The organism is Pseudomonas sp. SJZ078, from assembly GCF_007828255.1.
GTDB lineage: Bacteria > Pseudomonadota > Gammaproteobacteria > Pseudomonadales > Pseudomonadaceae > Aquipseudomonas.
The window spans coordinates 94,769-152,439 of the sequence record NZ_VIUG01000010.1 but is presented as its reverse complement, the minus strand read 5'-3'; the positions used below and the strand labels follow the sequence as shown (position 1 = coordinate 152,439).

Genomic DNA, 57,671 nt, shown 5'->3' with positions numbered 1-57,671 from the left:
CCTGCGGCAGAACTCCCGGGCGCTGGGCCTGGGTCTGCGGCGTCTGGGCCTGTTTACTTCGGTGGTGCTGTTTGACCAGCGCGTATCGATGTGGACTTCGCTGCTGGGCCTGACCGTGGCGCTGATCGCCAGCTTCAAGTACGGCACCGCGTTCATCCTGGTGTACCTGCTGTGGATCGGCATCACCCGGTTGATCCTGACCCTGCTGCTGTCGTGCTCCGGACACCGGATCGGCCCGGCCTACCCGCTGATTCTCTATTACAACCAGATCGTCGGCGCGCTGGTGAAGATCTACGTGTTCTTCCGCCTCGACCAACAGTCCTGGACCCGCCAGCCCACTGCACTTACCCGTGATCTCGCCAGCTTTCAACGTTGGTTCAACACCTGGTCGTCTCGGACCATGACCTTCTCTGCCGGCAGTATTTTCGTCGCCGTGCTGTTGACGATGGTCTGACCGAACTCGCCTGAATTAACTAGGAAATCGCCCCTATGAACACCGCCGTGAATGTCAACGTAGTGCATGAATCCGAAGCCCAGCGCCAACACGCCCGAGTGAAAATCCCGGCCAAGTTGCGCTTCTTCGGCCCCGACCGTACCCCTATGGAAGTCAAGGTCCTGGACCTGTCCGCTGGCGGCCTGAGCTTCAACGCCGGCCAGATGCCGCTCAAGGTGGGCGAGGCCTACAAGGGCCGCCTGCAATTCGTCATCGACAACCTTGGCCTGGCCATGGACGTGGAATTGCAGATCCGCTCCCACGAGCGCCAGACCGGCCGCACCGGCTGCCAATTCCAGAACCTGGAACCACGGGACATTTCGACACTGCGTCACATCATCACCTCGCACCTGGCCGGCGACATCGTCGGTGTCGGCGATGTGCTGGCGACCCTGCAACGCGACAACTTCACCAAGGCCCGCAAGCACAAGGATGACAATGCTGGCATGAGTGCCCTGGGTCGCCTGCGGGCCGTGACCTTCAGCCTGGGTGTGTTCATCGTCGGCCTGGCGGCATTCGGGTTCATCTTCAAGTCGTTGTACGGCATGTACTTCGTCAGCCACGCCCAGGCAGGCCTGGTGAATGTACCGGGCATGGCGATCACCATGCCGCGCGACGGCACCGTGCAGAGCCTGGTCAAGGCTGACGGCGTGGCCGCCAAAGGCGCCCCGCTGGCGACCTTCAGCACCAGCATGCTCGACGTGCTCAAGGGTCACCTGGATGATAACCAGCTGCAACCGGCCAAGGTCGAAGAGCTGTTCGGCAAGCAGATGACCGGCACCCTGACCTCCCCTTGCGACTGCATCGTGGCTCAGCAATTAGTGGCCAACGGTCAATACGCCAGTAAGGGCGACGTGATCTTCCAACTGGTTCCGCGCGGCACCGAGGCCAACGTGGAAGCCCGCTTCTCCTATCGCCAGTTCGGCGAAGTGCGTCCAGGCACCTCGGTCAACTTCCAGGTCGCCGGCGAAGACATCACCCGCACCGGCAAGATCATCAGCAGCACCAGCCTGAAAAGCGAAGACCTGTCGTCGGATATCCGCGTGCTGATCAAGCCCGACGAGCCCCTGGACAGTGCCCTGGCCGGTCGTCCCGTGGAAGTCAACAGCGACCGTGGTCCGAACCTGAACTGGCTGGTCGAAAAAGCCATGGCTGTCGGTAAGTAAGCGGAGGACTGCCCGTGACCATTATAAAAATCCTGAACACCCCACAGTTCCTGTGGGAGCGGGCTTGCTCGCGAAAGGATCAACGCGGTCTGACTGTGGCACCGCAGCGTCTGCTTCGCGAGCAAGTCGGATCGCCGCACCGCCGCTCCCACATGGGAACCCTCAGTGCCATTGCGCTGGCAATCAGCCTGGCCGGTTGCGCCGGCCTGCCCGACCAGCGTCTGGCCAACGAGGCCCTCAAGCGTGGCGATACGGCGCTGGCGCAGCAGAACTACCAGCAACTGGCCGACCTGGGCTACAGCGAGGCCCAAGTGGGTCTGGCCGATATCCAGGTGGACAGCCGCGATCCCGAGCAGATGAAAAAGGCCGAGGCCACCTACCGCGCCGCCGCGGATATTTCGCCGCGGGCCCAGGCTCGCCTGGGTCGCCTGCTGGTGGCCAAGCCGGGCTCCACCGAGGCCGAAAAGCACGAAGCCGAAGGCCTGTTGAAAAAAGCCTTCGCCAACGGTGAAGGCAATACCCTGATCCCGCTGGCGATGCTGTACCTGCAATATCCTCACAGCTTCCCGAACGTCAACGCCCAGCAGCAGATCAGCCAGTGGCGCAGCGCCGGTTACCCGGAAGCGGGCCTGGCGCAGATTCTGCTCTATAGCACCCAGGGCACCTACGACCAGCACCTGGATGAAGTCGAGAAGGTCTGCAAGGCCGCATTGGCCACCACCGATATCTGCTACGTCGAACTGGCCACGGTCTATCAAAAGCGCGGTCAGCCGGAACAGCAGGCCGAGTTGCTCAAGCAGATGCAGGCCGGCCACGCCCGCGGCGTCGTATCCGCCCAGCGCGTAGACAGCGTCGCCCGTGTCCTGGCCGATGCCAGCCTGGGCAAGACCGATGAAAAGACCGCCCAGTCGTTGCTCGAAGGCATCGCCCCTGGCTATCCCGCTGCCTGGGTCAGTCTGGCGCAACTGCTCTACGACTTCCCCGAACTGGGTGATGTCGACAAGATGATGCAGTACCTGGAAAACGGCCGCGCCGCCGACCAGCCTCGCGCCGAGCTGCTGCTGGGCAAGCTGTATTACGAAGGCAAATGGGTACCGGCCGACGCCAAGGCCGCCGAGGCACACTTCCAGAAAGCCGTCGGCCGCGAAGTGGCCGCCGACTACTACCTGGGCCAGATCTATCGCCGTGGCTATCTGGGCCAGGTGTATTCGCAAAAGGCCCTGGACCATCTGCTCAAGGCCGCCCGCAACGGCCAGAACAGTGCCGACTTCGCCATTGCCCAGTTGTTTTCCCAAGGCAAGGGCACCAAGCCCAACCCGGTCAACGCCTATGTGTTCAGTCAGTTGGCCAAGGCCCAGAACACCCCGCAAGCCATCGAGCTTGCCCAGACCCTCGAAGCACAATTACCGCCGGAGCAGCTTGCACAAGCCAAACGCCTGCTACAACAAGAGCAGGCCATTCGTGGCGTCATGAGCCCCGATACGCTGGAACTGCAAGCCCTAAAAGAAGATAACGGCGAGGAACAACTATGAAGCCCTTGAAGCTCAATCCTTTTGTGCAGGCCGGAATTGGTCTGACGTTCGCACTGATGTGGTCCTGTCCGACCCTGGCGGCCCTGACCGAAAGCAAGAATTTCGGCCTGGAAGTGAAGATCACCGGCCAATCCGAAGACGACCGCGACCTGGGTACCCAGAGCGGTGGCGACGTCAATGGCGTGGGCCTGGACCTGCGTCCATGGGTCTATGGCGAAAGCGGTAACTGGAGTGCCTACGCCATGGCCCAGGCCGTGACGTCTACCGATGTCATCGAGACCGACACCCTGCAACAGTCCGATGGCGCCACCCAGCAGACTGACAGCGGCGACCGCGAAGCCAAGAAGAACTACCTGGCCATGCGTGAATTCTGGATTGGCTACAGCGGCCTGACCCCTTATCCGGGCGAACAGTTGAAGTTCGGGCGCCAGCGCCTGCGCAACGACGACGGCCAATGGCGTGACACCAACATCGAAGCCCTGAACTGGACCTTCGACACCACGTTGCTGCGCGCCAACGTCGGCGTCGCCGAACGTTTCAGCGAATACCGCACCGACCTCAAGGAACTGTCGCCCAAGGACAAGGATCGCCTGCACGTCTACGGTGACGTGGCTTACCAGTGGATGCCAGGCCAATGGGCCGGTATCCGTGCCCATCACACCCATGACAACGGCAGCCTCGATTACCCGACCCCGGGCGAGCCCACCGACACCCTGGACAAAACCCAGAACGGCGACTTGACCTGGCTCGGCCTGGAAGCCAACAGCGACGCCTACAACTGGCGCAACACCAACACCGTCAACTACTGGGCCAGCCTCACCGGCATGTCCGGCGACAGCGACATCGTCAACCCGCTCAACGCCGACGGCACGCGTCCTGCGCAAGCCAAGCGCAGCGAAGACCTGAACGGCTGGGCCACTGACCTGGGTATCCGCCTGCGCCTCGATCCGCAATGGCAAGTCGGCGCGGCCTATGCCCGCGCCAGCGATGAGTACCAACAGAACGGCCTGCAGAGCAACCGCTCGAACTTCACCGGCACCCGCTCGCGGGTCCACCGTTTCGGCGAAGCGTTCCGCGGCGAGATGGCCAACACCCAGAGCGCCAGCCTGTTTGGCTCCTGGCAGTTGCGCGACGAATACGACGCCAGCCTGGTGTACCACAAGTTCTGGCGTGTGGACGGCAACAAGCCGGTGGGCAGCAACGGCATCAACGCCGTGCAGAACAACACCGACGACGTGACCGGCGCCATCCTCTCCACCTCGACCCTGCCGCTGCGTGACGGCGACAAGGACCTGGGCCAGGAGGTCGACCTGGTGGTCACCAAGTATTTCAAGCAAGGACTGCTGCCGGCCGCATTGAGCCAGTCCATCGATGAACCTTCGGCGCTGGTGCGCTTGCGTGGCGGCGTGTTCAAGCCAGGCGATGCCTACGGCAAAGACGTCGACTCGTACATGCATCGCGCCTTTGTCGACGTGATCTGGCGCTTCTGATGCGAATGGCCATGGGAGTGCCCGAAATGAACCGCTACCTCAGGAACAGCCAGGCGATGAAAGATTCGATCAGCCTGTTGGTCGCAGCGATGCTGCTGGCCGGCTCGCCGGCGTTCGCCAACGTTGAACCGGTGGTCAAGCCGGGCAACGTGGTCAAGGAACTGCAACGCGCCAAGACCTACACCGTCAACAGCGCGCCGACCGCGCCCCTGGAACTGGCCAAGCCGACCTTGCCCGACCTCAAAGGCTTCACTGCCGAAGCGGTCGCGGCCAAGATCGTGCGGACCAAGCCCGGCAAGGTCAGCGTGCGCCGGATGATGCAGGAAAACGCCTTGAAGGACTTCATCGGCGGTGACAACAAGATGGCCGAGTGGGTGGTGCGCCAGCACGGCATCCCGCAAGCCATCTTCATCGACGACGGCTACATGAACTTCAAGGACCTGGCCAAGAAACTGCCCAAGTACATCATCGAAACCTCGCCGGGTGTCTACCTGGCCAAGATTCCGATCGTGGTCGGCCAGAAAGGCATCCTGGAAATCGACAAACAGACCCAGGAACTGCGCCTGTCCCAGGAGGGCGGCTCGTTCCTGGTCAACGATGGCCGGATGTTCATCCGCGACACCAAGGTCACCGGCTGGCGTGAAAAGGACAACGGCCCCGCCACGTTCCGCTCGCCCAAGGAGTTCCGTCCGTTCCTGCTCGCATGGGGCGGTACCGAGACCTACATCGTCAACACCAAGATGGCCAGCTTCGGCTACTCCAACAGTAAGTCGTACGGGGTGAGTATTTCCCAGTACACGCCGAACATGGCCAAGGTCCTCAAGCGCCCGGAACCGACCGGCTGGATCATCGGTTCCGAGTTCTCGGACATGTGGTACGGCTTCTACTGCTATGAGACCCGCGACTTCGTGGTCAAGGGCAACACCTACAAAGACAACATCGTCTACGGCATCGACCCCCACGACCGGTCCCATCGGCTGATCATCGCCGACAACACCGTCTACGGGACGAAGAAGAAGCACGGGATCATTATTTCCCGTGAGGTCAACGACAGCTTCATCTTCAACAACCGCAGCTACGACAACAAGCTCTCGGGCCTGGTGATCGACCGTAACAGCGTGAACAACATCATCGCCTACAACGAGATCTACAAGAACCACACCGACGGCATCACCCTCTACGAGAGTGCCGACAATCTGTTGTGGGCCAACCAGGTGATCAGTAACCAGCGCCACGGCATCCGGATTCGTAACAGCGTGAACATCCGCCTCTACGAAAACGTGGCCATGGCCAACGGCCTGACCGGCATCTACGGCCACATCAAGGACCTGTCCAACACCGACCGGGACATCAAGCTCGACCCGTTCGACGCCGAGGTTTCGTTGATCGTGGTGGGTGGCGAACTGGCCGCCAACGGCAGTGGCCCGCTGTCCATCGACTCGCCCCTGAGCGTCGAGCTGTATCGCGTGTCCATGCTCGCGCCGACCAAATCCAGCGGCATCAGCTTCACGGGAGTCCTGGGCGAACGCCAGGATGAAATTCTCGACCTGCTGGTACGCCAGCAGAAAGCCGTGCTCATCGACCCCGTCGAAAGCCAGACCGAATTGCGGGATTGAGGATGACCTTTATGAACCCACAGATGATCAAACTCCTGGGCCTGTCTGCCCTGACTGCCGGCATTCTCGCCGCTGCAAGCGGCGCGCGCGCCGACGAAATCAAGGCGCCTGCCTTCACCGCGGAGCCCTGCTGCAACCTGTGCCCCGCCGCTCACGATCCGAAGAATTACACCACGCGTTACCAGCAGAATTTCACCACGCTGGTACAGGCCCAGGGTGACTGGCTGTTCCGTACCCAGGAAGACCTGCGTACCGAATTCAACACCACGCCGGCCGGCTACAAGCGCATGCAACAGCTGCACGACGCATTCAAGAAGAAAGGCGTCGAACTGGTCCTCGTCTACCAGCCGACCCGGGGCCTGGTGAATCGCAACAAGCTCAACCCACAGGAAAAGGCCAGTTTCGACTATGAAAAAGCCCTGGCCAACTACAAGACCATGCTCGGCCGTTTCGCGCAGATGGGCTACGTGGTGCCAGACCTGTCGCCGCTGACCAACGAAAACCTGCCCGAAACCCTGCCGGCCCACGATTTCTACTTCCGTGGCGACCAGCACTGGACGCCTTATGGGGCCCAGCGCACGGCGAAGATCGTCGCCGAGAAGGTCAAGCAGATCCCGGCCTTTGCCGACATTCCCAAGCGTGAATTCGAGACCAAGAAATCCGGCCGCATGGGCAAGACCGGCACCCTGCATAACATGGCCGGACAACTGTGCGGCACCAGTTACGCCATCCAGTACATGGATCAGTTCACCACCGAGCCTAAGGGCGAGGCCGGTGACGGCGATCTGTTCGGCGATTCCGGCAATCCGCAGATCACCCTCGTGGGTACCAGTCACAGCGGCAAGAACTACAACTTCGCCGGTTTCCTGGAAGAAGCCATCGGCGCCGACATCCTCAACGTGGCCTTCCCCGGCGGCGGTTTCGAAGGCGCAATGATCCAGTACCTGGGCAGCGAAGAATTCCAGAAGAGCCCGCCGAAAATCCTCATCTGGGAATTTTCGCCGCTGTATCGCCTGGACCAGGAAACCATCTACCGCCAGATGATGGCGCTGCTGGACGACAACGCTTGTGAAGGCAAACCGGCGCTGATGAGCAGCAAGACCGCCCTCAAGCCGGGCAAGAACGAATTGATGGTCAATAGCAAGAACATGGATCTGCGTAACAGCAGTCACCAGGTCGATATCCGTTTCGCCGATACCTCGGTGAAAACGTTGCAAGCCACCCTCTGGTACATGAATGGGCGCCACGAGGATATCAAGATCGAAAAACCGAATACCTCGGACACCGACGGACGTTTCGCCTTCCAGTTGCGCACCGATGAGGACTGGGCTTCGCAGAACCTGCTGGCCGTTGAAGTCCAGGGCCCCGAAGCCGGTGCGGCGCCACAGCAAGTGGAAGCGAAAATCTGCAAACGCAATGTCTCTCCGCAAGCCGAACAAACGGCCCAAATCGGACAATGAGGTCTCGCTTTATGACCAGAAACATGCGCAACCGAACGTTGAAAACGCTGCTGGCGCCGTCCCTGCTGACCCTGGCGATGTTCGCCGGGGCCGCCCAGGCCGCGGCCCCGCTGCGCCCGCCACAGGGCTACTTCGCACCGATCGAAAAGGCCAAGGCCGGTGACTCGGCCCAAGGCTGCGAAGCTGTGCCGGCGCCGTATACCGGTTCCCTGCAGTTTCGCAGCAAGTACGAGGGCTCCGACAAGGCCCGAGCGACGTTGAACGTGCAATCGGAAAAAGCCTTTCGCGACAGCACCGCCGACATCACCAAGATCGAGCGTGGCGTCAGCAAGCAAGTGATGCAGTTCATGCGCGACGGCCGTCCCGAGCAACTGGACTGCACCCTGAACTGGCTGACCACCTGGGCGAAAGCCGATGCGCTGATGTCCAAGGACTTCAACCACACCGGCAAGTCCATGCGCAAATGGGCCTTGGGCAGCATGGCTTCGGCCTATGTGCGCCTGAAATTCTCCGACTCTCATCCGTTGGCGAACCATCAGGAACAGGCGCAGCTGATCGAAAGCTGGTTCAGCAAGATGGCCGACCAGGTGGTCAGCGACTGGGACAACCTGCCGCTGGACAAGACCAACAACCACTCCTACTGGGCCGCCTGGTCGGTGATGGCGACCTCGGTCGCGACCAACCGCCGCGACCTGTTCGACTGGGCCGTCAAGGAATACAAGGTCGGCGTCAACCAGATCGATGCCGACGGTTTCCTGCCCAACGAACTCAAGCGCAAGCAACGAGCCTTGTCCTATCACAACTATGCCCTGCCGCCGTTGGCGATGATCGCCAGTTTCGCCCAGGTCAACGGTGTGGATCTACGCCAGGAAAACAACGGTGCCCTCAAGCGCCTGGGTGAACGGGTGCTGGCCGGGGTGAAAGACCCGGACATCTTCGAGAAGAAGAACGGCGAAGAGCAGGACATGAAGGATCTGAAGATCGATTCGAAGTTCGCCTGGCTCGAACCGTTCTGCAGCCTCTACACCTGCTCCGGCGATGTGCTGGAGCGCAAACATGAAATGCAACCGTTCAAGACCTTCCGCCTTGGCGGGGACTTGACCAAGGTCTATGACCCGGCCAACGAGAAAGGTAAAGGCTCGTAGAACCTGTGGGAGCGGGCTTGGTTTGAAGGTAATGAAACCTCCCGGTTTGGATGGGGGGGTTTGGGGGGGCTCTGGCCCTTGACTGTTGATTCAACATGGAGAGATCGGGATGGTATTTTCATCCAACGTGTTCCTGTTCCTGTTCCTGCCGATCTTTCTCGGCTTGTACTACTTGAGCGGGCAACGCTATCGCAACCTGCTGCTGCTGATCGCCAGCTATGTGTTCTATGCCTGGTGGCGGGTGGACTTCCTGGCGCTGTTTGCCGCCGTCACCCTGTGGAACTACTGGATCGGCCTGAAAGTCGGGGCCGCCGGCGTGCGCACCAAGCCGGCCCAGCGCTGGCTGTTGCTCGGCGTGGCGGTGGACCTGTGCATCCTGGGCTACTTCAAGTACGCCAACTTCGGGGTGGACAGCCTCAACGCGATCATGACTAGCTTCGGTCTCGAACCCTTCATCCTGACCCACGTGCTGCTGCCGATCGGGATTTCGTTCTATATCTTCGAGTCCATCAGCTACATCATCGACGTCTACCGCGGCGACACCCCGGCGACCCGCAACCTGATCGACTTCGCAGCGTTCGTGGCGATCTTCCCGCACCTGATCGCCGGCCCCGTGCTGCGTTTCCGTGACCTGGCCGACCAGTTCAACAACCGTACCCACACCCTGGATAAGTTCTCCGAAGGCTGCACGCGTTTCATGCAGGGCTTCATCAAGAAAGTGTTCATCGCCGATACCCTGGCGGTGGTGGCCGACCATTGCTTCGCCCTGCAGAACCCGACCACCGGCGATGCCTGGCTCGGCGCCCTGGCCTACACCGCGCAGCTGTACTTCGACTTCTCCGGCTACAGCGACATGGCCATCGGCCTGGGCCTGATGATGGGTTTCCGTTTCATGGAAAACTTCAAGCAGCCCTACATCAGCCAGTCCATCACCGAGTTCTGGCGGCGCTGGCACATCAGCCTGTCGACCTGGCTGCGCGACTACCTCTACATCACCCTGGGCGGTAATCGCAAAGGCACGCTGATGACCTATCGCAACCTGTTCCTGACCATGCTGCTCGGTGGTCTGTGGCACGGCGCGAACTTCACCTACGTGATCTGGGGCGCCTGGCACGGTATCTGGCTGGCCATCGAGAAGGCCGTAGGCATCAACACTACCCCACGCAGCCTCAACCCGATCCGCTGGGCACTGACCTTCCTGCTGGTGGTGATGGGCTGGGTAATCTTCCGTGCCGAGAACCTGCACGTGGCCGGACGCATGTACGGCGCCATGTTCAGCTTCGGTGACTGGTCGCTGTCGGAACTGACCCGCGCCAACCTCACCGGCCTGCAGATCGCCACGCTGGTGGTGGCCTACATCACCCTCGCCTTCTTCGGCCTGCGGGACTTCTACACCAACCGTCCGCCGGTCAAGACCAAGCCGGAGGTCAACACCGAGGCCAATGGCCCGGCCACTGCACAACCGGGGCTGATCAAGGCCGTACCGGGCGACAACCCGTCGACGATCCATGAGCCAGGCTACACCGTGGGCGTCGAGGCCCAGGTGCAACCGGCCTACTGGGTCGCGGACTGGCCGTGCTATGTCATGCGTGCGTTGGTGCTGCTGCTGTTCATCGCTTCGATTCTCAAACTCTCGGCGCAAAGCTTCTCGCCGTTCCTTTACTTCCAGTTCTGAGGGATCTGAACATGACCCGCTCATTACGCATCTTTTACATCGCACTGTTCCTGCTGATCCTGGCGGTCCTGGGCCTGTGGTCGATGCGCAGTTTCTTCGGCTTCAGCACCAACCCCGATGCCACCGTGCTCAACGGGCGCTGGGCCAAGGCTGTCGAAACCCACTACGACGACCAGTTCCCGATCAAGCGCCTGGGCACCAACATCTGGGCTGCGCTGGACTACAAGCTGTTCAACGAAGGCCGCAAAGGCGTGGTCCTCGGCCGCGACCAGTGGCTGTACAGCGACGAAGAGTTCAACCCGATCGTCAACGAAGAACTGAACCTGCAAGGCAACTACGCGCTGGTCGAAGGCGTGCGCCAGAAACTCAAGGAACAAGGCATCACCCTGGTGATGGCGATCGTGCCGGCCAAGGCGCGGTTGTATCCAGAACACCTGGGTGAAGTGAAGCCGGCCAGCATTCACGCCAATCTCTACCAGGATTTCCATGCCCGCGTCGCAGCCGACAAGATCCTCGCCCCCGACCTGCTCGGCCCGCTGCAACAGGCCAAGCAGAACGGCCAGCAAGTCTTCCTGCGCACCGACACCCACTGGACCCCGGAAGGCGCCCAGGTCGCCGCCGAAAACATTGCCAGGGCCATTGCCGAGCGCGCGCCCCTCAACGGCGAGCCGCAACGCTTCGTCACCGAGCCTGCCGAAAAGATCATCCACAAGGGTGACCTGCGCCAGTTCCTGCCCCTGGACCCGCTGTTCGAAAACCTGATGCCGGCCCAGGAGCCACTGGTCAAGCGCAACACCCGCGAGGCCGACGACCAGCCCGCCGGCGACGACGCGCTGTTTGCCGACGCCCAGGTTCCCGTGGCCCTGATCGGCACCAGTTACAGCGCCAACCCCAACTGGAACTTCGTCGGTGCACTCAAGCAAGCCCTGCACAGCGACGTCGTGAACTACGCCGAAGACGGCCACGGCCCGATTCTGCCGATGCTCAGCTACCTCAAGAGCGACGCTTTCAAGAACAGCCCGCCACAAGTGCTGATCTGGGAATTTCCTGAACGTTATCTGCCCGTGAACAACGAAATCGGCGACGCCGACCCGCAGTGGGTCGCAGAACTCAAACAAGCCGGTGCGCGCCAACAGAACGTTGCCGCCAACACTCAATCCGAGACGCCCGACCGGGCGCAAAACTGAAAGAGAGGTCCACCATGACTTTCAACACTACTCCTCGCCGTCTCGCTGCTCGTTCCTTCAAGGCCGTTGCCCTGGTTGCCAGCATGAGCGCCCTTTCCTTCGCAGCCTTTGCCGGCGACTCGGCGCTGTACGGCCCGGTCGCACCAAAAGGCTCGAGCTTCGTGCGCATCTACAACGCCAGCAACAGCGAAGTCAGCGCCACCGTCGGCAGCACCAACCTCAACGACGTCGCCCCATTGGCTAGCAGCGACTTCAGCTTCATGCCCGGCGGCGACTACAGCGCCAAGGTAGGCAGCCAGACCGTTCCGGTTAAACTGGCTCCCGATCACTACTACACCCTGGTCAACAACGCGAGTGGCCAGCCGCAACTGATCGAAGAACCACCGTTCAAGAACAAGCAGAAATCCCTGGTGCGGGTGCAAAACCTCACCGACAAGGCGCTGACCCTCAAGACCGCCGACGGCAAGACCGAAGTGGTGCCGAACGTGGCGGCCAAGGGCCGTGGCGAACGTGAAATCAACCCGGTGAAAGTCAGCCTGGCGCTGTTCGAGGGCGACAAGAAAGTCGGCGACCTCAAGCCCGTGGCCCTGGAGCGCGGCGAAGCGGCCGTGCTGTACGTCACCGGCTCTGGAAGCAGCTTGTCGCCGGTCTGGGTAAAGCGTCCAGTGTCAACCCGCTGACAGATTCACTCGACTGACGCTGTACCCCTTGTGGGAGCGGTGGTGCGGCGATCCGACTTGCTCGCAAAAGCGGTCTGACATTCAACATCAATGTCGACCGATCTACCGCCTTCGCGAGCAAGCCCGCTCCCACCCTGACCGAGGCGTCATTCGAGGTACGGAATAAAAACAAGAGTGAAACGACAGAACGCAGTAGCTCTATAACCATTACGCTTCAAAGGAGTAACACACATGATTCCGGTGATCTTGTCAGGTGGTAGCGGCTCACGTCTTTGGCCGCTTTCGCGCAAGCAATTCCCTAAACAGTTCCTGGCCCTGACCGGCGAACACACTCTGTTCCAGCAAACCCTCGAACGCCTGGTGTTCGAAGGCATGGATACGCCGATCGTGGTCTGCAACAAAGACCACCGTTTCATCGTCACCGAGCAGTTGAACGGCCGCAACCTGGAAGCCCAGCGCATCCTGATGGAACCGTTCGGCCGCAACACCGCGCCAGCCGTCGCGCTGACCGCGATGATGCTGGTCAACGAAGGTCGCGACGAGTTGATGCTGGTGCTGCCGGCCGATCATGTGATCGAAGACCAGAAAGCCCTGCAACGCGCCCTGGCCCTGGCCACCGTGGCCGCCGAGCGTGGTGAAATGGTGCTGTTCGGCGTACCGGCCACCAAACCGGAAACCGGCTACGGCTACATCAAGTCGACCAACGATGCGCTGCTGCCTGAAGGTGTGAGCCGTGTGTCGCACTTCGTCGAAAAACCCGATGTCAAGCGCGCCACCGAGTTCGTCGAGGCCGGCGGCTACTTCTGGAACAGCGGCATGTTCCTGTTCCGCGCCAGCCGTTTCCTCGAAGAGCTGAAAAAACACGATCCGGATATCTACGACACCTGCCTGCTGACCCTGGAGCGCAGCGAGCAGACCGCGGACACCATCACTTTCGACGAAGCCACCTTCGCCTGCTGCCCGGACAACTCCATCGACTACGCCGTGATGGAAAAGACCCAACGCGCCTGCGTGGTGCCGCTGTCCGCCGGTTGGAGCGATGTCGGCTGCTGGGCGTCGTTGTGGGAAGTCAATCCCAAGGATGCCGACGGCAACGTCACCAAGGGCGACGTGGTGGTCCAGGACAGCCGCAACTGCATGATCCATGGCAACGGCAAACTGGTGTCGGTGATCGGCCTGGAAAACATCGTGGTGGTCGAAACCAAGGACGCCATGATGATTGCCCACAAGGACAAGGTCCAAGACGTCAAGAAGATGGTCAACACCCTCAACGCCCGGGGTCGCACCGAAACCCAGAACCACTGCGAAGTCTATCGTCCATGGGGCTCGTATGACTCGGTGGACATGGGCGGGCGTTTCCAGGTCAAGCACATCTCGGTCAAGCCGGGTGCGTGCCTGTCCTTACAGATGCACCACCACCGCGCCGAACACTGGATCGTAGTCAGCGGCACCGCTGAGGTGACCTGCGACGAGAACGTGTTCCTGCTCACCGAAAACCAGTCGACCTACATCCCGATCGCGTCGGTTCATCGCCTGCGTAACCCGGGCAAGATCCCGCTGGAAATCATCGAAGTGCAGTCCGGCAGCTACCTGGGCGAAGACGACATCGAGCGCTTCGAAGACATCTACGGTCGCTCCACCCCGATCGAACGTGGCGTGTCGGTAAAGACCATCGCGCAGTAACGATCAGCGAAACAAGAAGCCCTCATCCAGCCCACTGCGTCCCCTATCCGCAGCGGGTTGGGTGGGGGCTTTTTTTGCCCTGGATCAAAATTTCAGGGGCCTGCTTTTCTGCTTGGCAAACGTTTTCCATTTTGACAGCGACGGATCTTTCAGCGCGTTCAATGTACCGGTACTAAAATAGCTGTGCGCCAATGCCTGAGGCGTCACATGACCCGAGTCGACCATGAACTTGGCGAGATTCCCGCCCCACTGCATGAAGTTGCCGCCCAGATCCTTGGTGAAATAACCGGTCTTATAGACCGCACCGGGAAACATCTTGGTAAAGACCTGATAAGCGAAATAATCGGTCACATACTCATCATAATTAAGATTCGTTGCGCCCAAGTCCGTTTCAGCCTGGAAACCGACATGTCGGTAAGAGGAGTAATGCAGGCTTTCGTGAACAATGGTGGAGCGAATCTTGTCCACATCAAGCTGCCCATTATCGGAGTAATCCGGTGAATCCACCCCCATGTAGATGATCCCTTCGGGTGATGTCCACGCAGCAGGATTGGCGCTCAGGTTTATCGAGTCGAACTCCATGGTTTCGTTACCCGGAACAGCCCTTATCTTGTTGAAGAGTTCTTCCTGGGAAACGCTCTTTATGGCAATGGGCTGCCGGGGCGAACTAAACAGTTCACTGATGACGCTGGCCAGTTCGACAATGTCCACATGATTTTTCGCCTCCCAACTGGCCGAAGGTACGTTGCCCGGCATGTTAGGCGGCGCTAGCACAACAGCTTCAAATACACGCTCGGCTGGCGCCTGTTTAGCTGCCCCTGGAGGTGGCTTTGGGCCAACCCCAGGCGGCGGGGGAGGGCCCGCGAATGTCAGAACCCTGAACGGAGGACCACTGGGTATTATCGGTACCGTCGTTGCCTTATCACTCTCCGGCTCTGTTTTTATGAGCCCATCCGTATCTACGAAAGTAAGCGGATTATTCCCCACCATCGCATAAGCATTCAGACCATCGGCAGCCCCGGCCGGATCGGGATTGATCCAACGCTGCAGCCACGCTGCGTAGTACCTGAAACCATAGTAATAGAGCCCTGTCGCATCCCGCTCCTTGCCCGAATAACGGATCGTCTTGTAACTGACCTCGATCACATCATCCCCGGCCAGGTAAGCGGTCTCGCCGAAGGGGTAGAAATGCTCCTGGCTGATGATTCGCCCATCGTGTCCGAACTCCAGGCAGACCGAACCCAGATGATCGGAAAAGCTGTATCGATAGTGATCGTTCACACCTGAAGGGGGTGGGCTGTCCCAGTGCAAGACCCGCACGCCGCTGAGCCCGCCCTGGGCGGTGATGACCTGCAGCGACTCGCCGGTGCCGCTGTCGGCGCGCAGCTCCAATCCCGGCAGGTAACGCACCTCGGCGGCCAGGGTCCGGGCCCCCGTGTGCAACGTGCGCAACTTGCGCACCCGCTGGCCGCCGCCATCGTAGACATAGGCCTCACGATCATCGAGCCCCGACTCGCGCTCGACCGGCGTGACCGAGCGCAACTGGTTGCGCAGGTCCCAGGCCAGGGTCAGGCTGCCCTCCAACACCAGGCCGTTACCCCGGGCATCGAACGCCGCGGCGATCTCCTCTTCGGTCGGCGGCACGCCGTTACGGTACGGCAGGCAACGATTGCTGTAGCGGGCCACCTGCAACTGACGACCATGGTTCTGCGCCCCGACGTGGGTCAGCTCCAGCAGGTTACCGCTGGCGTCGTAGCGATAGGTTTGTCGGTAATTGCTGAGCGCAGCCGGGTCGACACGCCCCACAGAGTCGGGCCCCTGATTCGCCCCGCCCGCCTCCCATCCGCTGGCTTCGATCAGCCGATAGAGGCTGTTGTAACGAAAACGACTGACCGGGTCGATGCGCTGGTTGGCGAAATAGCGCACCGGCACCGCCTTGTCCTCGATGCCCAGTACGTTGCCCACGGGGTCGTAAGCGTAAACAAGATGTTGCAGCGACTGACCGGCCCGCCGGACCTGACGCGCCATCAGCCGTCCGTCCTCAGGGGCGTAAGTCAGCGTGGTCTGCACGTCGTTGCCGGCCAACTCCCGTTCGATCTGGCCTTCGGCGTTGTAGTCGATCTCGCTCACCAGGGGTTGCCATTGGCTCTGGCCCTGCAACAGCAATTGGCTGCTGGACAGTCGACCATCGCGGGTCAGGGCCTGGCGCTGCCGATTGCCTCGGGCATCGATCTGCTCCAGCAGATCCCCCAGCGGACCGAGACGCCACGTCGACAACGCACCGTCGCCCGGTTCGAGCAGGGACTCGCGGTCGGCTTCCGACGCCGGCCAGTCCGGCATGGCCCCGTCCAGGCAGAAACGTCGACTCAGGGTCAGACTCTGGCCGCTCAGGGCAAAGGACTCCAACAGCAAGGTGCCCGCCGGGTCATCGTGGCGGATCAGTTGTCCGTACTGATTGAAGGCCTGGAGGCCCTGGCCCGGAGCGCCATATTGCATACGTTCGACACAGGTGCGCCGCTGTCCGCTACCTTGTTCGAACACCGCCACCGGACGGAGCAAGTCGTCGAAGGTCACCTCCCGTTGCATGCTCCGGCCATCCCAGCCCTGCAGGCTCTCACTGGCGAGCCCGGGCAGACCGAGCTGCCAGCCCGCGTCGACACTGTTCGTAAAGAGCACGTCACCGGACAGCGTATACACCGTCGAAAGATTGGCCGGGGTCGCCGCATCCTCCTGTTGCAGGGCCCACAGGCGCGGGTCCCATTGCTTAACCACGCGCCCGGCCATATCGAAAAGACTACGGTTGACCAGTGACTGCGCAGGCTCTCGCTCAAGCGCGCAGCAGTAATCGACCGAACGGACCGGCAGGAACCTGGGATCCACCACAATCAGCCTCGGCGTACCGTGATCCATGTTCATGCCTTGGCCCCCTGATTGTCGTGCGATCTGGCCGACATCTAACAAGGGGCAACCCCAGGTGGCTACTGTCAGAGATTACAGTGATGACCGATGGAGCAGATGGATGAGATATCCATGCCCCGTCCCCTTCGGTAGGATGGAACAACGGTATCGGAGGCTTCGAACATGCTTATCGGCGTCTTGCTGGTCATTACCTGGCTGGTCCTGCTGTTGCGCTATCCGGCCAAGGCGCTGCCGGTGTCATTGGCCGCATTCGTCGGCTTGGGGCTGGTCGCCGCCTGGGTGGTCTGGCAGGAAAACCGTGAAACCCGGCAACTGGCACGCCTGGAGCTGCGCATTACCTACGCCCCCGAACGCTGCCCTGCCGATCGCCCGCTGTTGCTGAACTTGAACAACGGCAACGACGTCCCCTTGGTCGAGCTGCGCTGGCGAATCGCGGCCTATGCCCCCGGCGATACCATCAACCTGGCCGACACGCCCTACAGTGCACCGCGCTACCGGGGCCCTGGCCAATTGCAGGCGGGCAAGGACTGGCAGGATTGCCTGCCACTGCCATCCTTGCGACCCGGCTACCGCCCGCAGACCCTGGAGTTTCGTGCCGAGCGTCTGCAAGGTAGTTTCTCCGACTGATTGCTTCTTCCCGACTTTATTCTGCACAAGGAACGCGCCATGCCCGTTGCGTTGATTACCGGATGTTCCAGCGGCATCGGCCGCGCCCTCGCCGATGCGTTCAAGACCGCCGGATACCAGGTCTGGGCCAGTGCCCGTAAAGCTGACGACGTCGCCCAACTCAGCGCCGCCGGGTTTACCGCGGTGCAACTGGACGTGAACGACAGCCGGGCCTTGGAGCAATTGGGCGAACGGATCAACCAACAGCACGGCGGTCTCGACGTGCTGATCAACAACGCCGGCTACGGCGCCATGGGTCCACTGCTGGACGGCGGCGTACCGGCGATGCAACGTCAGTTCGAAACCAACGTGTTCGCCATCGTCGGTGTGACTCGGGCGTTGTTCCCGGTACTGCGCCGCGCCAAGGGGCTGGTGGTGAATATCGGCAGTGTGTCCGGTGTGCTGGTGACACCGTTTGCCGGCGCTTATTGCGCCTCGAAGGCCGCGGTGCATGCCTTGAGCGATGCGCTGCGCATGGAACTGGCGCCCTTCGGCATCCGCGTGATGGAGGTGCAGCCCGGCGCCATCGCTTCGAGCTTTGCGAAGAACGCCGGTCATGAAGCCGAACAGTTGATCCATGAACAATCGCCCTGGTGGCCCCTGCGCGACGGCATCCGCGCCCGGGCCAGGGCATCCCAGGACAACCCCACCCCTGCCGGCGAATTCGCCGCGGGGTTGCTCAAGGCCGTGCAACAACCCAGGCCACCCCGCCTGCTGCGCCTGGGCAATGGAAGCCGGGCGCTGCCGTTGATGGCGGGATTGCTGCCCAAAGGGTTGCTGGAGAAAGGCTTGATGAAGCGGTTCGGGCTGGGTGGATCGCTTTAATCAAAACGGCAAAGCTCATCGACAACTGACCCACCGCCATCGCGAGCAGGGCTCGCTCCCACAAGCCCCAGAGCCTCAACCGCCGGCCTGGGGCTCGACCACCACCGTACAGGTCATCCCCGCCGCCAGCAGCACGGTGTCCGGCACTTGGTCGAGATGAATCCTTACCGGCACCCGTTGGGCCAGGCGAACCCAGTTGAAGGTCGGGTTCACGTCGGCGATCAACTCGCGACTGACCGGGTTGTCGCGGTCGTAGATCCCCCGGGAGATGCTTTCCACATGCCCCTTCAGCACCTCGCCACTCATCAACTGCAACTGCGCCGGGTCACCGATCCGCACCTTGGGCAGCTTGGTTTCCTCGAAGAAACCGTAAACCCAGAACGAATGCATATCGACCACCGCCATCTTCGCCTCGCCGATGCGCGCATAGTCGCCCCGGTGCACGTTGAGGTTAGTGACGTAGCCATCCACGGCTGCACGAACTTCAGTGCGCGACAGGTTCAGTTCGGCCGCCTCCAGTTGCGCCTGGGCTTGCTGGTAATCGGCCAGGGCCGAATCGGCGAGGTTGCTGGCGTCGTCGCGGTTTTCCCGGGAAATCACCAGGCTGTCCAGGTCGGCGCGCCGATGGGCATTGATCTTGCGCATTTCCCACGTCGCCTTGCGTGAGGCCACCAGCGATTGCGCCTGCTTGACCGCGATACGGTAATGCTCGGGATCGATGCGCATCAGCAAGTCGCCCTTTTTCACCTGCTGGTTGTCATGCACCGGCACGTCCACCACCTCGCCGCTGACATCGGCGGCGACGTTGATGATGTCGGCACGTACCCGACCATCGCGGGTCCAGGGCGTATTCATGTAATGGACCCACAATGCACGACCGATCCACAGCGCAAGGGCCAGCACCAGCAGCGTCGCAAGCAGACTGAAAAACTTTTTCATTGCATCGATCTCAACGGTAGACCGTCAGTGCCAACGCACCGAACAGACAGGTAAACAGACTCAGGCGCAACAGCGCCGGGTGCCAGAAGAAGCGGTACAGGTCCAGCCCCGACAGGAAGCGATCCAGGGCCCAGGCCAACGCCGCGGCGAGGAAGAACATCAAGGTCAGGGTGGGCATGTACACGCCGTGGAAGGCGATTTCACGAGGCATGTCGACGGTCCTGAGGCAGCGCGGCAGCGAAGGCCGCCATGGGCGATTGCGGATCCAGCAACGAAGTGCGGATGAAATGCAGGTAGCTCTTCACCCGGCGCAGGGCCGAGGTGTCGAAATGCGGGGCGAAAGGTTCGTCGGTGGCCTGCACACGGCAGATGGCTTGGTCCACCGCTACCAGGGCACGCTCCAGGTTGCCCGGTCCGGGGTGACGGAAAAGCCTCACCAGCGCCCGTCCCATTCCACGAATCGCCTGGCGCCACGGCTGGCTCTCGGCATAGGCCGGATGCACCGGCAGGATCGCCTGTTCCTTGCGCAACTCGATAACCCCATGACCGACCTCCAGCACCACGAACATCCAGCGCAAGAGGTCCCGTTGCACGGCGGGTTGTCCCGCCGCCAAGCCGTAGGCCTGGTGCAACAGGTCGCGGGTGCGGCTCTCGAAGCCCGACGCCAGCCCCTTGAGCCTGCCGCTGATAGCAAAGACCACTTGTTCGCGCAGGTCCTGCTCAAGCCGGCGCCACAACCAGCGGCTATTGGGCGGCAGGATGATCGCCCCGGCGGCGGCGCACACCAGCATGCCGAGGATCATCGCGAGGTAATCGTTGATGAACGTGTAGGGGTTGTACACCGTCAGGTTGTCGGGTACCGAACCTGTGCAGAAAAAGATCAGTAACCCCAGCCCGACCCCGGCGTATTGCGGCCGCGAACTGAGGAGCGAGCCGAACATGATCACCGGTGCCAACATCACACAGAGCAACGGGAAGCCGTCGATCAGCGGAAAGATGAAGAACATCTCGACAAAACCGATCAGCGCCCCGAGCAAGGTGCCGCAGGCCATCTGGAAGGCCATACGCTTGGGGTTCGGCGTGGCAGCCGACAAACCCACCGTGGCCGCGGCGATCATCGTCATGGTCGCGCCGCTCGGCCAGGCCGTGGCAACCCAATAGCTGCCCAGCACCAGCAAGATGAAGCCGGCACGCAACCCCGAAGCCGCGGCGGCCAGCCAATTGGTCTGCGACACGAACGGCTCGTCCCAGTGTTCACGCTCGTGACGGTGCTCGGCCAGGGACGCATGGGTCAGGGCGTATCCGTGCAGGTCGTCGACAAAGCGATAGAGCAATTCACAGGCGGTGTGGAAATCCAGTAATTGCGCATCGCTCGGTCCTGTTGCCTGGAACGCTGCCCGCAACTGACGGACCTGTGCCGGCAAGTCAGCCTTGTAGCGGGCCAAGACCTGGGCCAGGTGCGCCGCATCCCTATCGGTCAAGCCCCGCGCACTGAAGCCGTCCAGCAATTCGGCCAGGTTCTGCAGGCCGGGCTTGATGGCGTCCACCACATGATCGATGGCACCGACGCGCAAGCGCTGGAGCAACTGGTGCAAGGCATTGAAGCGCGTGGTGATGCCCATGAACTCGCTGTTCAGGCGACTGAGCCGGCCGTTGCGCCGACGCATGTGCGGGTCTTCGAATACCGTCACGCTGCGCAGGCTCTCCAGGCCCACCGCTTCGGCAATGAAACGCACGTTGGCGGCTTCGAAGGCATCCCGCTGGCTACGCCCGCGCAAGCCGTCGGTGACGAACAGCGCGAACACCCCAAAACGCTGGTACAAGGCGTTGCGCATGGCCGTGCTGGCGGTTTGCGGCAGGATCGCGGCGCTGACCAGGGTGGCGCAGAGAATGCCCAGAGAAATTTCCAGGACCCGCCAGAGCGCCGCCATGAACGCCCCTTCCGGATGGGCCAGGGCTGGCAAACCAATCATCGCCGCGGTGTAGCCGGCCAGCACAAAGCCGTAGGCCCGGAAGTTGCGATAACGCGCCGCACCCGCTGTGCAGACACCGACCCAGAGGGTCAGGCAACCGAGAAACCATTCGGTGGTCTGGGCGAACAACGCAATCAACGCCACCATCACCGCCGAACCGGCCAACGTGCCGAGAAAGCGGTAGAAGCTCTTGGCGAACACTTGGCCGCTTTGTGGCTGCATGACGATGAACACAGTGATCATGGCCGTGCGCGGTTGCGGCAGCTCCAGGCGCATCGCCAGCCACAACGTCAGGAACGCGGCAAACAGCACCTTGAAGATATAGACCCAGGTCACCCCATCGCTGCGGGCCCAGTCGAAGAAACCACGGCGCCATTCGAGACGGTAGAGCCAGCGTACGGGGGTCATCAAAGGGCTCATGGGCTAGCATTCATCGGGCGAAATTGAACATCGTGGCGGTGTCAGGTACATCGCTCCCGGCCTCCAGCCCACCACCCAGGGCCGTCACCAGATCGGCATGGACACTGAGGCGCGCCGCTTCCACCTGCTGCTGCACCTGCTGCTGCTTGAACAACAGGCTCTGGGCGTTGAGTACATTGAGGTAGTCCGTCAGCCCGCGCTGGAACGCCACCAACGCAATGTCGTAGGTACGTTGTGCGGCGGCCACGGACTCGGCGGCGAAGGCCTGTTGCTTGTCCATGGACTCGCGACGGATCAGTTGGTCGGAAATGCCCTTGAGCGCGTTCACCAGCGTCTGGTTGTAGTGCGCCACGGCGGCGTCATAGCCGGCCGCCGCCTCGCCCAACTGCGAACGCAGGCGCCCGCCGTCGAAGATTGGCAGCGTGACGGCCGGCCCGACGCTGTAAGTCAGCTTCTTGCCCGTCAGGAACTCCAGCGCACCGCCGCCCGTGGCCATGTAGCCCAGGCTTCCCACCAAGTCCACATTGGGATAGAAACCGGCCCTGGCCACCTCGATGCCCCGGGCCTGGGCCGCCACCTGCCAGCGACCGGCAACCACATCCGGTCGCTGGCCCAGCAGTTCGGCGGGCAATGTCGACGGCAGCTTCAAGGGGGCCCCCAGGGCCAGAGCCGGTCGCTGCAGACCCGCGCCCTCCCCCGGTCCCTTGCCCGCCAATGCGGCCAATTGATTGCGACTCAAGGCGATGGCTTCGTCGAGGGCGTCGAGTTGACGATGGGTCTCGGGCAACGGCGCCTGGGCCTGGCTGACGTCGAAATGAGTGCCGATGCCGCCGTCGAGACGCTTTTGCGCCAGGTCGAGAATCTGTTCCTGCTGGCGCAGGGTCGCGGCGACGATATCGCGCTGGGCATAATGCAGCGCAAAGCGGATATAGGCTTGCACGATGTTGTTCTGCAACTCCAGCTGCGCCTGCCGTGCCTCAGCGACGCTGGCATGGGCCAGGTCGACTGCCCGCTCGCTGGCGTTGCGCTCCCGCCCCCAAAGGTCCAGGGCGTAGCTCAGGCCCAGGCCGGCGTTGTTGTCCCAGGTGGTGGTGTCGGCCAGTTCGCCAGGACCGTAGAACTGATCGGTGGGCCAGTTATGGCGCTTGAGGGTCGCCTGGACATTGACCTGCGGTGACTCGGCCGCCTCGACAACACCGGCCATGGCCTTGGCCTGCCGCACCCTGGCGACGGCCAGGGCCAGGCTCGGGCTGTCCTGCCCCGCCAGGTCGATCCAGCGGTCCAGCTGCGGGTCGCCATAGCCCTTCCACCACTGGCGACTGGGCCAGTGGGCATCGCGGGCGGCCTCGCGGATGGCTTCATCGGTGGCCAGTCGATTGGCCGACAATGCCTCGCCCCGGGGTGCGATCCCTCCTGTCCCGATGCAAGCGCTGAGGGTCAACGATAAAGCCCAAACACTGAGAGTCTTCAGCTCTCTGCTGATGCAACGCGGCACTTGCGCAAGATTCCTGGGAGAGAAAAAACGGGAAACCGTGGGGTCTTCTGTGGGAGCGGGCTTGCTCGCGAAGGCTGACTGACATTCAACATCACCGGCGGTGGACACACCGTATTCGCGAGTAAGCCCGCTCCCACAGGTTCCGCACCAGACTCAAGCCAGCACAGCGACGGCGGCAATTCTAGGCACCCAGCCAAACGGCGATAAGCCGATCTTTCTGCGAATCTTTGTTACCGTAAACGCGATAATCCGTAAGTCGGATCCCGTAGCTCCGTAACTTCGTGTCACAATTTGCCATCGCCCTAGAGAGCCCTCCATGGACACCCTGCAAAACATGCGCGCGTTCTGCTGTGTTGCCGAAGCCGGCAGTTTCACCGCCGCCGCCGTGCAGCTCGATACCACGACAGCCAACGTCTCGCGTGCGGTTTCCAACCTGGAAGCCCATCTGCAAACCCGCCTGCTCAACCGCACCACCCGGCGCATTGCCCTGACCGAAGCCGGCAAACGCTATCTATTGCGTTGTGAACAGATCCTGGCCTATGTCGAGGAAGCCGAAGCCGAGGCCAGCGACGCCCATGCCCGACCGGCCGGACAATTGAAGGTCCACACCATGACCGGTATTGGTCAGCATTTCGTGATCGACGCTATCGCCCGCTATCGCAAGACCCATCCGGACGTGACCTTCGACCTGACCCTGGCCAACCGCGTGCCGGACATCCTGGACGAGGGTTACGACGTCTCCATCGTGCTGGCCAGTGAACTACCGGATTCAGGCTTCGTTTCCCAACGCCTGGGCATCACCTACAGCATCGTCTGCGCGTCACCTGCCTACGTGAAGGCCAACGGTTGCCCCCAAAAGCCCAGTGAGCTGCTGAACCACGCCTGCCTGCGCCTGGTCAGCCCGGTCATTCCACTGGAGAAGTGGGTGTTCGATGGCCCCGAAGGCCAGGAGATGGTCACCATCAACCAGTCCCCCTTCCTGGTGAATTCCGCCGATGCGATGAAAACCGCGATCATCAGCGGCATGGGTATCGGTGTACTGCCGGTTTATGCGGCCATCGAAGGCCTGCGCAACGGCACGCTGGTGCGGGTAATGCCCAATTACCGCTCCCAGGAATTGAACCTCTATGCCATCTACCCTTCGCGCCAGTATCTGGATGCGAAGATCAAGACTTGGGTCGAGTACCTGCGGGGTTCGCTGCCGGAAATCCTGACAGCGCACCAGGCCGAGCTGACGGCGTACGAGTTGAGCGGAAGCCTGGCGGGGGCGCGAGCCACGAACTGAAATCGTCGCTCTGTGTCGAGGAACGCCCCTCAGCGCTTGCCCATCGAACGACGGGTGCCGGGAGGTGCGGCACCGGGGGACTTGGCATGACCGTCCTTTACCCCGTTTTTGTACCACGGCAGTTGCCCAGCGCCTTTGGCCGGGGCCAGCTCACCGGGCTTGAAGGGAAACTTGAAGGCCGGGATCGCCGCTTTGCCGCTCTCGGCGCTGGAAACATCGCCGTCAGGCAGGTCGGCCGGTTCGCCGTTCGGGGAAGTCATGTAAATGCCGCTCACTCAAGGTAGACCATCGATCTGCGGCGAGGGGTCTGTTCCTCGCCATATTGTGTGCAAGTCAGGCCTGGGAAAGACATGACGGGCGCCAGTATACCCGCCCGCTTGCGCAACGTATCGGGCAGATTCACCCTGGATACCCACTCGTCCGACAATTATCCAGGACAAAACTGACAAGCCTGTCAGTTAGTCGTCACCTTCCTGACCGTCTCGCAACGCTATATAAGAATCCTGTAAATCCCTTCGTCCCGGACCGGCTTCTCACACCCATGCACATCCAGAAAAAAACCGTCCTGCTCGTCGCGCTATTGGTCGTCCTGGCGGCCCTCGCCCTCTGGCTCGTCGTGAAGCCCAGCGCCGCCAAACCCGGTGCGCCTGCCGCCGTTCCGGTACGGGTGGTCAGCGTGGAGCAAAAGGATGTGCCGCGCTTCGCCAGCGGCATCGGCACGGTGCTGTCACTGCACAGCGTGGTCATCCGTCCGCAGATCGATGGCATCCTCACCCGACTGCTGGTCAAGGAAGGGCAACAGGTGAGCAAGGGTGACCTGCTGGCGACCATCGACGACCGCTCCATTCGTGCCAGCCTCGACCAGGCCCGGGCCCAGCTTGGCGAAAGCCAGGCGCAACTGGCGGTGGCCCAGGTCAATCTCAAGCGTTACAAATTGCTGAGCGTCGACGATGGGGTCTCGAAGCAGACCTACGACCAGCAACAGGCCCTGGTCAATCAGCTCAAGGCCACTGCCCAGGGCAACCAGGCAGCCATCGATGCCGCCCAGGTGCAGCTGTCTTACACCCAGATCCGCTCCCCGGTGACCGGTCGCGTCGGTATCCGCAACGTGGACGAAGGCAACTTCCTGCGCACCAGCGACAGCGAAGGCCTGTTCACCGTGACCCAGATCGACCCGATTGCGGTGGAATTTTCCTTGCCCCAGCAGATGCTGCCCACCTTGCAGCGGTTGATCGCCGCGCCCGAGCAGGCGCTGGTCAAAGCCTACATCGGCGCCGATGGCACGGCGGGCGAGCTGCTTGGCGAGGGTCGGCTGAGCCTCATCGACAACCAGATCAACCCCAACACCGGCACCCTGCGGGCCAAGGCCGAGTTCAGCAACACCGGGCAACGGTTGTGGCCGGGGCAACTGGTCACGTTGAAAATCCAGACCGCCCTCGACAAGGGCGCCCTGGTGGTACCACCGACCGTGGTCCAGCGCGGGCTGGACCAGCACTTCGTCTACCGGCTCAAGGGTGACAAGGTCGAGAACGTGCCGGTGGAAATGGTCTACCAGGACAGCGGCATGCAGATCATCAAGGGGGTGAACGCCGGTGATCAACTGGTGAGCGACGGCCAGTCACGCCTCAGGCCGGGGGCCCGCGTCCAGGTGCTCACTGCCCCACCGGTCCTCGCCACGGCCACGGAGCCGCAGCCATGAAGGGGCACGGCTCGATCTCGGCGTGGTGCATCGACCACCCCGTCGCCACGGTGCTGCTGACGTTCGCCCTGATACTGCTGGGCTCTATCGCCTTCCCTCGCCTGCCCGTCGCCCCGTTGCCGGAGGCGGAATTCCCGACGATCCAGGTCAACGCCCAACTGCCCGGCGCCAGCCCCGAAACCATGGCCTCCTCGGTGGCGACGCCGTTGGAAGTGCAGTTCAGCGCGATTCCCGGCATCACCCAGATGACCTCCAGCAGCGCCTTGGGTTCGACCAACCTGACCCTGCAATTCAGCCTCGACAAGAGCATCGACACCGCCGCCCAGGAAGTGCAGGCAGCCATCAACACCGCCGCCGGCAAACTGCCCGGCGACATGCCGAACCTGCCCACCTGGCGCAAGGTCAACCCCGCCGACAGCCCGGTGCTGATCCTCAGTATCAGTTCGAGTCTGATGCCCGGCACCGAACTGAGCGACTACGTCGAAACGCTGCTTGCCCGTCAGATCAGCCAGATCGACGGCGTCGGACAAGTCAACATCACCGGGCAACAACGCCCGGCGATCCGCGTCCAGGCCTCCGCCGACCGTCTCGCCGCCATCGGCCTGACCCTGGCCGACATCCGCACGACACTCCAGCAGGCCAGTCTCAACCTGGCCAAGGGCGCCCTGTACGGCGACTCAAGCATCTCGACCTTGTCCACCAACGACCAATTGTTCCAGCCCGAGGAATATGGCGACCTGATCGTGTCCTACAGGAATGGGGCGCCGGTGCATCTCAAGGACATCGCCAAGGTGATCAATGGCTCGGAAAACGCCTACGTCCAGGCCTGGTCTGACAGCGAGCCAGGGCTCAACCTGGTGATCTTCCGGCAGCCCGGGGCGAACATCGTCGAGACCGTCGACCGCATCCAGGCGGCCCTGCCCACCCTGGAAGCCATGCTCCCCGCCGCGGTACAGGTCAAGGTGCTGATCGATCGCACCCAGACCATCCGCGCCTCTTTGCACGAGGTGGAGCTCACCCTGCTGATCGCCGTGCTGCTGGTGGTGGCGGTCATGGCGTTGTTCCTGCGCCAGCTCTCGGCGACGCTGATCGTCTCGGCCGTACTGGGAGTGTCCCTGACCGCAAGCTTCGCCCTGATGTACGTGATGGGCTTCAGCCTGAACAACCTGACCCTGGTGGCCATCGTCATCTCGGTGGGCTTCGTGGTGGACGACGCGATCGTGGTGGTGGAGAACATCCACCGGCATCTCGAGGCCGGTGACGGCATGCGCGAAGCGGCAATCAAGGGCGCCGGCGAAATCGGCTTCACGGTGGTGTCCATCAGCTTCTCCCTGGTGGCCGCGTTCATTCCGTTGCTGTTCATGGGCGGCGTGGTCGGGCGGCTGTTCAAGGAGTTTGCCCTGACCGCCACCTCGACCATCCTGATTTCCGTGATGGTGTCCCTGACCCTGGCGCCCACCCTGGCGGCGCTGTTCATGCGAGCCCCGGCGCATCATGCTCACCGAGGTCCGGGCTTTGGCGAGCGGCTGCTGGGTGGCTATGAAAAAGGCCTGCGCAAGGCGCTGGCCCATCAAAGACTGATGATCGGTGTGTTCGGCCTGACCCTGGCACTGGCGGTGGCAGGCTATGTGTTCATCCCCAAGGGGTTCTTCCCGGTGCAGGATACCAGCCTGGTACTTGGCACCAGCGAGGCGGCCGCCGACGTGTCGTTCCCGGACATGGTGGCCAAGCACAAGGCCCTGGCCGAAATCATCGCAGCCGACCCGGCAGTGCAAACGTTCTCCCATTCCGTCGGGGTCTCGGGCAGCAACCAGACCATTGCCAACGGCCGTTTCTGGATCGCCCTCAAACCCCAAAGCAAGCGTGACGTCTCGGCCAGCGGCTTCATCGACCGGATCCGCCCCAAGTTGCAGAAAATTCCCGGCGTGGTGCTGTACCTGAGGGCCGGGCAGGACATCAACCTCAGTTCCGGTCCCAGTCGCGCCCAGTATCAGTACGTTCTCAAGAGCAACGACGGACCGACCCTCAACACCTGGGCACAGAAACTCACCGACAGGCTGCGCAGCAACCCGGCGTTCCGTGACATCTCCAACGACCTGCAACTGGGCGGCAGCGTTACCCATATCAACATCGACCGCAGCGCGGCGGCACGCTTCGGCCTGACCGCCAGCGATGTCGACCAGGCGCTTTACGACGCGTTCGGCCAGCGACAGATCAACGAATTCCAGACCGAGACCAACCAGTACAACGTGATCCTGGAGCTCGACACCCAGCAACGTGGCAAGGCCGAAAGCCTGGCCTACTTCTACCTGCGCTCGCCCCTGAGCGGGGAAATGGTGCCGCTCTCGGCCCTGGCCCGCTTCGATCCGCCCACCAATGGCCCGCTGTCCATTGCTCACGATGGCATGTTTCCAGCCGCCAACCTGTCGTTCAACCTGGCCCCAGGCGTGGCACTGGGGGACGCGGTGCGCATGCTCGACCAGGCGAAGAACGAGATCGGCATGCCCGCCGCCATCAGCGGCAACTTCCAGGGCGCGGCACAGGCATTCCAGAGTTCCCTGGCCAGCCAGCCGTGGCTGATCCTCGCCGCGCTGGTGGCGGTGTACATCATTCTCGGCGTGCTCTACGAGAGCTTCGTGCATCCGCTGACCATCATCTCCACCCTGCCCTCAGCCGGCCTCGGCGCCCTGATCATGCTCTGGCTGCTGGGCCAGGACTTCTCGATCATGGCGCTGATCGGGCTGGTGCTGCTGATCGGCATCGTCAAGAAGAACGGCATCCTGATGATCGATTTCGCCCTCGACGCGCAGCGCAATGGCGGGCTGACTCCGCAGGAGGCGATTTTCCAGGCCGGCATGACCCGTTTCCGTCCGATCATCATGACCACCCTGGCCGCCCTGCTGGGCGCCTTGCCGCTGATGCTCGGCCATGGCCCCGGCGCAGAACTGCGCCAGCCCCTGGGCATTGCGGTGGTCGGTGGCCTACTGGTGAGCCAGGCACTGACGTTGTTCACCACACCGGTCATATACTTGTGGCTCGAGCGGTTGTTCCATCGGCCCGTCCAGCATTCCGGGCCTGCGCCAGCCACGGCGCTGGCGACCACAGACTGAGGCGGGGCCATGCGCGTTCTGATCATCGAAGACGAAGAAAAAACCGCGGATTACCTGCATCGTGGCCTGACCGAGCAGGGTTACATCGTCGATGTAGCCCCCGACGGCGTCGAAGGGCTGCACCTGGCCCTGGAAAGCGAATACGCCGTCATCGTGCTCGACGTGATGCTGCCGGGCCTGGATGGCTTCGGCGTACTGCGAGCCCTGCGCGCCCGCAAGCAGACCCCGGTGATCATGCTCACTGCCCGGGAACGGGTCGAAGACCGCATCAAGGGCCTGCGCGACGGCGCCGACGATTACCTCGGCAAGCCGTTCTCTTTCCTGGAACTGGTGGCCCGCCTGCAAGCCCTGACCCGTCGCAGCGGCGGCCATGAGCCGGTGCAGGTGAGCATCGCTGACCTGTGGATCGATCTGATCAGCCGCAAGGCCACCCGCGCCGGCCAACGCCTGGACCTGACGGCCAAGGAGTTCTCGCTGCTCAGCGTCCTGGCCCGGCGCCAGGGTGAAATCCTCTCCAAGACCGCCATCGCCGAAATGGTCTGGGACATCAATTTCGACAGCGACGCCAACGTCGTGGAGGTGGCGATCAAACGCCTGCGGGCCAAGCTGGATGGGCCGTTCGAGCGGAAGTTGCTGCACACCATCCGCGGAATGGGTTATGTGCTGGAGAACCGCAGTGAGTAACAGCATCGCGCTACGCCTCAGCGGCCTGTTCACCCTGGTCGCCGCGCTGGTGTTCCTGTTGATCGGCGGTGCCTTGTACCAGCAGGTCGAAAAAGGCCTGGGCCTGCTGCCCGAAGCCGAACTCGACGCCCGCTACAGCGTGCTCGAATCCACAGTAGGCCGTTACGGCACGCCCGAACACTGGGTGAAGATCCACAACAAGCTGCGCTTGCTGGGGGAAGAAGACAAACGCATCCACTTCTGGATCGTCAGCGGTGATCCACACTTCGAATATGGCGATCCCGACCCGCAGATCCGCGCCTTCATCGCAGGGCCGCTGGGTAAACGCGACCTGCAATTGCCCAACCGTCATTACCCGATGAAAGTGCTGGTGAGCCAGTTTCCGGCCAAGGACCAACGACCGCCGCTGCGCTTCATGATCGGCATCGACACCGAAACCTTCTACCAGACCCAGTATCGTCTGCTGGTGGCCTTGGTGAGCCTGGCGATTGTCGGGGTGCTGCTGGCGTCCTTGCTCGGCTACTGGGTGGCGCGGATCGGCCTCAAGCCGTTGATCAAGCTGTCCGACGAAGCCCGGCGCCTGACCCCTCCGCGCCTGTCCGGGCGCCTGCGGCTATCGCCGTTGCCACCGGAGCTCAGCCAGTTCGTCAGCTCCTTCAACGCTACCCTAGACCGGGTCGAACAGGCCTACTCACGCCTGGAGTCGTTCAACGCGGATGTCGCCCATGAACTGCGTTCACCGCTGACCAATCTCATCGGCCAGACCCAAGTGGCGCTGACCCGCGGCCGTTCGGCCGAACATTACTTCGAAGTGCTGCAATCGAACCTCGAGGAACTGGAACGGCTGCGTTCGATCATCAATGACATGCTGTTCCTCGCCAGCGCCGACCAGGGCAGCAAGGCCACCAAACTGACCACCACGTCTTTGGCCGACGAAGTAGCCACCACCCTCGATTACCTGGACTTCATCCTCGAGGATGCCCAGGTCCAGGTCCGGGTCAGCGGCGACGCACAGGCCAGCATCGAGATCGCCCATTTGCGCCGGGCGCTGATCAACCTGCTGAGCAACGCGGTGCAGCACACCGCCCGTGGACAGGTTATCGACGTGTGCATCGAAGCCCAGGCCGACCAGATCACCCTCGCCGTCACCAACCCCGGCGAACCGATCGCCAACGAACATCTGCCGCGACTGTTCGAACGCTTCTACCGGGTCGATGCCTCTCGCAGCAACAGTGGGGCCAACCATGGGCTGGGGCTCGCCATCGTCAGGGCCATCGCCCTGATGCACGGTGGGGATGTCTTCGTGCGCAGTGACCGAGGCGCCAACACCTTCGGGATCCGTTTGCCGGCGTGACCGAGCGATACAGCCGCTTTTTCCGGGCCATTGAATGCTGGGCGAAAGGCTATTAGCCCAGAATCACAAAGTCTCGGCCTCCGCCGGCCACTCCGGCTTTTGCTCGAACACGGATTGCCCCTTCTCCTCGATCCAAGCACAATCTGCAAAAGGCCAGCATCTGGTGAATTGCCAGCTATGCTCCCTTCGGAATGGATCGGCCCTATAGACATCGGAATCATGAGCCCCAGCAGTGCGACATCCGGCAACACCCCACGATCGATACGTTCGGAGCGGGTCCTCGTACTGGCCAGCTCACTGGTTGTCATTGCCATCCTGTGCATCGTCACCTTCCTGCTGATCCGCGAGCACGCCAGCGCCCGTGAAGCGGCGACACGTGCGGCCACCAATATCGTGCAGTTGATCGATGCCGACGTGCTGCGCAACGTCGAACTCTACGATGTGTCGGTGCAAGGCCTGATTGCCGCGTCCAAGCGCGACGACCTGAAAGACGTTTCACCGGAAGTCCGTCATCTGGCCTTGTTCGACCGCGCCACCGCCGCTCCCTACAAAGGCGACATCCTGTTGCTGGACAAACAAGGTGATGTGATCGCTGACTCGGCCTCGGTCGAGCCTCGTGTCGGTAATTATGCTGATCGGGAGTATTTCCAGTCCCATGTCCAGAACCCAAGCCCGGACATGATGATCAGTCGTCCCTTCCGGGCCAGGAGTGGCGAGCACGACTGGCGTATCAGTTTCAGTCGCCGGCTGAACGACGACCGCGGCGACTTCCTGGGCGTGGCCGAAGCCGCAATGCGCTTGAGTTACTTCAGCCAGTTGTTCAAAAGCTTGAACATCGGGCATGGCGGTACGGTCAACCTGATCAGCCGCCAGGGAATCCTGCTGGCTCAGGAGCCGCCTCTGGCCGAGGACATGATCGGCCGGGATTTCAGCAACCGGCCGAACTTCGTGCGTATCCTGCGTGAAGGGAATGGCAGCTTCACCAGCATTTCCGGTTTTGATCAGAAACAGCGCCTCTACACCTTTTCCCAGGTCGGCGACTTGCCGTTGATCGTCGTGGTGGCGCTCTCCTCCGAGGAGGTCTTCGCTTCATGGTTACGCACGGCTTTGATCGTCAGCGGCGCTACCGGCGCACTGTGCATCGGCCTGCTCTGGCTCACCTGGCTGCTGCGCCGGGAATTGAGGCGCCGCCACAGAGCCGAACGAGAATTGGCTCATCTGGCATCCGTTGACGCGCTGACCGGCCTGGCGAACCGCCGGGCCCTGGATGAAACCTTGCGACAGGAATGGTTGCGGGCCCAGCGTTCGGGCCAACCGCTGTCGGTATTGATGGTCGATGCAGACCATTTCAAGGCATTCAACGACCGCTATGGCCACCCGCGCGGTGACGTGGCACTGCGAGCCTTGGCCGAGGTCATCAACCAACACGTTCGCCGCCCCGCCGACCTGGCGGCCCGCTACGGGGGTGAGGAGTTCTCGGTGGTGCTTCCTGAGACGACCACCGCCGGTGCATTCACTATGGCCCAATATATTCGCGAAGCGGTGGAGCAACTGCCAGCCACCATAGCCGGTGACACGCCGATGACTGTCAGTATTGGCATCGCGACCTGGGCACAGGGGCCCTATGGCGAAGTCGAACAACTGCTGCACGCTGCGGACAAGGCGCTGTACCAGGCCAAGGCAAGTGGGCGTAATCGAGTGGTTTGTGCGATGTGATGTTCCCCAGAGCCCTGTGGGAGCAAAGCTTGCTCGCGACTGCAGTGGGTCAGCCAGTATCCTACTGACCTGACGCCATCGCGAGCAGGCTCGCTCCCACAGGGGATCGCAGGTGTACTCAAAATTTTTGTTCGGCACAGTCCCAACTGTGGTTACGACCGGGAAACAGGTCGGCTCTAAGGCCGCTTTGCTTTGGCTTTGGCTTTGGCTTTGGCTTTGGCTTTGGCTTTTGATCTTGAACGCCCCGTTAACCACAAGGGCCGAACGCAGGCGTTGCGTAGTGGGCAACCCGGCACGGATGCCGGGTTAGCCGCGCTGGGCCATGGATGGCCCTTCGCGGCGGGCCCACGGAGCAATGCCTTCGTTAAGGAACACCTCGCCTTGGCGAGGTGCCCAGTGGTGGGGTAAAGCCTTTTTTGCTTACTTTTTTTGGCGTTTGAAAAAAGTGAGCCGCCGTCAGGGCGGAACCCTAAGCAGCCGCTACCGCAGCAACGGATATGTCCCCAAAACTCAAAACTCAAAAAAAGCGGCCCATAAAAAAAGGCCACCCAAAGGCAGCCTTCAAAAAACTAGAGAGGTTTTTTACTTACACCGCCGCAACCGGACGCATGTAAGAGATCGGTGCGGTACTGGCGTCTTCGAACGTCACAACTTCCCAGGCATCTTTCTGCTCAATCAACTTGCGCAGCAGCTGGTTGTTCAGTGCGTGGCCGGATTTGAAGCCCTTGAACTCACCAATCAGGCTATTGCCCAGCAGGTAGAGGTCACCGATTGCATCAAGGATCTTGTGTTTGACGAATTCGTCTTCATAGCGAAGACCGTCTTCGTTCAACACGCCATCGGAATCGACCACGATCGCGTTTTCAACACTGCCGCCGAGTGCGAGGTTGTGCTTGCGCAGATACTCGATGTCACTCATGAAACCAAAGGTACGGGCGCGGCTGACTTCTTTTACGAACGAAGTGCTGGAAAAATCCACGCTTGCACTCTGGGTGCGGTCACGGAAAACCGGGTGATCGAAATCGATCTCGAAGCTCACCTTGAAACCATCGAAAGGGACGAAAGTGGCGCGCTTGTCGCCGTCTTCCACTGTCACTTCCCGCAGGATACGGATGAACTTCTTGGCCGCGTCCTGCTCTTCCAGGCCAGCCGATTGAATCAGGAATACGAAGGGTCCGGCGCTGCCATCCATGATCGGGACTTCGGACGCGGAGAGCTCGACGTAGGCGTTATCGATGCCCAGGCCAGCCATGGCCGAGAGCAAATGCTCCACCGTGTCCACTTTGGTGTCACCGTTGACCAGTGTGGTCGACATGGTGGTTTCACCAACATTTTCCGCGCGAGCAGGAATCTGCACCACAGGGTCGAGGTCAGCACGACAAAACACAATGCCGGTGTCGACAGGCGCAGGCTTGAGGGTCAGATAGACCTTCTCGCCGGAGTGCAGGCCGACACCTGTGGCACGGATAATATTCTTCAGGGTGCGTTGTTTAATCATGGCATGGGCCGCTTCAGCGCAAATTGCGAACTGGTATCAACAAAGGCTGGCGATGATAGCAGACCAGACCTTTGCTGAACACCAATCACCCGAATACCCCTGATACATTTCATCAATCGGCCTGACGACGCAGGAAGGCCGGGATGTCCAGGTAATCCAGATCGTCTTGCGGATTCATCTTCGCGGCAGTCGCAGCACCGGCCTGGGCCTGGTTGCGCATGACGGTTGGACGGTCCAGGTCGCGGTAGTTCACCGCTGGCTGTTCCTGACGAACGGGGGCTTGCTGCTGAGGCTGCGAGGCCATGGTGGTCTGGACAGTGTTGTCGATTACCTTCATCGGCTTCTCGATTTTCGCACCCAGGCCGGTGGCAACCACGGTCACGTGCAACTCGTCACGCATGTCCGGATCGATCACGGTACCGACCTTGACCATGGCGTGGTCGGAAGCGAACGCTTCGATGATGCTACCCACGTCGGAGTACTCGCCCAAGGACAGGTCGGGACCTGCGGTGATGTTTACCAGAATGCCGCGGGCACCTTGCAGGTTCACATCTTCGAGCAACGGGTTGCGGATGGCCGCTTCGGTAGCTTCGCGAGCACGGTTCGGACCGCTGGCGCAGCCGGTGCCCATCATCGCCATGCCCATTTCGGACATTACGGTGCGGACGTCGGCAAAGTCGACGTTGATCATGCCCGGACGCTTGATGATGTCGGAGATACCGCGAACGGCACCGGCCAGTACATCATCGGCCTTGGCGAAAGCCGACAAGAGGCTTGCATCTTTACCAAGGATGGTCAGCAGTTTCTCGTTGGGGATGGTGATCAACGAGTCGACGCTGTCGCTCAGCGCGCGGATGCCTTCATCGGCAATCTGCATGCGCTTGCGGCCTTCGAACGGGAACGGACGGGTCACCACCGCAACGGTGAGGATGCCCATTTCCTTGGCCACTTCGGCAATGATCGGCGCCGCACCGGTACCGGTACCGCCGCCCATGCCCGTGGTGATGAACACCATGTTGGTACCGGCCAGGACTTCAGCGATGCGCTCGCGGTCTTCCAGGGCAGCCTGACGGCCAACCTCGGGGTTCGCGCCGGCACCCAGGCCCTTGGTCACGCCGGTACCCAGTTGCAGGATGGTCCGCGCGCCAATGTTCTTCAGCGCTTGAGCATCGGTGTTGGCGCAGATGAATTCGACGCCTTCGATGTTGCTCTTGACCATGTGGTTGACAGCGTTACCGCCGCCACCGCCGACACCGATTACCTTGATAACCGGGCTAGCGGGGATGTTGTCTACGAGTTCGAACATTTTCCCTCTCCTTACATTCTCTAGTTTTTTTCGCCTACTGCATCTTCAGCTACAAGCTGCCAGCCCTGAGCTGCAAGCTTGCCGCTTGAAGCTTGAAACTTGTCGCTAAAAGTTACCTTTGACCCACGCCTGGAGACGCTCGAACAGCGGTGCCTTCGTCTCGTCGCTGCTGTAGCTGTCGCGGCTGCCTATCCCTGAGAACGAGATCCCGTCGGACTGCTTCTGCAGGCCGTACATCAACAGGCCCACGCCGGTGGAATAGATCGGGTTGCGTACCACGTCATCCAGGCCCTTGACGCCATGGGGCACGCCCAGGCGTACCGGCATGTGGAAAATTTCCTCGGCCAGCTCGACCGCGCCTTCCATCTTCGACGTACCGCCGGTCAACACGATGCCGGCCGGGATCAGGTCTTCGTAGCCGCTGCGACGAAGTTCGGCCTGGATCAGCGTGAACAGTTCGTCGTAGCGCGGCTCGACCACCTCGGCCAGGGCCTGGCGGGACAGCTCGCGCGGTGGACGGTCGCCGACGCTCGGGACCTTGATGGTTTCACCGGCACCGGCCAGTTTCGCCAGGGCGCAGGCGTAGCGGATCTTGATTTCCTCGGCGTACTGGGTCGGGGTGCGCAACGCCATGGCGATGTCGTTGGTCACCTGGTCACCGGCAATCGGGATCACCGCGGTGTGGCGAATGGCGCCTTCGGTGAAGATCGCGATGTCGGTGGTACCGCCGCCGATGTCCACCAGGCACACGCCCAGTTCTTTCTCATCGTCGGTCAGCACCGAGTAAGCCGAAGCCAGTTGCTCGAGGATGATGTCGTCGATTTCCAGGCCGCAACGGCGCACGCATTTTTCGATGTTCTGCGCAGCGTTCACGGCGCAGGTCACCACGTGGACCTTGGCTTCCAGGCGCACGCCGGACATGCCCAGGGGCTCGCGCACGCCTTCCTGGTTGTCGATCACGTAATCCTGCGGCAGGGTGTGCAACACCCGCTGGTCGGCCGGGATCGCCACGGCCTGGGCCGCGTCGAGCACGCGTTCGAGGTCGGCGGAGCTGACTTCGCGATCACGGATCGCGACGATCCCGTGGGAGTTCAGGCTGCGGATGTGATTGCCCGCCACGCCGACGAATGCCGAGTGGATCCGGCAACCGGCCATCAGCTGCGCTTCTTCGATGGCGCGCTGGATCGATTGCACGGTGGACTCGATGTTCACCACCACACCCTTCTTCAGGCCACGGGACGGATGGGTACCGATCCCGACGATGACCAGCGTGCCGTCGTCCGCAACCTCGCCTACCAGCGCAACCACCTTGGAAGTGCCGATATCCAGCCCGACGATCATTTTTCCGCTTTGCACGTTTGCCATGGGTCCTGCCTCTTCTTAATTCTTCGCGACGGCGGGTTGGGCCGTCGTGGGCGCTACCGGTTCCCGCCAGCCAACAGCCAGGCCATTGGCGTAGCGCAGATCGATGCGCGCGATGTTCGTAATCTGTTCTTTGAGCGTCTTGTCATAGATGGCGATAAAACGGCGCATCTTTTCCACCAGGTTGCCGCGACCGAGCAGCAGCTCGATACCCGGCCCAGAGCTGCCCGCGCCAGTGGTCAGGAACCAACTGCCGCGCTCGCGCAACTCCAGGCGCGCGATGGAGAAGCCCAATGGCCGCAACATCTGGCTCAACACCTGGTACTGCTGCATTACCTGCTGCTGAGCCCGCTGCGGGCCGAACAACTGTGGCAAATGTTCGTAGTTGGCCAGTTCCCGCGGCGTGAACGCCTGGCCCTGGTTGTTCAACAGCGACTCGTCACCCCAGCGGGCCACCGGCAGTTGTTCTTCCAGGCGGATCGAAACCTGATCGGGCCACACACGCCGGACTTCGGCATGGGCAATCCAGGGCATCTGCTCCAGTTCCGTGCGCATGCCCGCCAGGTCGATGGTGAAGAAGCTCGACGCCACGAACGGGGCGATCCGCTGCTGCACCGCCTGCTGGCTGATGTAGCTGAGGTCGCCCTGGACGTTGATCCGGGCGATCGGCCGGTCGGCGTAAGGCAGCAACCGCTGTGCGCCTTCATACGTACCGAACCCCAACGCCACCAGCAGCACCGGCCATAACAGGCTCTTGAGAAAACCAAAGTTGGCTTTCGGCAAGCGCGCCGACATCGGCTCTTTGGCCACCATTCGGCTGGCACCCCGCGGTACCGGCTTGCGACCGGGTGCGGATGGCTGATGACGAAGCGATGCGCCTTGCATGGCTTAACCTCTTGGCTCTTGAGCGCCGACACTGGCGGCCAGGATCGACAGCACCAGCTGCTGGAAATCCAGGCCGGCGGCACGGGCCGCCATCGGTACCAGGCTGTGATCGGTCATGCCGGGCGCGGTGTTGACTTCCAGGAACCAGAACTGCCCCTCGGCGTCCTGCATCACGTCCGCCCGTCCCCAACCGGCAATACCCAGCGCCTCACAGGCCTTGGCCGTGAGGTCCATCAATTCTTGTTCCTTGGCACTGTCCAGCCCGCAGGGGATGCGGTACTGGGTATCGTTGGCGATGTACTTGGCGTCGTAGTCGTAGAACGTGTGCGGGGTGCCCAGCGCAATCGGCGGCAACACCTGGTCACGCAGGGTGGCGATGGTGAACTCGGGACCGGTGATCCATTGCTCGACCAACACTTGCGAATCGTAGGAACTGGCGTCTTTCCATGCCGCGGTCAACTCAGGCAGCGAATTCACTTTCGCCATGCCGATACTTGAACCTTCATGGGCCGGTTTGACGATCAAAGGGAAGCCCAGTTCCGTGGCCGCCGAAATACAGTCGGCCTCGGACGCCAGCACGGCATGACGCGGCGTCGGGATGCCGAGGCTGTGCCAGACCTGCTTGGTGCGCAGCTTGTCCATCGCCAGGGCCGAAGCCAGGATGCCGCTGCCGGTGTAGGGAATGCCCAGGCATTCGAGCAGGCCTTGCATGCTGCCGTCTTCGCCACCGCGACCGTGGAGAATGATGAACGCACGGTCGATCTTTTCGCTCAGCAGGCGCTGCAGGAAGTCATCGCCCACGTCGATGCCGAATGCATCGACGCCGGCGCCTTGCAAGGCGTCGAGCACGGCCTTGCCGGACTTGAGGGACACCTCGCGCTCGGCACTCTTGCCGCCGAACAGCACGGCGACACGGCCGAAAGCTTTCGGGTCAAGGGTGGAAACCAGGTTGGCGTAGGCAGCAGTCATTTCAGTTTCCCCTCGCTGGAAGCCACAGTGGCACCGGCGAATAACGGACTTTTCAACAGTTTCGGCGCCAGGCCGCCGATATCACCGGCTCCTTGGCACAACAGGATGTCGCCGGCGCGCAGCAGCGGCTTGACCAACGGCGCGAGGTCCACGCCGCGTTCGATGTAGATCGGGTCCAGTTGACCGCGCTGGCGGATGCTGTGGCACAGCTGACGGCTGTCGGCGCCCGGGATCGGCTCTTCGCCGGCCGGATAGACTTCCATCAACAGCAGCACGTTGGCGTCGGTCAGCACCTGGACAAAGTCGTCGTACAGGTCGCGGGTGCGGCTGTAGCGGTGCGGCTGGTAGACCATCACCAGGCGGCGCTCCGGCCAGCCACCGCGCACGGCCTTGATCACCGCCGCGACTTCGGTCGGGTGGTGGCCGTAATCGTCCACCAGCATCACGTTGCCGCCGTCCACCGGCAGCTCGCCATAGACCTGGAAGCGTCGCCCAACGCCCTGGAAGCCGGACAGCCCCTGGACGATGGCTTCGTCGCTGACGCCTTCGTCGGTGGCGATGCAGATAGTGGCCAAGGCGTTGAGCACGTTGTGGTTGCCCGGCATGTTCACCGACACGTCCAGCGGTTCGCGATCAGGGCGCAACACGGTGAAGAATGTCTGCATGCCCTGTTGGCGCACGTTGATGGCGCGCACGTCGGCTTCTTCGCCGAAACCGTAGGTCACGGTCGGACGCTTGATCAGCGGCAGGATTTCACGCACCACCGGGTCATCCATGCACACCACCGCCAAACCGTAGAACGGCAGGTTGTGGAGGAACTCGACGAAGGTCTTCTTCAACTTGTTGAAGTCGCCACCGTAGGTCGCCATGTGGTCGGCGTCGATGTTGGTGACCACGGCCACCAGTGGCTGCAGGTGCAGGAAGCTCGCATCGCTCTCGTCGGCTTCGGCGATCAGGTAGCGGCTGGTGCCGAGCTGGGCATTGGTGCCCGCGGCATTCAGACGACCGCCGATCACGAAGGTCGGGTCCAGGCCGCCGGCGGCGAACACCGAGGCAATCAGGCTGGTGGTGGTGGTTTTGCCGTGGGTACCGGCCACAGCGATGCCATGGCGATAGCGCATCAGCTCGGCCAGCATCTCAGCCCGTGGCACCACTGGAATGCGGCGTTCCAGGGCGGTGGCAACTTCCGGGTTGGAGGTGTTCACGGCACTGGAAACCACCAGCACGTCAGCATCGGCGGCATTCTCGGCACGGTGGCCGATAAAGATCTGCGCACCGAAGGACTCCAGGCGCTCGGTGACCGGGGAAGCTTTGAGGTCGGAACCCGAGACCTGGTAACCCAGGTTCAGCAATACCTCGGCAATCCCACACATGCCCACGCCGCCGATACCGACGAAGTGGATGCGGCGGATACGGCGCATTTCCGGTTGCGGCATGGCTTTGCGATTCTCAACCATGGGCCACCTCCAGGCAGGTATCGACCACTTGGGCCGTGGCATCGGGTTTGGCCAGGCGGCGGGCGGCGCGGGCCATGTCTTCAAGTCGTTGCGGTTGCATCAAGACCTCTGTCAGGCGGGCGGCAAGATCCGCGGCGCCGGTCGTTCTTTGCGGCAGCAGGAAGGCAGCGCCTTCGCGGGCCAAATAATCGGCATTGCGGGTCTGGTGGTCGTCGATGGCGTGGGGCAAGGGCACCAGCATCGAGGGCAGACCGGCGGCAGCCAGTTCACTGATGGTCAACGCACCTGCGCGACAGATCACCAGGTCGGCCCAGCCATAGGCTTGGGCCATGTCTTTGATGAAAGGCTGCACTTGCGCCTCGACGCCGGCAACGCGGTAGCGCTCGGCGGTCACTTCATCGTGGTGCTTGCCGGCCTGGTGAAAGACTTCGGGCCGCAGTTCGGAAGCGACCTGCGACAAGGCTTCGGGCAGCAATTTGTTCAACGGCTCCGCCCCCAGGCTTCCGCCCAGGACCAGCAAACGCGCCTTGCGTCCGGCCAGGGCCGGGCGCGGGTTATCGAGAAACAGCTCGGTACGCACCGGATTACCGGTGGTGCGGCGGCTGCCCGACAGGGTAAAGGTGTCGGGAAAGGCTTCACAGACCCGGGCGGCCAACGGCACCAGTAACCGATTGGCGGTACCGGCCACGGCGTTCTGCTCGTGGACGATCACCGGCACGCCGGCCAGTTTTGCCGCAACGCCGCCAGGACCGGTCACATAACCACCGAACCCGACCACGCAGACCGGGCGCAACCGACGAATGATCGCTCGCGCCTGCCAGATCGACTTGAGCAGCATCAGCGGCGCCTTGAGCAACGACAACCTGCCCTTGCCCCGCAGGCCACTGGCGTCGATCCGGTGCAGTTCGAGGCCGGCGCCGGGTACCAGTTCGTTCTCGATCCCCCGCGGCGTACCCAGCCAGTGCACGGTGTAGCCCCGCGCCTGGAACTCCCGGGCACAGGCCAGCGCCGGGAACACGTGCCCACCGGTACCGCCCGCCATGATCAGCACGTTAGCGCCCATGAGACGGCTCCTCGGCGAAGTCGCTCTCCTGGAATTCCATCTCTTCGCTACCCAGGTGGGTCCGGCTCTCCCATTCGATGCGCAACAACAGGCCGAGACAGGCACAGCAGATCACCAGGGAACTGCCGCCATAGCTGAGGAACGGCAGCGTCAGGCCCTTGGTCGGCAGCAGGCCGACGTTCACACCGATGTTGATCAGAAACTGACCAATCCACAGGAACGACAGCCCATAGGCCACATAGGCAGCGAAGAACTGCTTGGCCTTCTCGGCCCACAAGCCGATGTACATGCCACGCACGCAGACGAACACGAACAGAGCCACGGTGCACAGCGACCCCACCACGCCGAGTTCTTCGGCCAGCACCGAAAACACGAAGTCGGTGTGGGCTTCCGGCAGATAGAACTGTTTCTGCACACTGTTGCCCAGGCCCACGCCCAGCCATTCGCCGCGCCCGAAGGCGATCAGCGCCTGGGTCAATTGATAACCGGAACCGAACTGGTCGGCCCACGGGTCGGTAAAGGTGATCAGACGCGCCATCCGATAGGGTTGCGCCTGCACCAGCACTGTCACGGCAGCCACCGCCAGCGCCACCATCAGGATGAAGCGGAACAGCCCGACCCCGCCCAGGAACAGCATCGCCGCCGCCGCGCCCATCATCACCACCGTGGCGCCGAAGTCGGGTTCCATCAGCAGCAGGCCGGCCATGGGCAGCAATACGATGAATGGCTTGAAGAAGCCCATCCAGCTCTCGCGCACTTCTTTCTGGCGACGCACCAGATAACCGGCGAGGAAAAGCACCACAAAGACCTTGGCGATCTCCGAAGGCTGTACGTTGAAGAAACTGAAACCGATCCAGCGCATCGAGCCGTTGACCTCGCGGCCAATACCCGGCACCAGCACCATCACCAGCAGGCCAAAGGCACCGAGCAGCATCATCCAGCCCAGGCGTTGCCAGGTGGCGATCGGCACCATCATGGTGACGACGCAGGCACCCAGGCCGATCACCAGGTAAACCAGGTGGCGGATCATGTGGTACAGGGTGTTGCCGGACTGCACGGCCGCCACTTCCGACGACGCGGAAGTGATCATCACCAGGCCCAGGCCCAGCAACGCCAGGCAACCGGCGAGCATCGGAAAATCGAGGTCGATGCCACGCCCGGTGATCAGCGGCGACGGATAGGGCTTGATGACATTTCTCAGGCTCATGCCAAGTCCTCCGCAGCCCGGGCGAACAACTGCCCGCGCTCTTCGTAGTTCTTGAACATGTCAAAACTGGCGCAGGCCGGCGACAGCAGGACAGCATCGCCCGGTTGAGCGAGGGCACGGCATTGCTGCACGGCTTCGTCCAGCGAAGCGACGCGAACCAGCGGTACGCCGTCGCCGATGGCCTCGGCGATCAATTCACGGTCGCGCCCCATCAGCACCACGGCACGGCAGTTGGCCGCCACCGGATCGCGCAAGTCCTTGAAATCGGCACCCTTGCCGTCGCCACCGGCGATCAGCACGAGCTTGCCTTCGATGTCTGCGCCCAGGCCTTCGATGGCGGCCAGCGCCGCCCCCACATTGGTGGCCTTGGAATCGTTGTACCAGGCCACGCCATCCAGGTCGCGCACCCACTGGCAGCGGTGTTCGAGGCCGGCGAAGGTACGCAGCGCCGACAGCATGGCGTCGAACGGCAGGCCGACTGCATGCCCCAGGGCCAGGGCCGCCAACGCGTTGGCCTGGTTGTGCGCCCCCCGGATCTTCAGCTCGCGCACCGGCATCAGGTTCTGGAATTCGAAGGCCAGGTATTTCTCGCCATTCTCTTCACGCAATCCAAAGCCCTTGAAGTCCGGCACGCCCAGGCCGAAGGACCAGCATGGCATGCCCTCGCCCAGCAACGGACGGGTCAGTGCGTCCTGGCGGTTGAACACCACTTGCCGGGCACCGCGGAAAATCCGGTGCTTGGCCAGGTGATAAGCCGGCAGGCCGCTGTAGCGGTCCATGTGGTCTTCGCTGATGTTGAGCACGGTCGCCACTTCGGCACCAAGATGATCGGTGGTCTCGAGCTGGAAGCTCGACAGCTCCATCACGTATAACTCGACGTCGTCGCTGAGCAGGTCCAGCGCCGGGGTGCCGAGGTTGCCGCCGACGGCGACCCGCTTGCCGGCGGCCGCGGCCATTTCACCCACCAGGGTGGTAACGGTGCTTTTCGCGTTGGAACCGCTGATGGCGATGATCGGCGCCTTGGCGTTACGCGCGAACAGCTCGATATCACCGGACAATTTCACGCCACGGGCAGCAGCGGCCTGCAGGGCCGGCGTCGCCAGGGCCAGGCCGGGGCTCACGTAGAGCTCGTCGGCGCGGCACAGGAACTCGACGTCCAGCTCGCCACAACGCACGTCCACCTGCGGATAGTCACGCCGTAGCGTGGCCAGCTCAGGGGGATTCTCCCGCGTATCGGCCACGGCAAACGACACGCCCCGGCTCGCCAGGAAGCGAACCAGGGACATGCCGCTCTTGCCGAGACCGACAACAATGCGGAAGTGGTCAGAAGCGATCAGGGACACTCGTTCTACCTCAGCTTCAGGGTGGCAAGGCCTATCAGCACCAGAATCACGGTGATGATCCAGAAGCGGACGATCACACGCGGCTCGGGCCAGCCCTTGAGTTCAAAATGGTGGTGGATCGGCGCCATGCGGAATACGCGGCGGCCGGTCAATTTAAAGGACGCAACCTGAATGACCACTGACAGGGTCTCCATCACGAACACGCCGCCCATGATGAACAGGACGATTTCCTGGCGAACGATCACCGCGATGGTGCCCAGGGCCGCGCCCAGCGCCAGCGCGCCGACGTCGCCCATGAAGACCTGCGCCGGGTAGGTGTTGAACCAGAGGAAGCCCAGGCCAGCGCCGATCAACGCGCCGCAGAACACGATCAGTTCGCCCGCCCCTGGCACATAGGGGATCAGCAGGTATTCAGCGAACTTCACGTTGCCCGACAGGTAACAGAAGATCCCCAGCGCGCCGCCGACCATGACCGTTGGCATGATCGCCAGGCCGTCGAGGCCATCGGTGAGGTTGACCGCGTTGCTCGAACCGACGATCACCAGGTAGGTCAGCACCACGAAGCCCGCGCCCAACGGAATGCTGTAGTCCTTGAGCATCGGCAGGATCAGGGTGGTTTCCACCGGCGAGGCGGCGGTCATATAAAGGAAGATCGCCGCGCCCAGGCCGAACACCGACTGCCAGAAGTATTTCCAGCGGCTTGGTAGCCCACGGGAGTTTTTCTCGATGACCTTGCGGTAGTCGTCCACCCAGCCGATGGCGCCGAACAACAGGGTCACCAGCAGCACGGTCCAGACATAGCGGTTGGCCAGGTCGGCCCAGAGCAAGGTGCTGACGCCGATGGATGACAGGATCAACGCGCCACCCATGGTCGGGGTGCCGGATTTGGACAGGTGCGACTGCGGCCCATCGTTACGCACCGACTGGCCGATTTGCAGGTTCTGCAGGGTGCGGATCATCCACGGGCCCAGGAACAGCGACAACGACAGCGCGGTCAACACACCCAGGATCCCGCGCAGGGTCAGGTATTGGAAGACCGCGAAGCCTTTGTAGAACTGTTGCAGGTACTCCGCTAGCAGCAGCAGCATCAATGTTTCTCCGTACGGGTGCCGCACAGCGCCGCGACGATGTTTTCCATCGCTGCGCTACGAGAGCCCTTGATCAATAAGGTGGTGTTCGGGTCTTGCTCGGCACCCAGGGCCTGGATCAGGTCCGCCTGAGTGGTGAAATGCTGTGCGTGCTCGCCGAACGCGGCGACGGCATGGGCCATCATCGGGCCGACGGCATACAGCGCATCGACCTTGCCACGGGCATAGGCACCGACGTCGTGGTGCCCCTGTTGCGCCCATTCGCCCAATTCGCCGATGTCTCCCAGCACCAGCACGGTGCGGCCGGAGAAACCGGCGAGGATATCCACCGCCGCGCACATGGACGTCGGGTTGGCGTTGTAGGTGTCGTCGATCACCCGCATACCGTTAATGGCCAGTTGCGCCACGGTGCGTCCCTTGACCGGTTGCACGGCGTTCAAGCCTGCGACGATGCCCGGCAGCGACACGCCCAGGGCGTGGGCGGCAGCAGCCGCTGCCAGGGCGTTGGCAACGTTATGGGTGCCCAGCAGGTTCAACTGGACCCGCTCGGCGCCGTCGGGGCTGTGCAGGTTGAAGGCCGGGCAACCGCGGGCATCGCGGTCCAGGTCGCTGGCGTAGAAATTCGCGGCGAGGTTGCTCAGGGCAAACGTCAGCACCTTGCGCTCCCCTGCTCGCGTCTTCCAGATTTCGAACGCCTTGTCGTCGAGATTCAGCACGGCAACGCCATCGGCCTCCAGCCCCTCGATGATCTCGCCCTTGGCTTCGACGATTTTCTCCGGGCCACCGAACTCGCCGACATGGGCGGTCCCGGCGTTGTTGAGCACGGCGACGTGGGGCTTGGTCATGCCCACGGTGTAGGCAATCTCGCCGAGCCGCGAGGCCCCCAGCTCGATGACGGCGGCGCAGTGCTCCGGCGCCAGTTCGAGCAGGGTCAAGGGTACGCCGAGGTCGTTGTTCAGGTTGCCCCGGGTGGCCAGCACCGGACCACGGGTACGCAGGATGCTGGCGAGCATTTCCTTGACCGTGGTCTTGCCGCTGGAACCGGTAATGGCCGCGACCGGATTGCCGAATGCCGCACGGTTCAGTGCGCCGAGCTGGCCCAAGGCCTGACGGGTGTCACCGACCAGCAGTTGTGGCAACGCGCTATTGGCTACTTCGCGCTCGACCAATGCCGCGACCGCCCCTTTGGTCGCCACTTCATTCAGGTAATCGTGACCGTCAAAACGCGGGCCGGCCAAGGCGACGAACAGCTGTCCCGGGGCAATGGCCCGGCTGTCGATGCTGACGCCGTCGAAACGGGCATCCGCCGCGATGAGGCGCGCATTCAGGGCGCCGGTCAGTTCGCTGAGCTTCAAGGCCTTAAGCATGGGCCACCTCCCAGGCGGTCAAGGCGTGATCGGCCTCGACCAGATCGGAGAAGCCATGGCGCACGCCGTTGATTTCCTGGTAGTCCTCGTGCCCCTTGCCAGCCAGGACGACCACATCGTCCGCCGAAGCACTGGCGATCAACTGGGCAATCGCCTGGCCGCGGCCGGCTACGAAGGTCACTTTGTCCACCGCCGAGAACCCGGCACGGATGTCGTCGAAAATCTGCATCGGGTCTTCGCTGCGAGGGTTGTCATCGGTGACGAGTACGCCATCGGCCAACCGCTCCACCACTTCGGCCATCAGCGGGCGCTTGCCGCGATCACGGTCGCCGCCGCAGCCGAACAGGCAGAGCAACTTGCCTTTGGCGTGAGGCCGCAGAGCCACCAGGACTTTCTCCAAGGCGTCGGGGGTGTGGGCATAATCGACCACGACCAACGGTTGAGTACCGCCACCCAGGCGCTGCATGCGACCGGCCGGGCCTTCGAGCTTCGGCAGGACCTTGAGGATTTCATCCAAGGCATAGTCCAACCCCAGCAAGGCGCCAATGGCGGCCAATACGTTGCTCAGGTTGAAACGGCCCAGCAAGGTGCTGCGCAGATGGTGTTCGCCCTGTGGCGTGACCAGCGTGGCTCGCACGCCCTCGTCGTCGAACTGCGCCTGGCGTACATACAGGTGGGCGCCGGCATCTTCCAGGCTGTAGGTGATCAACCGGGACTCGCCCTGATTGGCCGCCAATTGCCGGCCGAACGCGTCGTCGAGGTTGATGACCCGGCACTTCAGATTGTTCCAGGCAAACAGCTTGGCCTTGGCTTCGCCATAGGCCTGCATGGTGCCGTGATAGTCCAGGTGATCCCGGGACAGATTGGTCAATACGGCAATGTCGAATGCCAGGGCGGTGACACGTCCCTGGTCCAGGCCATGGGAAGAGACTTCCATCGCAACAGCCTTGGCGCCGGCCTTTTTCAGGTCGGCCAGGGTCGCCTGCACGGCAATCGGGTTCGGCGTGGTGTGCAGGCCACTCACCAGGGCGCCATGGAAACCGTTACCCAGCGTCCCGACAATGCCGCAGTGCTGCCCCAGCAGGTCCAGCGCCTGGGCCACCAATTGGGTGACGCTGGTCTTGCCGTTGGTGCCGGTCACGCCAATCAGGTTCAGGTGCCGGCTCGGCTCGCCATAAAAGCGCCCGGCGATGTCCGATAGCTGCGCCGCGAGGCCCTTGACCGGAATCAGCGGCACGTCGGTGATCGGCAGCACAGTCGCGCCTTCTACCTCATACGCCACGGCAGCCGCACCGCGCTGCAAGGCATCGGCGATGTGGGCACGGCCGTCGTACCGCCCGCCCGGCACCGCCAGGAACAGGTCCCCGGCGCGGACGTTGCGGCTGTCCAGGGCCAGTTCGCGAATCAGCAGATCGTGACCGGCGTGGGCAAAAATCTTGTTCAGGCTCAGGGACATCAGCCACGCCCTCCATCGGCTTTCAAAGGGACGACCGGCGCAGTACTCGCCTGCTGGGTGGGCGGCAGGTTATCCGGGGTGACGTTCATCAGGCGCAGGGTGCCGGACATGACCTTGCTGAATACCGGCGCCGACACCAGGCCGCCGAAGTAGCCCGCCTTGCTCGGCTCGTCGATGACCACCACGATGGCGTAACGCGGGTCGCTCATCGGCCCGAAGCCAGCGAACAGCGAACGGTAGGAGTTCTCGGCATAGCCCTTGGTGCCCACGGAGGTCTTGCGGGCCGTACCCGATTTGCCGGCGACATGATAGGCCGGTACCTGGGCGCGGAAGACGCCGCGCGGCGCCTCGATCACCTGCTGCAACATGCCTTGCATGGTCTTGGCGACATTCTCCGGGATCACCTGGGTGGTCTGCGGCGGTTTGTCGGTCTTGATCAGGGTCAGCGGCGCGATGCGGCCGTTGTTGGCCAACGCCGAGAACGCGTGGACCAGTTGGATCGCCGTCACGGACACGCCGTAGCCGTAGGACAGGGTTGCCGTCTCGGCCTTGCGCCACTCGCGGTAGTTCGGCAGGTTGCCGACACGTTCGCCAGGGAAGCCCAGGCCGGTGTCCTGGCCGAGGCCGATCTTCTGCGCCAGGCGATAGATGGTCTCGCCGCCGATGTCGAAGGCGATCTTGCTCATGCCGACGTTACTGGAGTTGATCAGGATGCCGGTCAGGTCGAGCACTGGACCTTCGGTCTTGGACACGTCACGAATGGTGTACTTGCCGATCTGCAAGGTCCCCGGATACACCTCGACGGTGTCGCTAGGCTTCCAGCGTCCGGTTTCCAGCGCGGCGGCCATGGAAACGGCTTTCATGGTCGAACCCGGCTCGAACACGTCAATCATCGCGCGGTTGCGCATCATCGCTGGCTGCAGGTTGCGACGGTTGTTCGGGTTGTAGGTGGGCTGATTGACCATGGCCAGGATCTCGCCGGTCTTCACGTCCATGATCACCAGGCTGCCGGCCTTGGCCCCGTTCTCGACGATGGCATTGCGCAGTTCGCGGTTGGCCAGGTATTGCAGGCGCAGATCAATGGACAACGCCAAGGGCTTGCCGGCCTTGGCGTTCTTGGTGACCTGGACATCCTTGATCAGCCTGCCGCGCCGATCCTTGATGACCTGGCGCTTGCCGGCGACCCCGGCGAGCCATTCGTCATAAGCCAGCTCCACGCCTTCGCGTCCCCGGTCATCGATATCGGTAAAGCCGACCATGTGCGCCGTCACTTCACCGGCCGGGTAAAAACGCCGGAACTCTTCGATGCCATAGACGCCCGGCACCTTCAGGTCGAGCACGCTCTGGCCCTGCTCGGGCGTCAACCCTCGCACCAGGTAGATGAATTCCTTGTTGGCCTGGGCTTCCAGGCGTTCGGCCAGCGCCTTGGGATCCTGCCCGAGCGCAGCAGCCAGGGCCGGCCATTTTTCCTTGGCCAGCTGCATTTCCTTGGCGTTTGCCCACAAGGTGGTCACCGGGGTACTCACGGCCAGGGGTTCGCCATTGCGGTCGGTGATCAGGCCTCGGTGAGCCGGGATCGGGATATGACGCACGCTACGGGCATCGCCTTGCCCCTTGAGGAAGTCACGGTCGACCACTTGCAGGTCGATGATGCGCCAGGAGATAGCAGCCACCATGATCCCGAGCAACCCCAGGACCAGACGGAACCGCCATGGGAACAGCGCCCCTTCGAGCTTCATCATGGCGCCACCATCTGTACTTCGGCAGCATTCGGGATGCGCATCTTCAGCTGCTCGGTGGCCAATACTTCGATGCGGCTATGGGCCGTCCAGGTGCTTTGCTCCAGGATCAACCGGCCCCACTCGGCCTGGGCCTTGTCGCGCACGCTCAGTTCGTTGTAAAGCGTGTTGAGCAGTTGCCGATTCCAGTGCGCGCTATAGGACACGCCGATGGCCGATACGAGCACGCCAATAAACAGGAGCAGCATGAAAAAGCTGCCGCCCGGCAGGGGCTTGGCGAAGAGCTTGCTCACCGCAACTTCTCCGCAACACGCATGACGGCGCTACGGGCCCGAGGGTTGGCCTTGAGTTCCGCCTCGGAGGCGAACTGCGCCTTGCCATGAATTTTGATTTTCGGCACGAAGGCCTCGAAACGCACCGGCAGGTTGCGCGGCAGGTTGTCGGCCTCGCCCTTGGTGAGCTTGCGCATGAACAGCTTGACGATGCGGTCTTCCAGGGAGTGGAAGCTGATCACCACCAGGCGACCGCCGATCTCCAGCGCTTCCAGCGCGGCATCGAGGCCGGCCTCGAGGTCGCCCAGTTCGTTATTGACGTGGATGCGCAACCCCTGGAAAGCACGGGTTGCCGGGTTCTTGCCCTTCTCCCACGCCGGGTTGGCGACTTTCAGCACTTCGGCCAGGTCGCCGGTGCGCTCGAATGGCTTGATCTCCCGGCGCTCCACAACGGCGCGCGCCATGCGTCCGGAGAAACGCTCTTCGCCGTACTCCTTGAAGACCCGGGCGATCTCTTCCACCGGAGCGGTGTTGACGAATTCGGCGGCGCTGATTCCGCGAGACGGATCCATGCGCATGTCCAGCGGGCCATCATTGAGGAAACTGAAGCCGCGCTCGGGATCGTCCAGTTGCGGCGAAGAAACGCCCAGGTCGAGCAGGATCCCGCCGACCTTGCCGGCCAGGCCACGCTCGGCGACCTCCGACCCCAGCTCCGCAAAGCTGCGCTGCACAATGACAAAGCGGCCGTCTTCGGCCGCCAGCGCTTGCCCGGTGGCAATCGCTTGAGGATCCTTGTCGAACCCCAGCAGCCGGCCATCCGGACCGAGCTGGCTGAGAATCAGCCGGCTGTGCCCACCACGCCCGAACGTACCGTCCAGATAGCAGCCATCAGGACGTACGGCGAGGGCCTCGACGGCCTCGTCAAGCAGTACGGTGATGTGGTTGAAGCCGCTATTTATAGTCACAGGATCAGATCACGCAGTTCATCGGGCATGGCGCCCGGTTGTTGAATAGCAGCGAGGTCGGCGGCGGAAACCGCATTCCAGGCATCTTCGTCCCACAGTTGGAACTTGTTCAGTTGGCCCACCAGCATCGCGCGCTTGTCCAGCTTGGCGTATTCACGAAGGCGCGGTGGGACCAGGAAACGACCACTGCCATCGAGCTCCAGGTCGACGGCATTACCGATCAGCAAGCGTTGCAGCCGGCGGTTTTCTTCACGCAGCGAAGGCAGCGCGCGCAGTTTGGTTTCGATGATTTCCCATTCGTCCAATGGGTAGACGCAAAGACAGGGGTCAACTGCGTCGATCGTGACGATCAGTTGACCGGAACTACGCGAAACGAGCTCGTCACGGTACCGGCTCGGCATGGCGAGACGGCCCTTTGCATCGAGACTGATAGCGTTGGCTCCGCGAAACACGTCAGCGTTTCTCCAAAATCTAGCGTTTTACGTCCAAAAAACCCACTTCATGCCACTTTCCTCCACTCGCACACACTATAGGAATGCGCCCACCGCACCGTCAAGGCGCGGATTGAAGGAAAAGCCTTATAGATCGGAGATTTAGGAGCGTTTCAGGAGGGTCAACAAGAATCTGACGTAGGATTTTTCACCTCAACCCGAGCAACCACAGGAAGCTGCGCGCACAAGTTAAAGTGATTTATTAAGAGTAAGATTTTTTTGGTCTTAGGAAATGCGTCTGCCAGTGATTTCGGCAGGAAGGGAAAAGGTGGAGAGTCGATCTGTAAGCCGGGTTCTGTCTTGAACAGTCATTCGTCTACGATGGCCATCACTGGACATCTTTAGCAACCTACCCGGTCCCAGCGCGGGCCACGCCTTGGGACCCTATTTGGTCTTGCTCCAAGTGGGGTTTACCTAGCCACGAACTGTTGCCAGCCGTGCGGTGCGCTCTTACCGCACCTTTTCACCCTTACCGGCGCCGAAACGCTTAGGCGGTTATTTTCTGTGGCACTTTCCGTAGGCTCACGCCTCCCAGGCATTACCTGGCACTTCGCCCTATGGAGCCCGGACTTTCCTCCCCCCTCTAATTTTCATAGAGGGCAGCGACTGTCCGATCGACTCTCCGCCGCGAAGGTTAACGGCAGAGCGCCCGAAGAACAAGCGCTAAAAGCCTTTGGCCATGTTGCCTGTCCGGTTTTACCGGGTCTTCTGCCGGTCCAGCGCGATCTGATACAGCACGTTCTTGCGCTCACCAGTGATTTGCGCAGCCAAGGCGGCCGCACGCTTGAGCGGCATTTCCTCGAGCAGTAGATCCAGGATACGCATCGCTTCGCTACTGACGACCTCTTCACTGTCCGGCGTGGTCCAACCCGCCACCAGTACGACACATTCACCACGCTGCTGGTTGCTGTCGCTTTCGACGAAGGCCCGCAACTGCGCCAGTGGCAGCCCCTTGAGGGTTTCGAAGGTCTTGGTCAGCTCCCGTGCCAGGAGCGCAGGACGCTCGGGACCGAACACCAGCTCCATGTCTTGCAGGCACTCGAGGATACGGTGCGGCGCTTCGTAGAAAATCAGCGTGCGTGGCTCTTCCTTTATAGACTCCAGGCGCGCCCGACGCCCCACGGCCTTGGCCGGCAGAAAGCCTTCGAAGATGAAGCGGTCCGATGGTAAGCCGGCCGCCGACAGCGCCGCGATCAAGGCACAGGCCCCCGGCACCGGTACCACGTTGATGCCCGCGGCGCGGGCCTGGCGCACCAGATGGTAGCCAGGGTCGGAAATCAGTGGCGTGCCCGCATCGGAGATCAGCGCGACGTTATCTCCCGCCAGCAGGCGCGTGATGAAACGACTGCCCTCGTCCCGTTCATTATGTTCGTGGCAGGCGGCCAGCGGCGTGGAAATACCGAAATGCTGCAGCAGCCGCTGGGAATGCCGCGTGTCTTCAGCCGCAATCAGGGCGACCTCCCGCAGGACTTTCAGCGCCCGGGCACTGATGTCGTCCAGGTTGCCGATGGGCGTCGCCACCACATAAAGCGAGCCCGCAGCGGAATTCATAGCACCTGGAGCAGTCAAAACGCGCACCTCACAAATCGGTAAAAACCGCCATTGTAGCGCGTAGTGGGCGCCGCGACTGTTCACGGCGCTTGACGTGGCGAGGGGATTTATCCCCGCTGGGCTGTGTAGCAGCCCCAAGAGCTGCCACCTTGGTGTGTCAGGATGAAGGGGTCCAGCCTGTTTGGGGCTGCTGCGCAGCCCAGCGGGGATAAATCCCCTCGCCACAGGTTAGTGTCACCACCTGAGTAACAGCGCTTTTGTGCCGCACCGCAACATTTGAAATAGCTAAATCGATCGATTCACGCCACTGACATCGCGCCCCGGCCAGCGCTTGGGTACAATTCGACGCTAATTTGATCTCGTATCAGGACATTTACATGATCGCTTGTCTGCGGCTGCTCTCCGCCCTTTGCCTCGCTGCCCTTCTGGCGGCCTGCGTCAGCTCGCCCTCGTCCAGCCTTGGCGAACTTCCCCGGACCCCGGATGCCAGTATCGAGCAACTGCTCGAACAGGCCGCCCAAAGCAAGACCCCGGAAAAGGCCGCCCTGCTACGCCTGAGCGCGGCAGACCTGGCCTACCGCAAGGGCAATGCCGGCCAGTCCGCACAAATCCTGCAGCAGGTGCCACTGGAGCAGCTCAAGCCTGGCCAGCAGATTTTCGCCAGCACCCTGGCGGCGGAACTGGCAATGACACGCAACCAGCCCAAGGCAGCACTGACCGCCCTGAGCCACCCGAGCCTGCAACATCTGGGCGAAATGCCGGTGGAACAGCAGGTCCGCACCGGGACGGTCCACGCCCGCGCCCTTGAAGCCGATGGCCAGACCCTGGCCGCCGCGAAGGAGCGCATCTTCATTGCGCCCCTGCTCGAGAACGAAGCAGCCGCCAAGAACCATGAAGCGATCTGGTCGCTGATTGCCTCGCTGCCCACCGATCAACTGCAACCGACCACCACCGATGACCTCGGCGGCTGGCTGAGCCTGGCCCGCGCCGTGAAAACCGCCGGCACCCTGGAACAGCAACAGGCGGCCATCGACCATTGGCGCGAACAGAATCCGAAGCACCCGGCCGCCCTTCAACTACCGACACCCCTGGTCAAGCTAAAGGAACTGGCAAGCCAGCCCCTGAGCAAGATCGCCCTGCTGCTGCCCCAAAATGGGCAACTGGCCGCAGTCGCCAAAGCCCTGCGTGAAGGCTTCATGGCATCGCATTATCAGGCCCAGCAGGCCGGGCAGAACCCACCGAGCATCCAGTTCTATGACAGCTCGACCCTGACTTCCATGGACGACTTCTATCGCAAGGCCCAGGCTGACGGCGTGCAGCTGGTGGTTGGCCCCCTGGAAAAACCACTGGTCAAGCAGATCAGCACGCGCGCGCAGTTGCCGATCACTACCCTGGCATTGAACTACAGCGAAGGCGAGCAAGGTCCACCCCAACTGTTCCAGTTCGGCCTGGCGCCTGAGGATGAAGCCCGCGAAGTGGCCCGCCGTGCCCGTGCCGACGGCCTGCATCGCGCAGCGGTCATGGTACCGAAGGGCGAATGGGGCGATCGCGTGCTGAAAGCCTTCAGCCAGGACTGGCAAGCCTCCGGTGGCAGCATCCTGGCCATCGAGCGCGTCGACCAGCCGGTGCAACTGGCCCAGCAGATCGCCGACATGTTCCAGCTGCGCCAGAGCGAAGGTCGCGCCAAGAGCCTGCAGAACACTGTGGGCACCACGGTCGCGGCCCAGCCTTCCCGTCGCCAGGACATCGAATTCATCTTCCTGGCGTCGACTCCACAGCAGGCCCAGCAGATCAAACCGACTCTGAACTTCCAGTATGCCGGGGATGTGCCGGTCTATGCGACGTCCCAGGTGTTCAGCGCCAGCGGCGACCAGAACCAGTACAACGACATGAACGGTATCCGCTTCTGCGAAACCCCGTGGTTGCTCGATGCCAACGACCCACTGCGCAAGCAGGTCACTGCCCAGTGGCCACAGGCTGCCGGCAGTCTGGGCCGGCTGTATGCGATGGGTGCCGATGCCTATCGCCTGGCACCGCGCCTGGGCCAGCTCAAGACACTGCCGGACAGCCGCATCGAAGGTCTGTCGGGCAGCCTGGCGGTGTCCCAGTCCCAACGGGTTCAACGTCAATTGCCCTGGGCCGAATTCGTCAACGGCCAGGTGCAGCGCCTGCCGGACACCCAGCGCTGATGCCCGAGCGATCACGCCAGCAAAGCGGCCGGAATGCCGAGGGCCTGGCCCTCGCGCATCTCCAGCAGCAGGGCCTGCGCCTGGTGGCGCAGAACTGGCTGTGTAAACGCGGCGAGCTTGATCTGGTCATGCTTGACGGCGATACAGTAGTATTCGTCGAAGTCCGCTACAGAAAAAATACCCAATGGGGTGGCGCGCTCGATAGCATCGACCAGCGCAAGCGCCAGAAACTGGTTTTCGCCGCGCAGTATTTCCTGCAGAGCGAATCCCGCTGGGCTGATCACCCCTGCCGTTTCGACGTGGTTGCCATCGACAGCAACGCCGATCAGTTGAATTGGCTGCAGAACGCCTTCGACAGCTGAACGTCTACGCCCATGACAAACCGAGCCGGACACCTTCACTCAACTTTTGCTCTTTGCTTTGCGCGCCGCACACGTTTGTGCCGATAAGTCGCGCTACTTAAGGTCACACAGATGGACATGCAATCGCGAATTCGCCAGCTTTTTCAGGCCAGTATCGACACCAAGCAACAGGCGATGGACGTACTTGCACCCTACATCGAGCAAGCCAGCCAAGTGATGGTCAACGCCCTGCTCAACGAAGGCAAAATGCTTTCCTGCGGCAATGGTGGTTCCGCCGGCGACGCCCAGCACTTCTCTTCCGAGCTGCTCAACCGCTTCGAGCGCGAGCGTCCTAGCCTGCCGGCCATCGCCCTGACCACCGACAGCTCGACGATCACCTCGATCGCCAACGACTACAGCTACAACGAAGTCTTCTCCAAACAGATCCGCGCCCTGGGCCAGCCCGGCGATGTGCTGCTGGCGATTTCCACCAGCGGCAACTCGGCCAATATTATTCAGGCGATCCAGGCCGCACATGATCGCGAAATGATTGTCGTAGCATTGACCGGGCGTGACGGCGGCGGCATGGCTTCACTGCTGTTGCCTGAAGATGTCGAGATCCGCGTACCGGCCAAAGTCACCGCACGCATCCAGGAAGTCCACCTGCTGGCGATCCATTGTCTTTGCGACTTGATCGACAGCCAAATATTCGGGAGTGAAGAATGACCCCTAATCGCCTGGGCCTTCTGGCCCTGACCCTGTGCCTCGGCATCAGCGGCTGCACATCGGTGGTTAATGCCAGCCGGGAAAAGCCGATCGAAGACGACCGCGGCACCCGCACCTTCGGCAGCAAGATCGACGACTCCCTGATCGAAACCAAAGTCGGGGTGAACATCGCCAAGGCCGACCCGGACCTGGACAATAACTCGCACATCGTCGTCACCAGCTTCAACGGTGTCGTGCTGCTGGCGGGCCAGACCCCACGGGAAGACCTCAAGGCCAAGGCCGAGCAAGAGGCCAGTGCCGTACAACGGGTCAAGACCGTACATAACGAATTGCAGGTCCTGCAACCGTCCTCGCTGCTGGCGCGGCAGAACGATGCCTGGCTGACCACCAAAATCAAGACGCAGATGCTGACCGATGCGAGCATTCCTGGTTCGCGTATCAAGGTTGTGACTGAGAATGGCATCGTTTACCTGCTGGGGCTGCTAACCAAGAAGGAGGCTGCTCAGGCGACCAATCTGGTGCAGGGGGTGTCTGGGGTGCAGAAGATCGTGAAGTTGTTTGAGTATATTGACTGAGGGTTGTTGCGGCTCTCGATGCTGCGCTTGCTAGAAAACGGTGCTTCTTCAGACGGGGAAGCGCCGTTTTTTTTGGGGGGGTGGTTAGTGTGTATATCCGTTTCTGCGGTAACGGCTACTGGCGGTTCCGCCCTTACGGCGGGTCACTTTTGATAAGGCGCCAAAAGTAACCAAAAGGGCCTCGCCCCATCACTGGGCACCTCGCCAAGGCGAGGTGTTCCCTCACTCCGGCATTGCTCCGTGGGCCCGCCGCGAAGGGCCATCCATGGCCCAGCGCGGCTATCCCGGCATCCATGCCGGGATACCCACTACGCAATGCCTGCGTTCGGCCCTTATGGTTAACGGGGCGTCTAAGATCAAGATCAAAAGCAAAAGCAAAAGCAAAAGCCAGAGCGAAAGCGAGGCGGCCTGACGGCCGGTCTGTCTCTGCGGCTGTACTTCAATCCAACTGTGGGAGCGAGCCTGCTCGCGATGGCGGTGTATCAGCCAACATCGATGCTGCTGACTTGACGCCATCGCGAGCAGGCTCGCTCCCACAAGGATCTGAGGTGGGTACAAGCTTTGTGTTTACTGAAAATCTCTGCGGGAGCAAAACCTGCTCGCCATGGC

General features: G+C 62.2%; 46 protein-coding genes and 1 other RNA gene (1 of these 47 cut by a window edge). 23 read left to right on the top strand and 24 right to left on the bottom strand.

Annotated elements, in window-relative coordinates; all coding sequences use genetic code 11:
- The 11 genes from alg8 to FBY02_RS12215 all read left to right on the top strand — a co-directional run.
- Positions 1-454: the 3' end of a mannuronan synthase gene (alg8, locus tag FBY02_RS12270; RefSeq protein WP_371921416.1), read on the top strand. The gene continues 1,028 nt to the left of window position 1, outside the view; the window shows 454 of its 1,482 coding nt (coding positions 1,029-1,482); its start codon lies beyond the left edge, outside the window; it ends in the stop codon at positions 452-454.
- A 35-nt stretch (positions 455-489) separates the two neighbouring features.
- Positions 490-1,659 carry an alginate biosynthesis protein Alg44 gene (locus FBY02_RS12265; protein ID WP_144927772.1) on the top strand — a complete coding sequence of 390 codons (1,170 nt, stop codon included), beginning with the start codon at positions 490-492 and terminating at the stop codon, positions 1,657-1,659.
- A gap of 14 nt (positions 1,660-1,673) precedes the next feature.
- Positions 1,674-3,191: an alginate biosynthesis TPR repeat lipoprotein AlgK gene (algK, locus tag FBY02_RS12260; protein ID WP_144927769.1), complete on the top strand. Its 1,518-nt coding sequence runs from the start codon at positions 1,674-1,676 to the stop codon at positions 3,189-3,191.
- 5 nt (positions 3,192-3,196) lie between these two features.
- Complete coding sequence (locus tag FBY02_RS12255) at positions 3,197-4,681, top strand: alginate export family protein (RefSeq protein ID WP_144927843.1); 1,485 nt, start codon at positions 3,197-3,199, stop codon at positions 4,679-4,681.
- Positions 4,682-4,707: 26 nt separating this feature from the next.
- Positions 4,708-6,297: a mannuronan 5-epimerase AlgG gene (algG, locus tag FBY02_RS12250; RefSeq protein WP_144927766.1), complete on the top strand. Its 1,590-nt coding sequence runs from the start codon at positions 4,708-4,710 to the stop codon at positions 6,295-6,297.
- A gap of 11 nt (positions 6,298-6,308) precedes the next feature.
- Entirely contained in the window at positions 6,309-7,757 is a 1,449-nt protein-coding gene (locus FBY02_RS12245) for an alginate O-acetyltransferase (RefSeq protein WP_144927763.1), read from the top strand.
- Between the two features lie 23 nt (positions 7,758-7,780).
- Positions 7,781-8,902, top strand: a complete 1,122-nt coding sequence (locus FBY02_RS12240) for a mannuronate-specific alginate lyase (RefSeq protein WP_144927760.1) — start codon at positions 7,781-7,783, stop codon at positions 8,900-8,902.
- A gap of 109 nt (positions 8,903-9,011) precedes the next feature.
- Entirely contained in the window at positions 9,012-10,577 is a 1,566-nt protein-coding gene (locus FBY02_RS12235; RefSeq protein ID WP_144927758.1) for an MBOAT family protein, read from the top strand.
- An 11-nt stretch (positions 10,578-10,588) separates the two neighbouring features.
- Positions 10,589-11,764, top strand: a complete 1,176-nt coding sequence (locus tag FBY02_RS12230; RefSeq protein ID WP_144927755.1) for an alginate O-acetyltransferase — start codon at positions 10,589-10,591, stop codon at positions 11,762-11,764.
- A 14-nt stretch (positions 11,765-11,778) separates the two neighbouring features.
- The gene (locus FBY02_RS12225; protein WP_144927752.1) at positions 11,779-12,444 is read left to right on the top strand and encodes an alginate O-acetyltransferase AlgF; all 666 of its coding nucleotides are present in this window, start codon (positions 11,779-11,781) and stop codon (positions 12,442-12,444) included.
- Between the two features lie 231 nt (positions 12,445-12,675).
- Positions 12,676-14,127: a mannose-1-phosphate guanylyltransferase/mannose-6-phosphate isomerase gene (locus tag FBY02_RS12215; RefSeq protein WP_144927747.1), complete on the top strand. Its 1,452-nt coding sequence runs from the start codon at positions 12,676-12,678 to the stop codon at positions 14,125-14,127.
- Between the two features lie 84 nt (positions 14,128-14,211).
- Here the strand turns inward: FBY02_RS12215 and FBY02_RS12210 are convergent, their stop codons facing one another.
- Positions 14,212-17,043, bottom strand: coding sequence for an RHS repeat domain-containing protein (locus FBY02_RS12210; RefSeq protein WP_144927744.1), 2,832 nt, complete (start codon positions 17,041-17,043; stop codon positions 14,212-14,214).
- A 165-nt stretch (positions 17,044-17,208) separates the two neighbouring features.
- On the opposite strand from FBY02_RS12210, the gene FBY02_RS12205 reads away from it, so the two are divergent.
- On the top strand, positions 17,209-17,673 hold the full coding sequence (locus FBY02_RS12205; RefSeq protein WP_144927741.1) for a multidrug transporter: 465 nt from the start codon (positions 17,209-17,211) through the stop codon (positions 17,671-17,673).
- A gap of 39 nt (positions 17,674-17,712) precedes the next feature.
- Positions 17,713-18,537, top strand: coding sequence for an SDR family oxidoreductase (locus tag FBY02_RS12200; RefSeq protein ID WP_144927738.1), 825 nt, complete (start codon positions 17,713-17,715; stop codon positions 18,535-18,537).
- A 75-nt stretch (positions 18,538-18,612) separates the two neighbouring features.
- On the opposite strand, the gene FBY02_RS12195 is transcribed toward FBY02_RS12200, so the two are convergent.
- From FBY02_RS12195 to FBY02_RS12180, 4 genes are read right to left on the bottom strand one after another with little or no spacing between them, the layout of a single operon-like run.
- Complete coding sequence (locus tag FBY02_RS12195) at positions 18,613-19,476, bottom strand: HlyD family secretion protein (RefSeq protein ID WP_144927735.1); 864 nt, start codon at positions 19,474-19,476, stop codon at positions 18,613-18,615.
- A gap of 10 nt (positions 19,477-19,486) precedes the next feature.
- Complete coding sequence (locus FBY02_RS12190) at positions 19,487-19,687, bottom strand: DUF1656 domain-containing protein (RefSeq protein ID WP_024780658.1); 201 nt, start codon at positions 19,685-19,687, stop codon at positions 19,487-19,489.
- The gene (locus FBY02_RS12185) at positions 19,677-21,869 is read right to left on the bottom strand and encodes an FUSC family protein (RefSeq protein WP_144927732.1); all 2,193 of its coding nucleotides are present in this window, start codon (positions 21,867-21,869) and stop codon (positions 19,677-19,679) included. Before FBY02_RS12185 ends, FBY02_RS12190 begins: the two co-directional genes overlap by 11 nt.
- A 10-nt stretch (positions 21,870-21,879) precedes the next feature.
- Positions 21,880-23,364, bottom strand: a complete 1,485-nt coding sequence (locus FBY02_RS12180) for an efflux transporter outer membrane subunit (protein WP_144927729.1) — start codon at positions 23,362-23,364, stop codon at positions 21,880-21,882.
- 316 nt (positions 23,365-23,680) lie between these two features.
- Here FBY02_RS12180 and FBY02_RS12175 point away from each other — a divergent pair, with 316 nt between their 5' ends.
- Positions 23,681-24,649 carry a LysR family transcriptional regulator gene (locus FBY02_RS12175; RefSeq protein ID WP_144927726.1) on the top strand — a complete coding sequence of 323 codons (969 nt, stop codon included), beginning with the start codon at positions 23,681-23,683 and terminating at the stop codon, positions 24,647-24,649.
- 29 nt (positions 24,650-24,678) lie between these two features.
- Here FBY02_RS12175 and FBY02_RS12170 read toward each other — a convergent pair whose 3' ends face one another.
- A complete protein-coding gene (locus FBY02_RS12170; protein WP_144927723.1) occupies positions 24,679-24,909 on the bottom strand; it encodes a hypothetical protein in 231 nt (76 codons plus the stop codon).
- A gap of 281 nt (positions 24,910-25,190) precedes the next feature.
- On the opposite strand from FBY02_RS12170, the gene FBY02_RS12165 reads away from it, so the two are divergent.
- From FBY02_RS12165 to FBY02_RS12145, 5 genes are all read left to right on the top strand, one after another.
- On the top strand, positions 25,191-26,348 hold the full coding sequence (locus FBY02_RS12165; protein WP_144927720.1) for an efflux RND transporter periplasmic adaptor subunit: 1,158 nt from the start codon (positions 25,191-25,193) through the stop codon (positions 26,346-26,348).
- Positions 26,345-29,458: a multidrug efflux RND transporter permease subunit gene (locus FBY02_RS12160; RefSeq protein WP_144927717.1), complete on the top strand. Its 3,114-nt coding sequence runs from the start codon at positions 26,345-26,347 to the stop codon at positions 29,456-29,458. The genes FBY02_RS12165 and FBY02_RS12160 overlap by 4 nt, the downstream gene beginning before the upstream one ends.
- Positions 29,459-29,467: 9 nt before the next feature.
- On the top strand, positions 29,468-30,142 hold the full coding sequence (locus FBY02_RS12155) for a heavy metal response regulator transcription factor (RefSeq protein ID WP_144927714.1): 675 nt from the start codon (positions 29,468-29,470) through the stop codon (positions 30,140-30,142).
- Positions 30,117-31,496: a heavy metal sensor histidine kinase gene (locus FBY02_RS12150; RefSeq protein WP_144927711.1), complete on the top strand. Its 1,380-nt coding sequence runs from the start codon at positions 30,117-30,119 to the stop codon at positions 31,494-31,496. The genes FBY02_RS12155 and FBY02_RS12150 overlap by 26 nt, the downstream gene beginning before the upstream one ends.
- Positions 31,497-31,715: 219 nt before the next feature.
- Positions 31,716-33,212 (top strand): sensor domain-containing diguanylate cyclase, encoded by a 1,497-nt coding sequence (locus tag FBY02_RS12145; RefSeq protein ID WP_144927708.1) that lies wholly within the window; start codon positions 31,716-31,718, stop codon positions 33,210-33,212.
- Between the two features lie 586 nt (positions 33,213-33,798).
- On the opposite strand, the gene lpxC is transcribed toward FBY02_RS12145, so the two are convergent.
- The 18 genes from lpxC to rsmI all read right to left on the bottom strand — a co-directional run bounded on the left by lpxC (position 33,799) and on the right by rsmI (position 53,231).
- Entirely contained in the window at positions 33,799-34,710 is a 912-nt protein-coding gene (lpxC, locus tag FBY02_RS12135) for a UDP-3-O-acyl-N-acetylglucosamine deacetylase (protein WP_010452622.1), read from the bottom strand.
- A gap of 112 nt (positions 34,711-34,822) precedes the next feature.
- The gene (ftsZ, locus tag FBY02_RS12130) at positions 34,823-36,016 is read right to left on the bottom strand and encodes a cell division protein FtsZ (protein ID WP_047701346.1); all 1,194 of its coding nucleotides are present in this window, start codon (positions 36,014-36,016) and stop codon (positions 34,823-34,825) included.
- A gap of 105 nt (positions 36,017-36,121) precedes the next feature.
- Positions 36,122-37,381, bottom strand: a complete 1,260-nt coding sequence (gene ftsA, locus FBY02_RS12125) for a cell division protein FtsA (RefSeq protein WP_144927705.1) — start codon at positions 37,379-37,381, stop codon at positions 36,122-36,124.
- Between the two features lie 15 nt (positions 37,382-37,396).
- Positions 37,397-38,263 (bottom strand): cell division protein FtsQ/DivIB, encoded by an 867-nt coding sequence (locus FBY02_RS12120; protein ID WP_144927702.1) that lies wholly within the window; start codon positions 38,261-38,263, stop codon positions 37,397-37,399.
- Between the two features lie 3 nt (positions 38,264-38,266).
- Positions 38,267-39,232 carry a D-alanine--D-alanine ligase gene (locus FBY02_RS12115; RefSeq protein ID WP_144927699.1) on the bottom strand — a complete coding sequence of 322 codons (966 nt, stop codon included), beginning with the start codon at positions 39,230-39,232 and terminating at the stop codon, positions 38,267-38,269.
- Positions 39,229-40,689, bottom strand: a complete 1,461-nt coding sequence (gene murC / locus FBY02_RS12110) for a UDP-N-acetylmuramate--L-alanine ligase (protein WP_144927696.1) — start codon at positions 40,687-40,689, stop codon at positions 39,229-39,231. The genes FBY02_RS12115 and murC overlap by 4 nt, the downstream gene beginning before the upstream one ends.
- On the bottom strand, positions 40,682-41,752 hold the full coding sequence (gene murG, locus FBY02_RS12105) for an undecaprenyldiphospho-muramoylpentapeptide beta-N-acetylglucosaminyltransferase (protein WP_144927693.1): 1,071 nt from the start codon (positions 41,750-41,752) through the stop codon (positions 40,682-40,684). The genes murC and murG overlap by 8 nt, the downstream gene beginning before the upstream one ends.
- Complete coding sequence (gene ftsW / locus FBY02_RS12100; RefSeq protein ID WP_144927689.1) at positions 41,742-42,959, bottom strand: putative lipid II flippase FtsW; 1,218 nt, start codon at positions 42,957-42,959, stop codon at positions 41,742-41,744. The genes murG and ftsW overlap by 11 nt, the downstream gene beginning before the upstream one ends.
- A complete protein-coding gene (gene murD / locus FBY02_RS12095; RefSeq protein WP_047701351.1) occupies positions 42,956-44,302 on the bottom strand; it encodes a UDP-N-acetylmuramoyl-L-alanine--D-glutamate ligase in 1,347 nt (448 codons plus the stop codon). Before murD ends, ftsW begins: the two co-directional genes overlap by 4 nt.
- A 5-nt stretch (positions 44,303-44,307) precedes the next feature.
- On the bottom strand, positions 44,308-45,390 hold the full coding sequence (gene mraY, locus FBY02_RS12090; protein WP_041020571.1) for a phospho-N-acetylmuramoyl-pentapeptide-transferase: 1,083 nt from the start codon (positions 45,388-45,390) through the stop codon (positions 44,308-44,310).
- Positions 45,390-46,757 (bottom strand): UDP-N-acetylmuramoyl-tripeptide--D-alanyl-D-alanine ligase, encoded by a 1,368-nt coding sequence (gene murF / locus FBY02_RS12085; protein ID WP_144927687.1) that lies wholly within the window; start codon positions 46,755-46,757, stop codon positions 45,390-45,392. Before murF ends, mraY begins: the two co-directional genes overlap by 1 nt.
- Positions 46,750-48,213 carry a UDP-N-acetylmuramoyl-L-alanyl-D-glutamate--2,6-diaminopimelate ligase gene (locus tag FBY02_RS12080; RefSeq protein ID WP_144927684.1) on the bottom strand — a complete coding sequence of 488 codons (1,464 nt, stop codon included), beginning with the start codon at positions 48,211-48,213 and terminating at the stop codon, positions 46,750-46,752. The genes murF and FBY02_RS12080 overlap by 8 nt, the downstream gene beginning before the upstream one ends.
- The gene (locus FBY02_RS12075) at positions 48,213-49,952 is read right to left on the bottom strand and encodes a penicillin-binding protein 2 (protein WP_177329221.1); all 1,740 of its coding nucleotides are present in this window, start codon (positions 49,950-49,952) and stop codon (positions 48,213-48,215) included. Before FBY02_RS12075 ends, FBY02_RS12080 begins: the two co-directional genes overlap by 1 nt.
- A complete protein-coding gene (gene ftsL, locus FBY02_RS12070) occupies positions 49,952-50,245 on the bottom strand; it encodes a cell division protein FtsL (RefSeq protein ID WP_041020575.1) in 294 nt (97 codons plus the stop codon). Before ftsL ends, FBY02_RS12075 begins: the two co-directional genes overlap by 1 nt.
- On the bottom strand, positions 50,242-51,189 hold the full coding sequence (gene rsmH / locus FBY02_RS12065; protein ID WP_371921415.1) for a 16S rRNA (cytosine(1402)-N(4))-methyltransferase RsmH: 948 nt from the start codon (positions 51,187-51,189) through the stop codon (positions 50,242-50,244). Before rsmH ends, ftsL begins: the two co-directional genes overlap by 4 nt.
- Entirely contained in the window at positions 51,186-51,641 is a 456-nt protein-coding gene (mraZ, locus tag FBY02_RS12060) for a division/cell wall cluster transcriptional repressor MraZ (RefSeq protein ID WP_003205355.1), read from the bottom strand. The genes rsmH and mraZ overlap by 4 nt, the downstream gene beginning before the upstream one ends.
- Positions 51,642-51,948: 307 nt before the next feature.
- An RNA gene (gene rnpB, locus FBY02_RS12055) (RNase P RNA component class A) lies at positions 51,949-52,302 on the bottom strand.
- Positions 52,303-52,376: 74 nt separating this feature from the next.
- On the bottom strand, positions 52,377-53,231 hold the full coding sequence (rsmI, locus tag FBY02_RS12050) for a 16S rRNA (cytidine(1402)-2'-O)-methyltransferase (RefSeq protein WP_178111827.1): 855 nt from the start codon (positions 53,229-53,231) through the stop codon (positions 52,377-52,379).
- A gap of 377 nt (positions 53,232-53,608) precedes the next feature.
- On the opposite strand from rsmI, the gene FBY02_RS12045 reads away from it, so the two are divergent.
- From FBY02_RS12045 to FBY02_RS12030, 4 genes are all read left to right on the top strand, one after another.
- Entirely contained in the window at positions 53,609-55,420 is a 1,812-nt protein-coding gene (locus tag FBY02_RS12045) for a penicillin-binding protein activator (RefSeq protein WP_144927677.1), read from the top strand.
- On the top strand, positions 55,420-55,782 hold the full coding sequence (locus FBY02_RS12040; protein WP_144927674.1) for a YraN family protein: 363 nt from the start codon (positions 55,420-55,422) through the stop codon (positions 55,780-55,782). Before FBY02_RS12045 ends, FBY02_RS12040 begins: the two co-directional genes overlap by 1 nt.
- Before the next feature lie 111 nt (positions 55,783-55,893).
- Positions 55,894-56,487, top strand: coding sequence for a phosphoheptose isomerase (locus FBY02_RS12035; RefSeq protein WP_024781264.1), 594 nt, complete (start codon positions 55,894-55,896; stop codon positions 56,485-56,487).
- Positions 56,484-57,062 carry a BON domain-containing protein gene (locus tag FBY02_RS12030; protein WP_024781263.1) on the top strand — a complete coding sequence of 193 codons (579 nt, stop codon included), beginning with the start codon at positions 56,484-56,486 and terminating at the stop codon, positions 57,060-57,062. Before FBY02_RS12035 ends, FBY02_RS12030 begins: the two co-directional genes overlap by 4 nt.
- The last annotated feature ends 609 nt before the right edge of the window (positions 57,063-57,671 follow it).

Coding starts and splice junctions, on each gene's coding strand:
- ftsZ (WP_047701346.1), bottom strand. CDS start 36,016: ATGTTCGAACTCGTAGACAACATCCCCGCTAGCCCGGTTATCAAGGTA.
- FBY02_RS12145 (WP_144927708.1), top strand. CDS start 31,716: ATGAGCCCCAGCAGTGCGACATCCGGCAACACCCCACGATCGATACGT.
- FBY02_RS12045 (WP_144927677.1), top strand. CDS start 53,609: ATGATCGCTTGTCTGCGGCTGCTCTCCGCCCTTTGCCTCGCTGCCCTT.
- FBY02_RS12210 (WP_144927744.1), bottom strand. CDS start 17,043: ATGAACATGGATCACGGTACGCCGAGGCTGATTGTGGTGGATCCCAGG.
- FBY02_RS12170 (WP_144927723.1), bottom strand. CDS start 24,909: ATGACTTCCCCGAACGGCGAACCGGCCGACCTGCCTGACGGCGATGTT.
- murG (WP_144927693.1), bottom strand. CDS start 41,752: ATGGGCGCTAACGTGCTGATCATGGCGGGCGGTACCGGTGGGCACGTG.
- FBY02_RS12150 (WP_144927711.1), top strand. CDS start 30,117: ATGTGCTGGAGAACCGCAGTGAGTAACAGCATCGCGCTACGCCTCAGC.
- FBY02_RS12120 (WP_144927702.1), bottom strand. CDS start 38,263: ATGCAAGGCGCATCGCTTCGTCATCAGCCATCCGCACCCGGTCGCAAG.
- FBY02_RS12030 (WP_024781263.1), top strand. CDS start 56,484: ATGACCCCTAATCGCCTGGGCCTTCTGGCCCTGACCCTGTGCCTCGGC.
- ftsA (WP_144927705.1), bottom strand. CDS start 37,381: ATGGCAAACGTGCAAAGCGGAAAAATGATCGTCGGGCTGGATATCGGC.
- FBY02_RS12080 (WP_144927684.1), bottom strand. CDS start 48,213: ATGTCCCTGAGCCTGAACAAGATTTTTGCCCACGCCGGTCACGATCTG.
- murC (WP_144927696.1), bottom strand. CDS start 40,689: ATGGTTGAGAATCGCAAAGCCATGCCGCAACCGGAAATGCGCCGTATC.
- FBY02_RS12160 (WP_144927717.1), top strand. CDS start 26,345: ATGAAGGGGCACGGCTCGATCTCGGCGTGGTGCATCGACCACCCCGTC.
- FBY02_RS12200 (WP_144927738.1), top strand. CDS start 17,713: ATGCCCGTTGCGTTGATTACCGGATGTTCCAGCGGCATCGGCCGCGCC.
- FBY02_RS12190 (WP_024780658.1), bottom strand. CDS start 19,687: ATGCCTCGTGAAATCGCCTTCCACGGCGTGTACATGCCCACCCTGACC.
- FBY02_RS12155 (WP_144927714.1), top strand. CDS start 29,468: ATGCGCGTTCTGATCATCGAAGACGAAGAAAAAACCGCGGATTACCTG.
- FBY02_RS12185 (WP_144927732.1), bottom strand. CDS start 21,869: ATGAGCCCTTTGATGACCCCCGTACGCTGGCTCTACCGTCTCGAATGG.
- FBY02_RS12175 (WP_144927726.1), top strand. CDS start 23,681: ATGGACACCCTGCAAAACATGCGCGCGTTCTGCTGTGTTGCCGAAGCC.
- murF (WP_144927687.1), bottom strand. CDS start 46,757: ATGCTTAAGGCCTTGAAGCTCAGCGAACTGACCGGCGCCCTGAATGCG.
- FBY02_RS12040 (WP_144927674.1), top strand. CDS start 55,420: ATGCCCGAGCGATCACGCCAGCAAAGCGGCCGGAATGCCGAGGGCCTG.
- rsmI (WP_178111827.1), bottom strand. CDS start 53,231: ATGAATTCCGCTGCGGGCTCGCTTTATGTGGTGGCGACGCCCATCGGC.
- FBY02_RS12225 (WP_144927752.1), top strand. CDS start 11,779: ATGACTTTCAACACTACTCCTCGCCGTCTCGCTGCTCGTTCCTTCAAG.
- FBY02_RS12235 (WP_144927758.1), top strand. CDS start 9,012: ATGGTATTTTCATCCAACGTGTTCCTGTTCCTGTTCCTGCCGATCTTT.
- FBY02_RS12035 (WP_024781264.1), top strand. CDS start 55,894: ATGGACATGCAATCGCGAATTCGCCAGCTTTTTCAGGCCAGTATCGAC.
- FBY02_RS12205 (WP_144927741.1), top strand. CDS start 17,209: ATGCTTATCGGCGTCTTGCTGGTCATTACCTGGCTGGTCCTGCTGTTG.
- FBY02_RS12240 (WP_144927760.1), top strand. CDS start 7,781: ATGCGCAACCGAACGTTGAAAACGCTGCTGGCGCCGTCCCTGCTGACC.
- ftsW (WP_144927689.1), bottom strand. CDS start 42,959: ATGAGCCTGAGAAATGTCATCAAGCCCTATCCGTCGCCGCTGATCACC.
- FBY02_RS12215 (WP_144927747.1), top strand. CDS start 12,676: ATGATTCCGGTGATCTTGTCAGGTGGTAGCGGCTCACGTCTTTGGCCG.
- FBY02_RS12075 (WP_177329221.1), bottom strand. CDS start 49,952: ATGAAGCTCGAAGGGGCGCTGTTCCCATGGCGGTTCCGTCTGGTCCTG.
- FBY02_RS12265 (WP_144927772.1), top strand. CDS start 490: ATGAACACCGCCGTGAATGTCAACGTAGTGCATGAATCCGAAGCCCAG.
- algG (WP_144927766.1), top strand. CDS start 4,708: ATGAACCGCTACCTCAGGAACAGCCAGGCGATGAAAGATTCGATCAGC.
- lpxC (WP_010452622.1), bottom strand. CDS start 34,710: ATGATTAAACAACGCACCCTGAAGAATATTATCCGTGCCACAGGTGTC.
- FBY02_RS12245 (WP_144927763.1), top strand. CDS start 6,309: ATGAACCCACAGATGATCAAACTCCTGGGCCTGTCTGCCCTGACTGCC.
- mraY (WP_041020571.1), bottom strand. CDS start 45,390: ATGCTGCTGCTGCTAGCGGAGTACCTGCAACAGTTCTACAAAGGCTTC.
- FBY02_RS12195 (WP_144927735.1), bottom strand. CDS start 19,476: ATGAAAAAGTTTTTCAGTCTGCTTGCGACGCTGCTGGTGCTGGCCCTT.
- FBY02_RS12165 (WP_144927720.1), top strand. CDS start 25,191: ATGCACATCCAGAAAAAAACCGTCCTGCTCGTCGCGCTATTGGTCGTC.
- FBY02_RS12230 (WP_144927755.1), top strand. CDS start 10,589: ATGACCCGCTCATTACGCATCTTTTACATCGCACTGTTCCTGCTGATC.
- FBY02_RS12115 (WP_144927699.1), bottom strand. CDS start 39,232: ATGACTGCTGCCTACGCCAACCTGGTTTCCACCCTTGACCCGAAAGCT.